Source organism: Acinetobacter sp. GW821-FHT01E09, assembly GCF_059422385.1.
The window spans coordinates 346,029-403,699 of record NZ_JBWKWU010000001.1; the positions used below are offsets into that span (position 1 = coordinate 346,029).

A 57,671-nucleotide genomic window follows, 5' to 3' on the forward strand; every position below is an offset into this window, starting at 1 on the left:
ATGTAACCACGAGCTCCAGCTTTCAATAATAGCGATGGATAGGGTTCTTCAGCCAAACCACTCACAGCGAGTACTTTGGTATCAGGTGCGGTTTGTAACAAACGACGGGTAGTTTCTACACCACCAATTCCAGGCATGTTGACGTCCAATAAAACCACATTGGGATGTTGTTGCCTTACTATCGTAATTGCTTCTTCACCAGATTCTGCTTGTCCAATGACTTGAATATCGGTCTGATCTTCTAACATTCTGCAGATGCCGGTTCTTACTAATTCATGGTCATCTACCACTAAAACAGTAATCACTTACACCTCCTTAAATTTCTCAATATCGACATTTTTGTTACATAAAGCAAAAAAGACTTGCAAAGACATAACAAAATTGGCAATCCTATTCCTAATATCCATTCAATATTTACGCATAATACGGCGTGATTGAAATATTTGTTTTAATATAGTCACGTTTGAGTGTAAATGTAAGTCATATTTGAGGTAATTAGCAAGTTTGTGAATACCTCCTTGAGGTGAGTAAGTTATCGTGAAAAAACCAAAAAAAACGTTAATGCATGTGCTGAGTTTGTCAGTACTACTCAGTTTGAGTTCTACCGGTTTTGCTGAAATCATTATGAACTCATCGGGGGGGAGCGGACAAGCAACTGTAAATTGGTCTTCTTCAGATGCCAGCCAGTTACTCAATGGTGACTCTCTGGATGATGATGGCGAGGATATTTCTCCAAAAGGCTCAACCACCTTAACCACAACAATTCGTGCGTCAAATGCTGCACCGACAACATTGACCAATAAGTCTGTACAGATTTATGACACCAATACCTATAACAGCCAACCATCGGTAAATGCACGTGCTGCGTTGGTGATGGATGCAAAAACAGGTGAAGTCCTGTTTAGTAAAAATACCAATATGGCGTTGCCTATTGCATCAATTACCAAGTTGATGACAGCGGTGATTACCGCTGATGCCCGTCTAAATATGTCTGAAGACATCACCTTGCAACAAATCGATTTCGCGGGTGCTGGTGGTAAGAATTCAAGTTCAACTTTAAAAGTTGGCGATACCATGAATCGTGCTGAAATGTTACTTGTGGCATTGATGAAATCTGAAAATCCAGCTGCAGCGGCTTTAGCACGTACTTACCCAGGTGGTCGCCAAGCGTTTTTTGCTGCAATGAATTCAAAAGCACGTCAATTGGGCATGAACTCAACCCATTATGTTGAATCTACTGGTTTAGATCCACGTAATGTTTCTTCTGCTCGAGATTTGGGGATTTTAGTCAGTGCTGCATCGCAATATGGCTTGATCCGTCAATTTTCAACAACAGCACACTATGACTTTAATTTAGGTTATCGCGTGTTGAAATCAAACAATACCAATGCCTTAGTACGTAATGGTGGCTGGAATATTAATATTTCTAAAACGGGTTATATCAATGAAGCAGGGCGTTGCGTGGTTATGCATACCACTGTAAATAGTCGTCCAGCTGTGGTGGTGTTATTAGGTGCAAGTTCTTCTCAGGCACGTACCAATGATGCAACCAATTTATTAAATTGGGTGAGTAATTTACCGAAACGTATCTAATCGGTTTTTCACGGTACTTAACCAGCCAAATGACAAAAAGCTCTTCAATATGAAGGGCTTTTTTTATGCTTAAATTAAGTAGATCAATAAACCATGATCAATAAATTGTATTCGCTTGTTTTTTAAAATGGGTTACTGTTGAACAACAACAAGAAATGATGACCTTAGATAATGAATGCAATGCAACATGCACGGATTTCTGCCAAACGTTGGGGCGGCGAAGCAGAAGACTATTATCAAATACATGGATTTATTGATAGTACCAAAAGTTTATGCAGTGATGCCCGTCATCGAATTTTACATACATTATGGGGCGTAAATTCGGTGGTGATTCCTGTGTTTGGGCATAGCCTTCAAAATAGTGCAGGCAAGTCAATTGATATTAAAGACTTGTGTGAGCGTGATCATCTCTTGGTGGACTACCAACAGCGTTTTATTCCAACCTTAAATGATTTTGTTAATGCGATAGATGTTAAACATTTGCCTAAAAACTTTGAACAGCAACTTGAGCAGTTACATCAATATTATTTACAGGATAAAGCGCTTTCACAGCTGATGTTGTCACCTCTGGCTTTAACAGGCAAATTGCATTCTTTGTTAATCACCCACAACAGTTGGTTTATTTACGATATTTTGCCGCGTATTGGGGAATTACCTCCATTGGAAAATATTGTGTATAGCCCAGCAGATTTTTTTAATGCCATGCATTTTGAATTGTGGATGGATAATGGAATGGCAATACCTTTAAGTGCTCAAGGTCTATATCAACGAAAACAGACATTGCAATCAACAAAAAATTAGGGGATTCGTATGGCGACTTATGTGATACGTGCAAAATACTTTGGCTATAACGATGAGGTTTTTTACATCGCGGGAAATCGTATTGCCAATATTTTTGACAATAAACAACAGGCAGAAGCAACCTATAAGCAACTTGAAATTGAGAGTGCGCGTGATTTTGCTTTATATGAAGTTGAATCGCTTTTTGAAGCGGATGAGGCGCAATTAAAACAACTGGATGATTTTGTCTTTGCGCATTGTGGTGAACATATTCTGGATGATGATGAATTATCTATGGATGTATTACCTGCAAGCTTAAATGATGAGGATACATTTGAATTTGTTCAGCTTGCCGAGATGCAAAAATTTCAGTTGATACAGTTTGATCAAGAAGTGAAATTTTATGGTTTATGGTCGATGAAAAAGCAACAATGGTTTGAAGAGCATGATGAGGGGTTTGCTGGTTTGGTTTATTCAGAAAACTCAGAAGTGCTTAGAAATAGTGTGGGGAAAATTTTTGCTGAATATGACTATTGTTCTATTCATCTCAATGGAACCTTATCAGAACTTTCAGAGCAACCAGGATTGTTGGAAGCATTGATTGCAACTGAATCAGGTCTAAGTTATGACGAGGCTGAGCAAAATTTAAGCATAGCTTATTCGAAACATGAGGCTTTATATGCAGTAAATTCTTTACTCAAGCAGCCTTTATTTGAAATCAAGGAAATTAGTCTTGAAGATATTCAACGTATAGAAAAAGACTTGGCAAGACAGTATAGCTATGACCAATATGAAGAAGAATAATGTTGAGCTTGAGCTTATAAAAAAACCAGTTGCGCACAACTGGTTTTTTTATAAATGAATGCGTTATTACATATTTGAAAGAATAGAGTCTTTCACTTGATTCATTGTTGCATCAATAGACAGCATCACTGCATCTTCACATTGTTTAATTGCAGTATCAGGATCTTTTAGACCATTACCTGTCACAGTACATACAATCACAGAACCTTCAGCAATTTTACCTGCTTTGATATCACGAATTGCACCACCGATAGATGCCGCAGAAGCAGGTTCAACAAATACACCTTCATACATAGAAAGCAGACGTTGCGCTTCTAAAATTTCAGCATCAGTCAATTCATCAAACCAGCCATTTGAGTCACGAACGACCGCTTTGGCATGATTAAAGCTTTGAGGATTACCGATACGAATTGCTGTTGCAACTGTTTCTGGGTTTTCAACAGGACCACCACGTAAGAACGGTGCAGCACCAGAAGCTTGATAACCGACCATGATTGGGCGACCTTCAGGGTTTGGACCTGTAAACTTATCTGTTGCAGGGTCATAAACCACTTGTTCAAATGCTTCAACAGGTTGATTCGCAACTGCTTCGGTATAACCCATCCAATGCGCAGTGATATTACCCGCATTACCGACAGGTAAGCAGTGGTAGTCAGGCGCACGACCTAACGCTTCTACGATTTCATAAGCAATGGTCTTTTGACCTTGTAAGCGGTATGGGTTGATTGAGTTAACAATCGTTACCGGTGCTTGGTCTGCAACTTCTTTAACCAAACGCATGCCGTCATCGAAGTTGCCGCGAATTTGCATAGTGATTGCACCATACATCATCGCTTGTGCCATTTTACCCATTGCAATTTTGCCTTCTGGGATTAACACAAATGCTTTGATACCCGCACGAGCAGCATATGCAGCAGCAGCAGCAGAGGTATTGCCTGTAGATGCACAGATAATCGCCTTAGAGCCTTCTTCTACCGCTTTGGTCACTGCCATGGTCATGCCACGGTCTTTAAACGAACCTGTCGGGTTTAAACCTTCATACTTCACATAAATTTCAACATTCTTACCAATAATACCGGGAATATTGTCTAATTTAATGAGAGGCGTATTACCTTCATTTAAAGAAATAGCACGTGTAGTTTTCGATACTGGTAAGCGGTCACGATAGCGATCAACAAGTCCTGTATAGCGATTGGCATTAGACATGATGGTGTTCCAATTGTGTGTAGAGCAAATAGATATTCTTTTAACCTCTAAGCCTCTACTCGGAGAGGCTGCGCCATTCATTGAATGGCGCTTTGCAGGGTATTGCTGCAAATTTAGAGAAGTTTAAAACCCGATTAGTTATCGAGCAATTCTAAACGAATTCGTACGATTTCGCCATGGATAGCAGGTAAGGCTTGAATTTGTGCAATCGCTTCATTCATTTTCGATTCGACGATCGGATCAGTCAAAATCACGATAGGAATCAGATCTTTTAAGCGAGGTTGCTGCATGATGGCATCAATACTGATCCCCGTGCGACTTAAAATTGTTGTTACATCTGCGAGTACGCCAGTTTGGTCTTCAGCATTTAAACGCAAATAATAACCTGTGGTCATCTCATCACTCGACAAGATATGCAAGTCGGAAAGAGCTTCAAAGGCAAGCTGAGGAATAGTACCTGAACCATCTTCTGTGTAAATGATATCACGGACAATATCAACCACATCTGCCACAACCGCAGAAGCAGTAGGGCCTGCGCCTGCACCTGCGCCATAATACAATGTCGGACCAACTGCATTGGCTTGAACCAGAACAGCATTCTTCACGCCATTTACATTGGCAAGAAGCTCTTCTTCAGGAATCAGGGTTGGGTGTACGCGAAGTTCGATGCCTTTGCTAGAACGACGTGCAATACCCAAGTGTTTGATCTTATAGCCAAGCTCTTCAGCGTATTTCACATCTTGTGCGGTAATCTTGGTAATACCTTCGGTATAAACCTTATCGAACTGTAAAGGAATACCAAAGGCACATGATGCAAGAATAGTCAGCTTATGTGCAGCATCAATGCCTTCAACATCAAACGTTGGATCTGCTTCGGCATAACCAAGTTCTTGAGCTTCTTTGAGTACGTCCGCAAAGGCACGACCTTTTTCACTCATTTCAGTCAGAATGAAATTACCTGTACCATTGATGATACCGGCCAGCCATTCAATTTTATTGGCTGCTAAGCCTTCACGAATGACCTTGATAATTGGAATACCACCGGCAACCGCTGCTTCAAAGGCAACTTGTACGTGGTGATCATCAGCCGCTTTAAACAGCTCATTTCCATGTTCTGCCAGTAAGGCTTTGTTTGCCGTTACCACTTGCTTGCCATGTTTAATCGCTTCCATCATGACTTCATAAGCAGGGTGAATACCGCCCATGACTTCAACGACAACATCAACATCAGGCTGGCGGACGATATCTAACAGGTCGGCGCTCTGTTTAATGCTTGCTGGTAAATTTAGATCTGGACGTGGACGACGCGTACCTACGTGGGTAATTTCAATTTCTCGGCCGGTGCGACGTCTAATTTCAGCAGCGTTTTCTTGTAGTAGTTTAAGGGCACCACCGCCTACGGTTCCAAGACCGAGTATTGCCAGACGAACTGGTTTCACGTCACACTCCAATTATGTATATAAATTATATTAAGCTTAGATCATAGCTAAAAAATGCGCCAGACTCTAGAGTCTGACGCATCTTTATATTGAGCTATAAATAATAGTAAATTTACTGATAAAAATTATTTATTTAAACGGCTTTCAATTTCGTCAGCAGTCATATAACCGCCCAGATATTCACCCTCTGCATTGTAGATCGCAGGGGTACCATTTACACCCATTTTTAGACCTAAAGCATATAGGTCACGAACTGGATTTTTACAGCTTGCTGGTGGAAGCGCAGTACCGGCAATGGCTTGATTAAATGCAGCACTACGGTCTGCACTACACCAGATACTTTCCATCGTCGGTATAAATTGTTCGCCACGTGGCCATGCGATATAACGTATTTCAATACCTTTAGCCGTGATTTCACTGATATGTTCATGAAGTTTATGGCAATAAGGACAGCTTGCATCAGTAAATACATAGATGACATGTTTAACCTTACCTTGCGCAGGGTAAACCAAGAGGTCCTTAATATTTAACTCAGCAAGATATTTCTTGTTTTCTGCAGCTTGTATTTTGTCACCAATGCTACTGAGTTTATCACCACCTAAACGGATCACATCGCCTTGGATCAGGAATTTACCATCAGATGTTGCATAAACTGAGCTCATGCCTTCCATACTGATCCAATAAAGATTGGGCATTTCAGTCGGTTTAGCATCTAAAATTTTGGCTTTAACACCAGCCTTTTTGAAATTGGCTTGTAATGTTTGGATTAGACGTTGTTTTGCATCACGCTCAGTTAAATTCGATGCCTCACCTGTTGCAGGTGCTGTCGCAGTTAAAGTGTCATCTTTTTTTGAGTCTGGATTCTTTGAACAAGCACTCACTGCCATCGTGCTTGCAATAAGACAAGCCAACATCAATTTTGAACGATTCAATTGCATAAATAACTCTTTATGTTTCTTCAGCATGATTTGAGGGAATTAGCATAACAAAATTTTTAATAGTGTACTTTAAAACTTGATTAAGGGATGTAAATTGCCGATATACACGCCATGCTCAGTGATTAAGCGCGTGGATGATATTTTTCATGCAGCTGTTGCATACGGATTTGTGCGACATGGGTATAAATTTGTGTGGTCGATAAATCACTATGCCCCAAAAGCATTTGCACCACCCGTAAGTCAGCGCCATGATTTAAAAGATGCGTTGCAAAAGCATGGCGTAAGGTATGTGGTGATAGCTCAGCTTGAATTCCAGCTTGTAAGGCATAACGCTTGATGGCATACCAAAAGTTTTGACGACTCATGATGCCGCCATGTTGGGTTAGAAATAGATAATCGGTAGCAGATTTATACAGTTGCGGGCGAGATTCAGTTAAATATTTTTCCACCCATTCACACGCCATCCCGCCTAAAGGTACAAGACGTTCTTTATTGCCTTTACCTGTGATTCTTAAATAGCCTTGTTTTAAATTGATCAAATCTAACCTTAAATTTAACAGCTCTGAAACACGTAAACCACAAGCATACAGCACTTCAAACATGGCGCGATCACGCAAACCCAACGCTGTTGTGACGTCTGGTGCCTGAATCAGTGCTTCAACGTCCTGCTCCGATAAATCTTTAGGCAATGCTCGTCCGAGTTTTGGGGTTTTATGGGTCGCGACAGGATTATCTAAACGAATCTTTTGTTCACGTAAAAACTTAAAAAACGAACGTAAAGCAGAAAGTGAACGGGCAATTGACCGAGGGCTTTTGCCTTGTTTGGTGAGTTGAATAAGCACATCGGAGATGTCTTCATGTGTCCAATTCGGAAGGTAAGAATTTACACATTCACTACATTGAATTAAGTCCGATAAATAGGCGTTTCTTGTATGCGGACTGACCGTTTGCGCAATTAAATAGTCACGGAATCCCTGTAAAAAGCCTAGATTTTCAGGAATGGCAACAGCAGCAGGAATACGTGGTTTCTTATTTAGCATGGGCTTCGGTGGTGTTTAAAACTTATTTGTTGATGGAATGTAGACTAAAAGAAAACATAAGTCGAATATCGTATTTGAATGAGAATTGTAATCAAACCTTACTTGGTAATTATTCTCATTTGTATGTATAATAGTCTGTCTATCGTGTAAATTTTAGGGTTAATTGCTGTGCGTTTGTCAGACTTGAAAGTAAAGCAAACTGCCATTATCGCAAAGGTCAATCGCACCTCGCAAGATAATGTCAATCAGCCAGATTTAGTGGCGAGTCGTTTAGAAACTCTAGGTTTTGTGCCTGGCACACGTGTACAAGTGATCACAAAAGGTGTTTTTGGTGGTGATCCTATTCTCATTCAAATTGGTTTTACTCGATTTGCGTTACGTAAGATCGAAGCCGAAAAAATTGAAATACATCAGGCATTAGAAGGAGCTTCCGCATGAGCGAAACTTTACGTATTGCTTTAGTGGGAAATCCTAACTGCGGTAAAACTTCACTTTTCAACCATTTAACCGGTACGCGTCAAAAAGTTGCCAACTATGCTGGGGTGACTGTTGAACGTAAAGTGGGTACATTTAATTTACCTTCTGGTCGTGCGGTGCGTGTTCTGGATTTGCCTGGAACGTATAGCCTCGATGCAGCCAGTCCTGATGAAGCCATTACCCGTGATGTGGTTTTGGGGAAAATTGCCGGTGAACAAGATCAACAGGCATTTTTATGTGTGGTGGATGCAACCAACTTAAAATTACATTTGGGACTTGTGCTTGAAGTCATTGAACAAGGCAAACCGATTCTGCTTGTATTAAACATGATGGATGAAGCACGTCGTCGTGGGATGCAGATCAATACCCAAAAATTATCACAGCGTTTAGGTATTCCCGTGGTGGAAACGGTTGCTGTGCGTAATGCAGGGATTGAAAACTTGATGGGTGCTTTGGAAAATGAAAAATTCCACACACCAAGTGCAGAACTGAGTGATGTTAAGCTTTCAGGTTCCAATCATGAAAAAATTGACCAAATCTTAAAAGATGTGGTGATTTTTTTAGATCATGAAGACAAACGTACTGATTTTCTCGATAAGATTTTTTTACACCCCGTTTTAGGACTTCTTAGCCTTGCGCTGATGATGTTTATTGTTTTCCAAGCAGTATTCGCTTGGGCAGCGCCATTTATGGATGGTATTGAAGAATTTTTTGGCTGGTTTGGTGGCTGGATTGGGCAGTTTATTACCCAACCACTACTTCACAGCTTAGTGGTCGATGGGATCATTGCAGGTGCAGGTAGTGTAGTGGTGTTCTTGCCACAGATTCTGATTCTGTTCTTCTTTATTTTGGTTTTAGAAGAGTCAGGCTATCTACCGCGTGCGGCGTTTCTACTCGATAAATTGATGTTTAAAGCAGGCTTAAGTGGTCGGGCATTTATCCCACTGTTATCCAGTTTTGCCTGTGCGGTACCTGGGATCATGGCGACTCGAAGTATTAGTGATCCACGAGATCGTTTGGTGACGATACTGGTTGCACCGTTGATGACATGTTCAGCGCGTTTGCCAGTGTATGCCTTGCTGATTGCTGCATTTATTCCAGCGAAAATGGTTTGGGGTTTCCTTAATCTACAAGGTTTAGTGCTCTTCGGTTTATACATGGCGGGAATTGTGAGTGCGCTCATTGTTGCGACCGTGCTGAAGTTTTTCCAGAAAGATAAATCACAACATGCTTTATTGATGGAATTACCAAGCTACCGTATCCCAGATATAAAAAGTGTATGGATTGGTTTGTTGGATCGTGCCAAGATCTTCTTAAAGCGTGTCGGTGGCATTATCTTCGCTTTATCGATTTTGTTATGGTTCCTATGTACATTCCCTCAACCGCCAGAGGGTGCAACTTTACCAGATATTGACTACTCTTTTGCCGGGATGCTGGGGCATGTGATGCACCCAATCTTTGAACCGCTTGGATTTAATTGGCAAATCTGTATTGCTTTAATTCCAGCGATGGCAGCACGTGAAGTTGTGGTTGCAGCATTGGGTACGGTTTATGCTTTATCTGCAGCGGATGATGATGCAGTCGCTCAAGGTTTATCACATCTGATCAGTCAGGGTGATTTAAGCTGGTCAGTTGCAACAGGTTTATCGTTGTTGGTGTGGTTTATCTATGCACCGCATTGTTTAGCGACATTGGCTACGGTAAAACGTGAAACAGGTTCTTGGAAAACTGTTGCAGGTATGACGGTCTATTTATTTGGTTTGGCTTATTTAATGGCTTTCCTCACTTATCAAATTGCGTCAGGTTATTTTGGTCTATAAGCCAGAATCTTGAAGCAAAGGAGCTAGAGATGATTGAATTATTGATTATTGCGGTATTGGTGATTTGGAGTGCAATTTTTGTATTTAAGAAAGTCTTCCCAAAGTCAGCGTATTCGGTGTTTTCTAAACTGGCTCAATTTTGTCAGTCGCAAGGTTGGAATCGTTTAGCCAAATGGATTCAGCCTGCGATGGTGAGTGGATGCGGTGGCGGTTGTGGTTGCAGTAGTGCTGAAACGGACAATCCTAAAAAAGTTGAAGTCCAAGCAGTAAAATGGAAATGATTGGCCTCTAAATTCATTACCCTAAAAAGAAAAAAGCCATTCTAGAACATAGAGTGGCTTTTTATTTGTATGTGGGAATAGTCCATAAAAGATAATTTATCTCGTTAGCAGATAGGCATATCTTGAATGATCCAATGGTGCAGAAGTCAATTTAATCAGTATGAGCTTCTGTAGGTTGATACAAAGCACCAACTAGACTTTAGCTATGGGTTTCTTCCTCGCCATCATCTTCAAAAGTTCGTGCAATTTTTTCGATATTTAAGCTTTTAGCCATCGCATCAAAAATTTCCTTATAAGCACCATCTTGATGATAAAGATCATGATGTTCACCATGCTCAACGATTTGTCCTTCTTTCATCACATAGGTGTAATCGGCATCAATAATTTGCGAAAGGCTGTGCGAGATCATAATTACAGTTCGGCCTTGTTTAATCTCATCTAAACTTTGTTTGATTTGCTCTGAAGCGATGGCATCTAAACTCGCTGTGGGCTCATCTAAAAAGATAATCGGCGGGTTTTTAAGGAACATTCGAGCAAGTGCGATTCGCTGTTGTTGTCCGCCAGACAATAGCAAGGCATCTGCTTCATAGGCATGCGGTAATTTTACAATCTGCTCATGAATCGAGGCTTTTTTGGCAGCTGCGATGACTTCTTCATTGCTTGCATGGGGCTTACCATAACGAATATTTTCTAAAATTGAGCCTTGGAAAATATGATTCTTTTGCAATACTAAGCCAATATGTTCTCTTAAATAGTGTGTATCCAGTTGCTCTAAATCAATCCCATCGAGTTTGATACAGCCTGAGTTCGGGGCATAAAATTTATCCAGTAGGCTGATTAAGGTTGATTTCCCCGCACCTGATAAGCCGACTAAGGCTGTGATTTTATTGGGTTGAATGGTCATGTTAATTCGATGTAAGGCTTGATGACCATTCGGATAGATAAAATCAACATTTTCCAATTCAAATTTGCCATGAATTTGAGGTTTCATTAAACCACTGGCTTCGATTTCATGATCTGCTTCTAAGATACTAAAGAAGCTTTCTGAATAGATCATTGCCGAGTTAATTTCATCATAAATACGGTGCAAAGAGCGGATCGGTGCAGACACGTTATTGAACAACAATACATGGTACATGATCATCCCTATACTCATTTGTCCATCTAAAACAAAATAAGCAGTTAAAATAATGATCAGCACTACACCGACTTGTTCAATAAAGGTTTTTAGACCATCAAAAATATAGCTGGTTTGTCGAGTTTGCATCTGATTTTCAGTCAGTGACTTTTGTAAGTTCAGTTGCTTGGTGGATTCAACAGCCTCTTTATTAAAAGATTTAATCACTGTAATTGAGTTAATAATACTCAAAATACCTTGATTCTTCTTTTCCATGTTATCGCGCAAGGCCCGGCGTTTGCCGGAAAGCTTTTGTGATTGTTTAAAGGTCAGCCAAAAGTAAATTGGCACAATGATTGTTGCGACCACACCCACCCAAAAATTGGCATAATACATTAGGGCTAAAGCGATAATTGCACTGGTAAATAACGGTAAAATATCAATAAAAAAGATTTGTACCAGTCGAGTGAGCGAGCTAACTCCACGGTCGATACGGGTTTGTAATTTTCCTGCTTGGTTATTTTTCTGATCGAAAAAGGCCAATCGATAGGTAATAAACTTTTCGATAATGCCCTGAGATAGGTCCTGTGAAATTAAAATTCTGAGTTTTTCACCAAATGATTTTTGCCCAAATTGAACAATTGCATTGATGACTTCTTTGGCCAATAAAACTACAGTAATGGTAATGATAATGTGCCATCCATCCGCTAGGCCTTGTCCTGCTTGGATTAGTTGGTTAATGCTGTCTACAGCATATTTAAGTGTGAGGGCATTGACCTGAGCGGTGAGTGAGCCAATCAACGTTAACACTAAGGTAACGATGACAAGCCAGCGGTAGGGACGTACAAAGGGGCGTAATTTTTGAAATAATTGCCATAAATTCATAGGTTTTTGCTTTTTATAAGCTTGGTTTTAGTCTAAAGCTGAATAAACTTTGCTACAAGTGATTGCTATGTTTTGAATTGTGAAAGATTTTAATAATTCCTTACACTAGTCCAAATCTTCACGATCAAAATCCTATTTAAATTCTTCAACTTGCTGAATTAATTTGTATATTTATCCATGATATGACCTGTTATTCTTCATATTAAAGTTGTTCAATTTTGATCAAAAATGACTTGTTTCATGTTAAATATTGATTCATTGTTGGATGAACCCGTAGCTCATTTTAGACCATGAATTTAGATTTATTTGAACCTGAAGCACAAGATAATTTACTGCCTTATGATGGGGTAGTAAAAGACTTTGGCTTAATTTTGGATCATGAACAAAGTCAAAAATATTTAAACTATTTTCTACAGCATTTGGCTTGGCAACATGATGAAGTCTATTTGCATGGTCAATATTATAAAACTGAGCGCAAAGTGGTGTGGTATGGCGATGATGATTACCAATATCGTTATTCAGGTATGGCAAAACAAGCCCATATCTGGAATCCTGCTTTATATCGACTCAAACAGCATATCGAGCAACTCACAGGGCAAACTTATAATTCATGTCTAGCAAATTTATATGAAAATGGCTCACAAGGCGTGGGTTGGCATAGCGATGATGAGCCATCATTGGAAGCGCCCAATCACAATGTGGTGATTGCTTCATTGAGTCTAGGCGCTACTCGAAAATTCAGTTTTAAGCACAAGTGGAAAGCTAAAAAAGTAGATTTACTTTTACACAGTGGTCAGTTGATTGTAATGCAAGGGCAGACCCAACGTTATTGGAAACATACCCTCGCCAAATCTACACGAATTTTAGCGCCTCGTGTAAATTTGACCTTTCGTTACTTTTATCCAAGTGGATAAAGCTTGTCATCAAATTGTTCAAGTTTAGGAAAGTCTAATGCAGGTAAATTTTCTAAGTTATGTAAATATTGCTGATAATCAAGCAGGATTTGTTGGCGTGCTTCATTAGAAATATAAGGGACATGGTAAGCGGTAAATGGTGGCAGCACGTCAAAGCCTGCATAAGCTAAAGTTCCACGTTGAATCGGCAGTAACAAGTCTTCAATTGAACCATGAATCGCATGATCACCAAACATATGTTCACGGCCACCCAAGGTAAAGCTTAACAAGGCTTTTTTCCCCACCATGCCGCCGTGGTTATAAAAACGTTTACCACCATAGAAAATACCCGAAACGAATACGCGATCAATCCAGCCTTTTAAGATGGCAGGTACAGATGTCCAATACATGGGAAAACTTAAAATCACTAAATCTGCTTTTTGTACTTTTTCAATTTCAATCTGAATGTCTGCGGCAATCTGCTTATTTTTATAAGCATGGCGTTGCTCCAAAGCATAATTCATATATTCAGGATGGCTCAGTTCTGAGAAATCCTCTCGTGATGCGATTGGATTAAAACTCATGGCATACAAGTCTGAAACTTCAACTTGATGTCCTAATTTTTCCAAGACCTCAACAGCATGATCTTTCATCGCGGTTGTAAATGAAAGGGGTTCGGGGTGTGCATGGACGATGAGGATATTCATAACATTCCTTAATTAAAATTATGCATCATTGTTATTGGCTGCTTTAGATTATTCCTCAATGAAAATGATTCGCCAATTACTCTAATTATTTTTTTAATGGCTTAAAAGTGAACTCAATGGATAAAAAAATTGCACATAAAAAAGCCTATGTTTAAACACATAGGCTTCCTTACTCTGAGGAGGAATTGTCTTCGCAAAAACAATGTCCAAAAAATCATGGATTACTGAAGAACATAATCATATTATGAGAATATAAAAACATTATCAAGAGATAAAAACATTACAAAATGTTAAATTATCAAGATGATTGCGCTTATGGGTGAAATTCAGATAATTGGTCATTGGCAGAGAGTGCTTGATAGCGTTTTTCAATCTGTGCAGCAGACTCTTGCAAGGTTTCAATTAGTTTTGGGGTGTTGACATATTCAAAACGATTTTTTGAAGCAAGTACGGTCAATGCTAAAGGCGCTTCTTTACTTGAAAACTTCACTGGGATAGATAAGCCAGAAACATTTGGATCAAGTTCACCTTGTGAAAAATAATAACCTTGTTTTTTAATTTTTTTCATTTTATTGACAAAGGTTTCTTCATTTTCAGCAAAACCAACTTCAGTTAATTGTGTTGCAAAGCGAAGGTAATACTCATGAATTTTCTGTTTAGATAAATGCGCCATGATCACTTTAGGTGACGAGCCCATAAATACGGGACGAGGGCAACCACGACCATAAGAAAGTAAAGTTTCATCACGATACACTTCATGATGAACATCAATACAATAGTCATCATTTAAATGTGTCAGTAAACAGCAAAGTTCTGTACGTTCGGAAATTTCTTGCATAAATGGTTTGCTGATTTGAACCAATGGATCGGTGGTTCTGGAAATATAGTCCATCACAGCAATTTTAGGACCAAGGGTGTAATCGCCTGAAGTTCCATTTAAGCGTTGCAAAATATCAGCCGAAACTAATTCTTTTAAATAGCGATAGCTGGTCGGTTTAGATAAACCAAGCTCTTCACAAATCACATCGACATTAATTACTGGGCGAGACACCGAAAATAAATCCAATACGGTGAGAATTTTGCCAAAACTGGAAAGTGCCATTGATGACCTACTCAATTAGTGAGAATCAAAAAAAAATAATAATGAATGTTACTTTATAACAAATTGTTCAAGAAAAAACAGTGGAATTTGCATTGTAAATGCAAATGATTCTACATTTTTAACTTTAGTGGTTATTTTGAGAAAAAGCACTACATTTGAATATTAAAGTAAATTATATGTGTGTGAATTATCAAAATGAGATATTTTTATTGATTATTTTTGTTTTTTTTGAGATTATTGCTGATATGAATATCCAATGGTGAATTTATACTTTTTAAAAAGTATAAATTTTTATCATAAATTGAGTCCTTCTCTACTCAATCGTTGTATTTGAGCAAATGTCTAAATTTGTTCTTCTATTCACATCTTTTTAATCAACCACACTGTTTATTTGACTAAGCGGTGCGATTTTTTGGTCGCTAAAAAAGAAAATGTGATGTGTACAACAAAGCCTTATAAAAGTGGTGAATATCAGCTTCCTAGATCTTACAGAGCTAGAGATGACAGAGAAAATCAATGAAATTGAATTTATAGTGAGTTGCTTGCATGTTACTGATCAAACCCTTATTGGCTTTTAGACCCAATAAACTCGATTGGATTTTTGCGAGCAAAACTTTCATTGCAGGAATGTTGGCTCTCTATATCGCATTTGAACTCAACCTGAGCTACCCGATTTGGGCGATTGGTACAGTCTTTGTGATTGCCAATCCTTATTCGGGCATGATGGCATCAAAAAGTATCTATCGAATTTTAGGAACCTTGATCGGAGCAATTTTTGCTATCGCAGTGATGCCTCATTTGGTTAATACCCCTTGGTTATTTACCTTTGTATTGGCAACTTGGGTGGGGATCTGTCTATATCTGTCTTTAATCGACCGATCACCACGCAGTTATGTGGTGATGTTAGCGGGTTATACCGCAGTGATTATTTGTTTTAACTCGATTTACTATATCGAGACGGTGTCCATTTTCGACATGGCTGTGGGGCGTTTCTTAGAAATCTCGTTGGGTGTGGTGTGTAGTGCTGTGGTCTCTGCCACTATATTTCCTATGCATATTGGGCCTGTGGTCGAACTCCGTGTCACGAAAACCATGCAAGACACCAAACAGGCTTTTGACTCAATTTTGTCTGATCCGGCACATACAGACAATTATACTCAGCTCTTGACCAATATCACGCGTGATACAACAGATATTCATAGTATGGCTGTGCATTTAAGTTATGAAACTTCAAAATTTAAAGGCATGACCAAACCACTCCAAGAGTTGCTACATCAAGTGACGATGTTAGTGGCTAACTTGGTCGCAATGTCAGAACGGATCAAGCAACTGGATCAAATTGATTTAACTTATCGTCCGTATCTGCTTGAGTTTCACCAAAAGATTGATGATTTTTTAGAAGGTGAGAATGACATTCTTGAAGATGAGCTTAAGCACTTACCTGAACATTTTGACCAAGAATTTCAAACCATCACTGAACATGCAACTGCTAAACAACAGGTGATTTTGGGCAGTCTAAAAATGGATATTCGCCATTTTATTCAAAATGTTCGTGCAGTGAAGTTTATTTGGCAATGCATGCAGCAAGGTAATCATAGCTTACCTGAATCCATTGTACCTTTAACTACAACCTATCCCAGTTTACATCGTGATTATGGCGTTGCGGTACGTGGCGGGATATCGGCATTTTTAACCACCAACATTGCCTGTGCATTTTGGATTTTAAGTGGCTGGAAAATGGGCTTTATGGTGGCAGAAATGGCCGCAATTACAGCATGTATTTTGACCTTTTTAGATGACCCTGTACCTGCGCTAAAAATATTTATCCGCTCCAGTATTTATGCCGCTATTTTGGTTTTTATTTATGCATATGGGATTTTTCCGCATATCACCGCATTTTGGGAGTTAGCCGTTGTATTAGCCCCCTTTATTATGTTCTGTGTGATGTTGTATTTACATCCTCCTTTGCATGCACTGGGTTTACCGCTGATTATGAGTACGATTATGGGGTTAAATCTGCAAAACCGTTATTTGATGGATCAGATCACCTTTTTTGATGCTTCGATTGCAACCGTGATTGGGCCGATTATCACGGTTTGTATCATGCAAATGGTACGTTCAATGTCCCCTGAGATGACGGTAAAACGGATGTTGGCGTTACACTATAAAGCCATGCGGGAAAGTATTGCGATGTCTTATGGAACGGGCTTTAGAATTCATTTACGTAGTATGCTTGATCGTATTGGCGTGTTAAATACCAAATTGATTCAGTCAGAACAGCTCAAAATCGAAATTAACAATGCTTTGATTGAGTCGAGTGCCGCAATTGATTTAACCCGTTTGCAGGAGCTGGTCCAAAAATTGTCGCCTGAATCTACGACGACCACTGCAATTGTTAAATTACAAGGCCTACTTAACCAGTGGTTAAGCGAAAAAGCAGTAACTCAGCCTGATGATAACTTACGACAAGCATTGATTCAGCAATTTGATCAAATCTTGCAAGATGCGCAAGCGGTAGGTGATCAAGATATCCGACAGCGTATAGAAATTTCTGTGAATAATATTCGCAATAGTATTTGTCATATTCATCTGGTTGATGCGCAACCTTCAACTGTTCTAGTGGGAGCATAAATATGGGTGAGCTCAACATTTATGGTGTTTATGTCCCAATATTTTTAATTCAAGCAATTCTGGCATTCATCATCTGGAAAGTGGTGTGTATTGGTACAGATCGCTTGGTTGAAAAAGAATGGATTGCATTACCTGGAATTTTTAATATCTGTATCTATTTGATTTTATTATGGTCGATTCATTGGGTGTTTATTCAGATGACGACTTAGCCGCTGCAATAGAGCTGATTTATTTTTAAGTTTAATGATTGGAAAATTGAAATGAATACGTTTGACATACGTAAGGCAATCCGGCCGATATCATTGGGTATCGTGGTGATTATTGCGATATTTTGTGCGCTGCATATCTGGAATTACTACAATGCAGAACCTTGGACACGTGATGGGCGTGTCCGTGGCGATGTTATTCAAGTGTCTTCTGATATTGCTGGTTTAGTCACAGAGGTGATGGTTCAAGATAACCAAACCGTGAAAAAAGGGCAGGTGCTTTTTAAAATTGATTTAGCACGCCAAACTTTAGACGTGGAACAAGCAAAATCAGATCTTGCAAAAGCCCAGTCAGGACTGGCTGAAGCAGAAGCGGGGCTTGCTGAGGCAAAAGCCAATATTGTGAAATCAAAAGCCAATATCAATCTTGCAGATAAAAATGCACGTCGATATGCAGACCTGATGAATGGTGCGATCTCTAAACAAGAACAAGATCAAATGTTTGCTACACGAGATCAGTCCCATGCAGAGCATCAGCAATTGCAAGCTGCGGTACAACAAGCAGAAGCCAATATCAAACAACAAAAAGCTTTGATTGAAGCAGCAACCAGTAGTGTGCATTTGGCGCAATTGAATATGCAACGTTCAGAAGTGATTGCACCTGCAGATGGAACATTATCAAATTTTGATTTGCGCGCAGGGAATTATGTCAAAGTTGGGCAAGCTGTTGCCGCTTTACTTGATCGTAAACAGCTCTATGTTGTGGGATATTTTGAAGAAACCAAACTCAATAAAATACATCTAGGTGATTCTGCAACAGTACAACTCATGGGCGATTCTTTGAAATATAAAGGCCATGTTCAAGGGATTGCTTCAGGGATTGAGGATCGTGAACGGACCACTTCATCAGGCTTATTGGCCAATGTAAATCCAACATTCAGCTGGGTACGTTTGGCTCAACGGGTACCTGTGAAAATTATTTTAGATGAAGTGCCCCATGATTCATTGGCCTTTGTCGCAGGACGTACCGTGACAGTACATATTTTAGAACAAGCAAAAAAATAACCAGCATCCATCATTAAACTTTGATCTTGAAGCCCATTGAAAAATGGGTTTTTTTATAGATTTAGGTCTGCCATAGCGGGCATATTAATTTCCTTAACACAGCTGGCTTGACTGGTGGATAAGATAAATTTGATGGCAAGAATAACATCCTGTAAGGGAATTAACTCATGACCACTCTGTTGTAAAACCTCATCCACAGATGTATTCAGATCAAACTCAGTGGCCAAGTAGCCTAAATTTAATATACTCACCCCAATCTGGTCTTTGCGTAAACTTTCTCGGAGCGAATGGACAATGCCTCTGAGGGCAAATTTGCTGGCTGAAAAGACCACTTCTTTGCCCTTATGATTATCTAGTCCCCAGGTTGAACCAATCAAGATAATTTTTGCATTTGGAGACAATCTAAGATTCTCAATCAAGGACTGAATTGCCAAAATACAGGATTGAATATTGGTATAAATTAAATTTGATATTTCAATGTCAGTACATTGTTCAAAGTCATAATCTGCTTGAAAGGCTTTTGTCTCCCAGATTCCGACATTGTAAATCAGATAATCTATAGGCTGATTTTGAATTTGATTTTTAACTACATCCCGAGCATGTTCAGGTTTTGATAAATCAGCAGAGATCCATTTGAAATGAGCAAGGTCGCACTGTGGTTGAGAACGTGAAATACCAAAAACCAAATCTTGTGTTTGAGGTACTGCGTGTAAAATGGCTTGTCCCAAGCCTTTGCTTACACCATAGATGACATAAGTTTTTGACATTTTTAATGCTCAGTTTAAGGGGTAATTCCTTCTGGGTTTCGATACCAACTTTCAATAAATAAAGCCGCTGCAATACTATCCGCTGCTAATTTCTTTGCTCGCCCTTGCGCGTGGTAATGATCGAGTTCATCTCGTGCTTCACGTGTGGTTAAGCGCTCATCGACCATTAGAGTTTCAATATTGGTTTGATGACGTAAACGTCGTGCAAATTTGCGTGCGCGTGTGGATAATTCTGACTCGGAATCATCCATATTTAATGGTAAACCGACCAGAAATAAATTCGGTTGATGCTGTTTGATGATCTTAAGCAATTCATCCCAATTGGGGATGCCATCTTTCATTGGGAAAAGTGCAAGCGGTGTTGCACTTTCAATGATGGAGGAGCCTACAGCCATTCCCGTTTTTTGTGTACCAAAATCAAATGCAATAATCAGTTGTGGGGAATTTAAATCAGGCATGTCCAATCTCAGAAGATAACCAAGTACGATCAATCCCTATTTTACGATAAGCAGCATCCCAACGGTCGGTATAAGGCAAATTAAACACCAAATCCATATCTGAATCACAAATCAACCAATCGCCACGGGTAATTTCATCTTCAAGTTGATTTTTGCTCCAGCTGGCGTAGCCCAATGCAATTTGATAACGACCAACACCTTCATTGTGTGCAATCGCATCTAAAATATCTTTGCTGGTGGTAATACACAGATTTTCACCCACGGCAATCGAAGAGTGCCAGGTCGGTTGTCCTGTATGAATAACAAAACCCGCTTCTGGGCGTAATGGACCACCTTGTAAGACTTCATGCGGATGCACATTATCAGCTTCAATTTCTAAGTCATTCAAAAGTTCTTTGACTTGAATACCTGAAGGTCGATTGATAATAATACCTTGCGCACCATCTTCATCATGACGGGCAAGATAGATTACCGTATTGGCAAAGAAATCATCAGCAAGATCAGGTGGTGCAATCAAGCAGCGATGAGAAAGATATTGTTTTGGCACCGATATGCAACTCCTTTTCAATCCGCTTAAATAATTTTAATTGTTCAAATAAAATCTATACCTATATAAATAGCACAATTAATATCAATAGGTTGTGAATATTTTAAAAGCCTGCAAAAACAGCCTAAGTTTTTCATCAATATGTTTAAAATATAAACAAAATGGTGTCCAAATAAAAATGTACATCCCTATAAAAGCGATGCAATAGGACAAGTGAATAGATAAAAACGCTTATATTCCAAAATAGGAATAAAAAACCAGTAGCGTGCTGACTGGTTTTTTATAGGAGTATTCTTTTTTATACACTAGATTGAGGCATTAAGACGGCTGAAATTTCAATTGTCTTAATTGTTTTGCATGTTGCAAGGTGGTTTCACCAATTTCAATACCGCCTGTCATACGAGCCAATTCTAAAATAAGTTGCTCTTCTTCTAGTGCAATGATGGTACTACTTGCAGGATCTGTTTGTAGTTTTTTCACCAATAGGTGTTGATCGGACTGGGCCGCAACCTGAGCTTGGTGAGTAATACATAAAATTTGAACGTGTTGACCTAAGCCTGCCAATAAGCGCCCGACAATTTCAGCGGTACCACCACTGATTCCGACATCAATCTCATCAAACACTAAAACTTCTGCTTCAGTTTTTTCGGCATTCATCACTTGCATGACCAATGCAATACGTGACAGCTCACCACCAGAAGCAACACGTGCCAGCGGTTGAGGTGGAATCCCTTTATTGGCAGTAAAGAGCAATTGAATAAAGCTTACACCTTCCGCAGAAACTTGTTCCAGCGGTTCAAATCTAAATTCAAAATGTGCTTCTGGTAGCGCCAGTTGTTTGACTTGCTCAGTCAGTTGCTTGGCTAAAGGTTCAGCAGCATCACGACGAATCTGATCTAAATGTTGTGCTTTCTCTACAAACACTTGATGAGATTGTTCAACTTGCTCAGCAAGGGTTTCAGGATCTTCAAGTTGATGTAGTTGCTCTAATTCATTTTGCCATATTTCATATTGCTGTTTGAGTTCATCGGGCTGAATACGGTACTTACGTGCCAAGCGATGAAAGACTTCGAGTTGTGTATTTAACTCATCCATACGTTCAGGATCAAAACTTTGACGGTCTATAAACTGACGTAAATTTGCCGTTGCGTCATCAATTTCACTTTGTGCGTTGATCAATGAATTGTAAATTTCAGACAGCAGTTCACTACGCCCAGCATGGGATTCTAAACGTCGAATAATTGAAGAAATTTCTTGGGTAATATTTTGTTCAGATTCATCAAGAACATTTAAGCTATAGCCACAGTCCTGCATGATGTGTTCATGGTGACTTAAACGATCAAATTCTTGTTCGATTTCTTTATAATCAATACGAATGACATCTTCGAGTTCTTCAAGTTGTAATTTTAAAGTGTCAATACGTTGCAGGCGATTGGCTTGTGCATCAATCGCTGCTTGATGTGTACGAATATTTTTTTGCCAAGTACTATACGCATCACGCACGTCTTGAGCAGGCTGATAAAAATTACTATAACGATCTAACCAGTGCTTAGGGTAGGGCGGCTCAAGCAGTTGTTGTTGGCTATGTTGACTGTATAGCTGTACCAAGAGGCGTCCAAGTTCTTTCAATTCAGCGAGGCTACTAGGACGGCCATTGATCCATGCTTTGCTGCGACCTGTTGCAAAGATCACCCGTCTTAAATGGATTTCACCAGATTCATCATCTAATTCATGGGTGTTGAGCCAATTTGCTTCAGGACTCTGTGCTTGATAGCTAAAAACGGCGGTAATATCGGCTTTTTCAGCACCATAACGCACATAATTGGTATCGGTACGTTCACCTAAACAGGCTGACAATGCATCTAATAATAATGATTTACCCGCACCTGTTTCACCTGTAAGCACGTTGAACCCTTGCTCGATATCAATAGCAAGGTTATCAGCTAAAGCAAAATTGATCAGATTTAAGTGTGTCAGCATAAACGCATCCAAGCTGCGAACGGTGAAGTTCTAAGATAGTGAAGTTTTGGTGTGGTCACAAGTCAGAACGTATTCTAATACGAAGTAATTTTAAGCATTCTAAATAATTTTAATATGAAAATGTAATTTCCTTTGCTTAAGTTGCCAGTAAAAACATCAAAATAGATAAATCTTATTGAATTAAATAAAAAATGAAGCAGTTATCTAGATTTTTTATGACTGATTTTATGCAATAGACATTTGAATCTATTGATCCGCATCTTTTATCAGCCAATATTGAAACAAGACATTTCTTCAGTCTAAGTAGGGAATAAATTGATCATCCACAGGGTTGGTATTTTTGGTGACATGTATTGTGGTTTTGGGTCTTTATTGTTAGAGAAGCTTAAGCTTTGATCTAAGCGGATTGATAAAGCAGAGCAAAAATAGAAATAGCTTAAGCTTAAAAACATAGATTGATTAGTTTGCGGAGCAACATTAAACTACATCGAACATAATTTTTATAAATGCGCATTATCTGGAGAATACGCATGTCAGCTCAGTATGATCATGTATCAGTAGTTAAAAAATCTAATGTATATTTTGGCGGTTTATGTATTAGCCACACTGTGCAGTTTGAAGACGGAACCAAAAAGACTTTAGGGGTCATTCTTCCAACAGAAGAAGCTTTAACATTTGAAACACATGTGCCTGAACGTATGGAAATTATTTCTGGTGAATGTCGCGTTAAAATCGCAGACAGTGAAGAAAGTGAGTTGTTCCGCGCAGGTCAGTCATTCTATGTGCCTGGCAATAGTCGTTTTAAAATTGAAACGGATGACGTTTTAGACTACGTTTGCCATTTAGAAGGCTAATTAAAAAAGCTTTGCTTAAAGTAGACCTATGCTGTTGTTTTTAAATTAGGCAAAGAATTTTTAAGCGAAATCGGTTAGACTAAAGCATCAAATAGAATCCTGTAAAGTTGGCTTTGCAGGATTTTTCATTCCTATCATCATGTTGTTAATGAGGTTGTTCATGGCGAAGTCCGAATATTATTATGGCGTTCATTCAGTGGAGTCATTATTGGAGTTAGAACCTGAACGTGTTTTAACCTTATTTACCTTAAAAGGTCGTGATGATCAGCGTTTACAGCGCATTCTCCAGCTTGCAGAGCCTTTTGGAATCAGTGTCCAAAAAGCAAGTCGTGATAGCTTGGAAAAGTTGGCAGGTCAACCTTTTCACCAAGGCGTGGTCGCAGCTGTTCGCCCACATCCTGTATTAAATGAAAAAGATTTAGATCAGCTTCTAGAGTCAACCCAACAACCTTTATTGTTGGCTTTAGACCATATCACGGATCCGCATAATCTGGGCGCATGTATCCGTACAGCGGCAGCTATGGGTGTAGAGGCTGTGATTGTCCCGCGTGACCGTGCGGCAACATTGACCCCGACTGCACGTAAAGTTGCAGCAGGCGGTGCTGAAAAGGTGAAGTTTATTCAAGTCACCAATTTGGCGCGTACGCTTGGGCAAATCAAAGAAAATTATAATGTTCGTGTGGTCGGCACTATGCTCGATGAAAAGGCGTTGCCTATTCAGAACTTTGATTTTACAGGAACACCGGTATGTGTGGTGATGGGTGCGGAGGATACGGGATTGCGTCCAATCACCCAATCGCAATGTGATCAAACCGTATTTATCCCAATGGCTGGAAACTTACAAAGTTTAAATGTAAGTGTGGCTACTGGTATGGCGTTATATGAAGCATGCCGTCAACGCCAACAAAGTGAATGATTTAGTTTAAATTGTATCGGTAAGATTAGAGAAGCAACATGATGACCTCCCGTACTCAAGGCTACATGTATGTCGCCATTACAATGTGTATTTGGGGAGGTTTTACGATTACCTCAAGACTGAATGCAATTTGGCATATCAGTCCATGGGATATCACCGCATTACGCTTTTCTTTGGCATTTTGTATTCTGATGCCGATTTTAATCTATAAAAAAGACACGGCTTTTCTATTTAACAAACAACCTTTTATTTTAGCGATGATTGGCGGTGTTGCCTATTGTTTGACGTCATATACTGCATTTCACTTTGTCCCTGCGGCACATGCTGCCATTTTTTTAAATGGTTGTATTCCATTGTGTACAGCTTTGGCTGGTTTCTTACTTTATCGCCAACCATTTGATAAACATATATGGATCAGTTTAATCATCATGCTCTCTGCGATTTCTGTGATGAGTTTTTTGATGTATAGCGAAACAGGCGTTGCTTTTGGTATTGGTGATTTACTCTTTTTTATCAGTGCAATTTGGTGGGGGACTTTTACCGTATTACTGCGTCAATGGCAACTTTCCGCATGGCACGCCATGGCAGGTGTTGCGATTTGGTCGGCGATCGTTTATGTCCCAATTTATTTGTTGTTTTTACCTAAACATTTAGATCAAGTGTCCACACCACATTTGGTCATGCAAACGTTGTTTCACGGTATTTTTGTGGTGATCATTGCGACTTTGGCTTATGTCGAAGCAATTAAACGATTAGGTGCTTTTAAAACAGGCAGTATCGTCACACTTGCGCCTTTTATTGCCGCAATTATCGCCGTACCCTTGTTAAATGAACCGATAAGCCTTGCAATGCTGTGTGGTTTGATTGGTATGGGCATTGGTGCTTTACAGCCTTGGCGTTGGTTTACACATAAAGACAGTTTGCAGCAGCAGTTAGATAAGAATAAATAGATCAAACAGGTTAAATTGATACAAAACTGATTGATAGAAACCTATTTGAAAGTGATGAGGCACACAATTTACTGCTGTGCCTGTTTTAGATACTGTTGATGTAAAGACTCTAATCTCGCATATAGATGATCTATATGTCCATCATTGAGCACAATATCATCTGCTAATTTTTGTTTTTCATGGCGTGGCATTTGGGCTGCAATAATTTTCTGAATTTGTTCGATGGATTGGCCATCTCGTTGTGAAGCACGTAAGATTTGCATGTCTTCACTGGCATCAATCAGTAGAGAGCGCTGGGTGAGTTCATGTTGATTGGTTTCAAACAGTAGCGGTGAAACCAAAATTACATAAGGACTGGTTGCTGCTTGTAATTGTTGAATAATCTCAGCGCGAATCGCAGGATGGGTAATTGATTCAAGTTGTTGTCGTGCTAATGGGTCTTTAAAAATATGTTCTCTCAATGCACGACGATCAAGTTTACCATTGCTGAATAGTACCCAATCCCCAAAAACCTCTTTAATTTGTTGAAGCGCGGGTTGTCCTTTTTCAACAATTTCTCTTGCAACAATATCTGCATCAACAACTGTAATCCCTTGGGTTTCAAACCATTGACTTGCTGCGGATTTACCGCTACCAATTCCACCTGTTAAACCCAAGATAAACGTCATTGCGCATTCCTAATACTGTGTTGAAATTATTGACCCAAATATACTTTCATAATTTGCTCACCCCATAAAAACGCAATCCATCCTGCAATTGCAATATAAGGACCAAAGGCAAAAGGCACATTTTCTTTACGAATCTTAAGTAAAATAATACCAATGATCGCACCCACTACAGAAGACAGTAGGATAATTAACGGTAACATCAATGGTCCCATCCAAGCGCCAAGTGCAGCAAGTAGCTTAAAGTCACCATAGCCCATGCCTTCTTTGCCTGTCACTATTTTAAATAGATAGTAGACAATCCAAAGACACAGGAAGCCAATAATATAACCCCAAATTGCAGCACTTGCTGTTGTATAGAGATGATATGAGTTAATGCCTAAACCCATTGCCGCCAAGGTTAAGGTAAAGCGATCTGGAAGTAACTGAGTGTCAAAATCAATAAAAGTAAGCGTGATCAGCACCCATGTCAGTAGTACACCAAAAACCATTTGTAGCGTTGGACCATAAACAGCAACGACTGTCAATGAACACACCGCAGTTAAAAGCTCAACCAATGGATAGCGAATATTAATCGGGTTTTGACACGAAGCGCATTTGCCTCTTAAAACCAACCAACTGATGATGGGGATATTTTGATACCAGCGAATTGGGGTTTTACATTTGGGACAGGTAGAGGCTGGTTGACTGAGACTGAGCTTTTCTTCATCAATCACAATCTGTTGTGAACCTGCCAGTAATTGGCATTCTGCATGCCATTCCTGTCGCCATTCTTTTTCCATCATCTTGGGGGTACGGTAAATGACTACATTTAAAAAGCTACCGACACATAACCCTAAAATACCAACAGTAAAATAGAGTACTGTTGGTGATTGAATAAGAAAATTTAATAAATCATAGAGCATATTCATCATTATCAACTAACCACAGAGCCCATTTGGAAAATTGGCAGATACATTGCAATCACTAAACCACCCACAAGTACACCTAAAATAGCCATAATTAAGGGTTCCATCATTGAGGTTAAGCCATCCACAGCATTGTCGACCTCATTTTCAAAGTGTGTTGCAACTTTATCCAACATCGCATCAAGCGCACCCGATTCTTCTCCAATCGCCACCATTTGAACAGCCATAGAGGGGAACTTATTGGTTGCACGCATGGCAAAGTTAAGCTGTTGCCCAGTAGCAACATCCTCACGAATTTTCATTACTGCTTGTTCATAAACCACATTGTTGGTGGCGCCTGCTGTGGATTCTAAAGCTTCAATGAGCGGTACCCCTGCGGCAAAAGTTGTGGCAAGTGTACGGCTATAACGAGCAATAATGGCCTTATAAACCAGATCACCAAAAATAGGCAGTTTCAGTACTGTCCGATCTAAAAAATTTTGAAATTTTTTACTGCGTTTTTTTGCTTCTAAAAAAGCAGTAATCATAGCAGCGATAAAGATAATCAAAATAAACCAATAGCTTTGCATCCAGTTGGACATGTTGACCACCATCTGAGTAAATGCGGGTAGGTCTGCGCCAAAAGAGCTAAATAAGTCCTGAAAGACAGGGACAACTTTAACCATTAAAATAATGGTAACAATGATCGCAACAACGATGACCGAGATTGGATATTTCATGGCTTTTTTAATTTTTTGTTTAAGAAGTTCACTCTTTTCCTTATAAATTGCCACCCTATCGAGCATGGTTTCTAAGGCGCCCGATTGTTCGCCAGATTCGACTAGTGAGCAAAACAAGCTATCAAAATAGCGAGGGTATTTTTTTAATGCACCAGCAAAGGTATTCCCCCCTTCAACTTCACTTTTAATCCCCAATACGATTTCACGCATTGAGGGGTTTTCTAGTCCTTCTGCAACGATTTCAAAGCTTTGCACTAAAGGCACACCCGCTTTCATCATTGTGGCGAGTTGACGAGTAAAAATGGTAATATCTAAAGTGGAAATGCCTTTTTTCATTAAACCTTCAAGAATATTTTTCCTTTTTTCTCGAATGGTTTTTATGGTGATGCCTTGTTTACGTAGTGTGACTTTGGCAAGCGCCATATTGCGAGCAGGTAACTCACCTTTGATTTGGATCCCTTTACGATCAACCCCGTCATAAGCAAATGTCGGCATCATTTGAGCTTTTTTAGCTGCCATCATAATTTCCTTGAATATTGATTATATTTATTCGCTAGTCACACGGTTAATTTCTTGTAAAGAGGTTAACCCATTGATGACCTTAATTAAACCTGAACGTCTTAGATTATCAAACCCCAATTTTTCAGATGCCGCTGCAATTTGAAGTGCATTGCCATCTTCCATGATAATTTTTGAAATTTCAGGTGTTACTTTCATCACTTCGTAGATCCCGACACGACCTTTATAGCCTTCACGGCATTCACTACAACCCACAGGTTGAAAAATTTGTAAGTCAGGATTGCTTAAGTCTTGTTCGGTAAAGCCCATTTCTAACAGACTCTGTCTAGGGATTTCAACGGGTGCTTTACAATGATTACATAAACGTCTTGCCAATCGTTGTGCAATCACAAGATTGACTGAGGTGGCAATATTAAATGAAGGTACACCCATATTACGTAAACGGGTTAATGTTTCAGGTGCGCTGTTGGTATGTAGGGTAGACATCACCATATGCCCCGTTTGAGCCGCCTTGATCGCAATTTCAGCAGTTTCGAGGTCACGGATCTCACCGACCATGATAATGTCTGGATCTTGACGCAGGAATGATTTTAGTGCCACAGAAAATGTGAGGCCTGCTTTAAGATTGACATTGACTTGATTGATCCCTTCCAAGTTAATTTCAACTGGATCTTCGGCTGTGGAAATATTTGAACTTTCTGTATTGAGGATATTTAAGCCCGTATAGAGAGAAACAGTTTTACCTGAACCTGTTGGCCCTGTAATCAGTAACATGCCTTGAGGTTTTTCTAAGGCCTCCATAAATAGTGCTTTTTGCTTTTCTTCATAACCCAATGCATCAATACCCAACATGGCACTGGAAGGATCAAGAATACGCAGTACCAATTTTTCGCCAAATAATGTCGGTAGTGAGTTCACACGAAAATCAATGGCTTTGGTTTTTGAGAGTTTTAACTTAATACGACCATCTTGTGGAACACGCTTTTCAGAAATATCCATTCTAGACATAACTTTTAAGCGGGATGCCAAACGACTTGCCAATTGTAAGGGGGGATTGGTAATGGTTCTTAGTACACCATCTACACGATAACGCACCCGATAACTTTTTTCATAAGGTTCAAAGTGTAAATCTGATGCACCCATACGAATTGCATCAACCAAGAGTTTATTAATATATTTAACAATAGGTGCTTCTTCTTCAGATGCTTCGTCATCATCTTCTGATGGCGGTGTGTCATCAGTGGCAATAATATCAACATCAAAATCTTCATCACCAAAATTAAAGCTTTCTTCTACTGTAAAGTGCTTTTCTAAATATTTTTCTAATTTATGATGTTCAACAATAATTGGTTCAATATTTAAACCGCAGTTAAAACGAATAGCATCTAGCGCCTCTATATTGGTTGGATCACTGGTGGCAACGTATAAAATATTGCCGCGTTGAACCAAAGGAATTACTTTATGTTTGCTAACTAAATTTGGGTCAATAAGCTCCTTGGGCAGCATTTCAGAATTAAAGCTGTCCAAATCAAAAATGGGCTCTCCAAATTCTTCGGAGATCATTTCAGCAATGATCAATGGTGGTATATTTAATTTTTCACTGAGATAGGCAACGATACTCACTTTATTTTTTTGAGCGTTACTCAGCGCATCTTTCATTTGCTGGGCAGATAAAAAACCTTCGTCGACTAAGCGACGGATATACCCCGAAAACTTAGGTGAACCATTTTGCATAGACATCCCCAAAACACATTAAATTTCATTTTATAATTGGAATACGAAAATTATACGATGATCCTTAGAAATATCTAGAATTAAACGTATTTTTTATAGAAACATATTTGAAAATAACTTGAGCCAATCAGGCTTTTTACCGTTATCTTTGAAATGATTTATGTTTCTTTGCTTTATATTAAAGCATGACTTTAAATGAGATGACTGAATTGATAAAGAAAAAATACTTTAAAAATATAAATTCCGTGTAGAATGTGCACATTTTCGATAAAAGGTTAGATGTATGTCGGGTTCGACTATTACTCCTTGGGTTGTCGGCAATTGGAAAATGAACCCAATGCAAGCGAATTCGCAACAGCTCATTCAAGATTTAAATCAGTATTTACAACAATCACCGATTACAGAACAACAATGTTATATTGGTGTTGCGCCTATTTCTATTGCATTACTGTCTGTGCAAAAATTACTTAAAGATGCGCATTCACCAGTCAAAGTTGTCGCACAAGATCTTTCTCAAATGGCAGGCACAGGCGCTTATACCGGCGAAGTGAGTGCTGAACTACTCAAAGACAGCCAGATTGATTATGTGTTGATTGGGCACTCAGAACGTCGAGAAATTTTTGGCGATGATGTTGCAAAAATTAAAGCGAAATTATCAAATGCTTTAAATGCTGGGCTTCAAGTGATTTATTGTGTAGGTGAAAGCTTAGAACAACGTGAAGCAGGGCAGGCAGAGCAAGTGGTTTTACAACAAATTTGTGATCTCGCAGCGGTTTTAAAAGCAGAGCAATGGCACAATATTGTGATTGCCTATGAACCGATTTGGGCGATTGGAACAGGTAAAACAGCCTCTCCACAAGATGCTCAGGCAATGCATGCAAAAATTCGCGAAGGTTTAACTCAAATTACGGCCCAAGCTCAACATACAGCGATTTTGTATGGCGGTAGTGTCAAACCTGAAAATGCAGTAGAGTTAGCTGCTTGTCCAGATATCAACGGTGCGCTGGTTGGTGGTGCATCACTTAATGCTGAGTCATTTTATAAAATTGCTCAAGCATTTGCTAAAACAGAAGAATAGGAGTTCAGCATGCATACATTTGTGCTGGTTGTACATATCATCTTGGCCGTTTTGATGATCGGGCTTATCCTCGTTCAGCATGGTAAAGGTGCAGATGCAGGTGCATCATTTGGTGGCGGTGGTGCTGCAACAGTATTTGGTGCTTCAGGTTCTGCAAGCTTTTTAACTCGTTTAACTGCGATTCTCACGGCTTTGTTTTTTATCACCAGTTTAAGTTTGGCGGTGTTTGCTAAAAAGCAAACTTCGGATGCGTATGGTTTAAAATCTGTACAGACCAGCTCTCAAACAACACCAGCTGCACCAGCCAATACGGGTGAAACTTCACCAACTGCACCAAAAACTGGCGAATAATGCCATTTAGTTCTTTCTTTTTCTGAATGATGCGACTAGAATGCGTCACAGCTGCGGTGGTGGTGGAATTGGTAGACACGCTACCTTGAGGTGGTAGTGCTTTCGGGCGTGGGGGTTCAAGTCCCCCCTTCCGCACCAACAATGAACCAGATTGTTGGTGTTAGCAGCTGAAAAAACATTGATGCGGGATGGAGCAGTCTGGTAGCTCGTCGGGCTCATAACCCGAAGGTCGTTGGTTCAAATCCAGCTCCCGCTACCAATTTAATTAAGATGCAACTTAATTAAAGATCATCTAAGTTGAAAAATTGAGATGATATGTGAATTTGCAGTATTGTTGCGGGATGGAGCAGTCTGGTAGCTCGTCGGGCTCATAACCCGAAGGTCGTTGGTTCAAATCCAGCTCCCGCTACCATTTGATTAAGGTGCAACTTAATCAAGCAAGAAATTCAATGTATTGGTTAATGATAGATTGAAAAAAATAAATTTCTTGTGTATAATTTTGCAACGCTGATGCGGGATGGAGCAGTCTGGTAGCTCGTCGGGCTCATAACCCGAAGGTCGTTGGTTCAAATCCAGCTCCCGCTACCAAGTTTCTAAAAGGGCTCACAGATAGGTGGGTCTTTTTTGCATAGTGAACTTCGGTTTACTGTGCGATAATAGGGGCGATTACGCCCTTTTTTATTGGCTATCGTGTAGTGTGGACATCAATTGGTCAAAAAGACATGCTTCACTATAGTAAGTTTGAATTAGTCCGATGAGCGATTGAATCGCACAAATATGACGAGAGTAAATGAAGCTATCAAATAAAACTCAAGCACTTCAAGATCTAATCACTCCTGCAGTGCAAGCTTGTGATGTAGAACTTTGGGGAATCGAATTTATTCCTCAAGGTAAGCGTTCTTTATTGCGTATTTATATCGACAAAGACGTTGTGGAAAATGCTGAACCAACAATCAATGAAGATGGTGAAGCAGAATTGGGTCGTGGTATTGGCGTACAAGATTGTGTACGTGTGACTCAGCAAGTTGGTGCAATATTAGATGTACATGATCCAATTTCAGGTGAATATGCTTTAGAGGTATCATCACCAGGTTGGGATCGACCATTCTTCCAGTTGGCGCAGTTAGAAAAATACATCGGACAACAAGTTGCATTGCGTTTGATTGCTGCAGTTGAAAATCGCCGTAAATTCCAAGCAAAATTAATTGCTGTAGATTTAGAAAATGAATTCATTCAAGTCGAAGTTGAAAAACAGCAAGTACTTGAGATCGATAGCAACAATATAGACAAAGCGAATTTGATCTTTCAGGATTAATCCAGAAATAGAAATCTGAATAAATAGGTGACTTATGGCTCGTGAAATTCTCACCGTCGTTGAAACGGTTAGTAATGAGAAAGGTGTAAGTCGTGAAGCAATTTTTGAAGCGCTTGAACAGGCTTTAGTTGCAGCGACGAAAAAGAAATTCTACGAAGGAACGAATTCGGAAGAAGCTCAGTTACGTGTAGAAATTGACCGTAAAACAGGTGATTACAGCACTTTCCGTCAATGGGAAGTTGTTGCTGATGAAGATCATGAAATGCCAGCATGTCAAGATGCGATTTCTGATGTTGATCCTGCTCAATGGTCAATTGGTGATATCCGTGAGTTAGAAGTACCATCAATTGATTTTGGTCGTATTGCAGCGCAGATTGCCAAACAAGTCATTGTGCAAAAAATTCGCGAAGCTGAACGTGCTTTAGTGGCGGATGCTTATGAAGCTAAAGTCGGTGAATTGATCTATGGTGAAGTGAAAAAACAAACCAAAGATGGCTTCATCATTGACTTGGGTGATAATGCAGAAGCGTATCTAGCGCGTGAAGAAATGATTCCTAAAGAAATTCTGCGCCCTAAACAGCGTATGAATGCAATTCTTTACAATGTGAACCGTGAAGGTCGTGGTGCACAACTCTTGTTGTCACGTGCTAAACCTGAAATGCTGATTGCATTAATGAAAAAAGAAATTCCTGAAATTTCTGAAGAAATCATTGAAATTAAAGCAGCAGCGCGTCAACCAGGTGTACGTGCAAAAATTGCGGTTAAAACCAACGATCATCGTATTGATCCAGTCGGTGCATGTATTGGTATGCGTGGTACACGTATCCAAGCGGTACAATCTGAGTTAAATGGTGAACGTATTGATGTTGTGGTGTGGTCTGATGATCCTGCTCAATATATCGCCAGCGCTTTAGAGCCTGCGGATGTATCTGGGATTGTGATTGATGAAGATGCGCGTACAGCAGACATTATTTTTGCAACCAGCGATCAACTTGCGCGAGCAATTGGTTCACAAGGTCAAAACGTCCGTTTAGCATCAGAGCTTACGGGCTATAAATTAGATATGATGCTTGAAGATGAGTACCGTGCTCGTCAACAAAATGAAGCTCAACAGTATTTAGACATGTTTGTAACACGTTTGGATATTGAAGAAGATCTTGCAATGGCTTTAGTAGAGATGGGCTTTACCTCACTTGAGGAAATCGCTTATGTACCTGCGGAAACTTTCGATGAAATCGAATTGGATGCAGATACAGTTGAATTGCTACAAAGTCGTGCAAAAGAAGCAGCTTTAGCTGATGCGTTAAAGCAACAAGAAGATATTCAGGACCCAAGTCCAGAACTTGTTGCGATGGAAGGAATGACTTCTGAAATTGCGCATGCTTTAGCAGCACGTGGTGTGGTAACAATCGATGACTTAGCTGACCAAGCAACGGATGATATCTCTGATATCGATGGTTTAGGCGCTGAGAAAGCAGGTCAATTGATTATGAAAGCACGTGAATCATGGTTTAACTAGGAGGTAATACATGACGGATAAGTCAATTCAAGAGTTAGCGGTCAGCGTAGGACTTCCTGTTGCAAAGCTCCTTGATCAGGTGCGTGAAGCTGGATTGCCACAAAAACAGGCTGAAGATAAAATTTCTACTGAACAGCAAGATGTTCTCGTGAACCATTTGAAAAAAGCGCATGGTCAAGATACGGGACAAGCAGGACAAATCACGTTGAAACGTAAAACGACAAGTACAGCTAAAGTTGCGAGTACTTCAGGCAAAGCGAAGACAATTAACGTAGAAGTTCGTAAGAAACATACGTTTACTAAGCCAGACCCTGAACAAATCAAAGCGGAAGCTTTGGCGAAAGCTCAAGCAAATGCTCAAGTGACGTCAACTCAAAAAGTACAGCAAAATACTGTAGTGAGTGGCGTTGAAAAAACTGAAAGTTCAGCGAAAGCGAATTTAGAAAAAATGCGTGCTGCTGCAAAACAGCAAACTGCTGCGAAAGAAACACCAAAAGCAGCTGTTGTTGTAAAGCGTAAATCGACCAATAAGCCGATTACCAAAGCAACCGTAAAAACCATTGAAACTCCTGAGCAGAAACGTGCTCGTGAAGCTCAAGCAGCTCAACTGAAAGCGACTGAAGAAGCAGCTCGTCGTAAGTCAGCAGAAGAAGCTCAACAACGTACCCTTGAGCAAATGCGTCAAATGGCGTCTAAGTATTCTTCTGATGAAACAACGACAACGATTCGTGTTGTTGATGATTCACCGTTGGCTGCTGGTTTGGTTGGTCAAGCATATGAAGATTCATTTGCAAAAGAAGACCGTGAAATCAAACGTGGTACCAATACTGCAAATACACGTTCTCCTAAAAAAGGCGGTCGTCGTGGTCAGGAAGAGCAATCTTTCAGCCATAATCCGCATAAACGTGGTTTAAAAACTAGCCAAGCCAATAAACATGGTTTTGAAAAACCAGTTAAAAAGCAAGTTTATGACGTTGAAATTGGTGAGACTATTGTTGTTGCAGATCTTGCAGCAAAAATGGCAGTTAAAGTTCGTGAAGTGATTAAATCACTCATGAAAATGGGTGAGCTTGTTACTCAGAACCAAGCCATTGAGCAAGAAATTGCAGCGTTGATTGTTGAAGAAATGGGTCACAACCCAGTACGTGTATCTGATACACAAGCTGAAGATAACCTACTTGAAGCAGCAGAAGAAGCGCGTGGTGCACAAACAACACGTGCGCCAGTTGTAACGATCATGGGTCACGTTGACCATGGTAAGACTTCGTTACTTGATCGTATTCGTCGTGCCAAAGTTGCGCAAGGCGAAGCGGGCGGAATTACACAGCATATTGGTGCTTATCACGTTAAAACGGATAAAGGAATTATTACTTTCCTTGATACGCCTGGACATGCTGCATTTACTGCAATGCGTTCACGTGGTGCTAAAGCGACTGATATCGTGGTACTTGTTGTTGCAGCGGATGATGGTGTAATGCCACAAACTGCGGAAGCAATTGACCATGCGCGTGCTGCAGGTACTCCAATTATTGTTGCAATCAATAAAATGGATAAAGAATCAGCTGATCCAGATCGCGTGTTGAATGAATTGACAACCAAAGAAATCGTGCCTGAACAATGGGGTGGTGATGTACCAGTTGCAATGGTTTCAGCACACTCAGGTCAAGGTATCGACGAACTTCTAGATTTGATTTCAATTCAAGCTGAAATGTTAGAGTTGAAAGCGTCTGAAGAAGGTGCTGCTCAAGGTGTTGTAATTGAAGCACGTGTAGACAATAGCCGTGGTGCGGTAACGTCTATCCTTGTTCAAAACGGTACACTGAAAGTAGGTGACTTGGTTCTTGCAGGTGCATCTTACGGCCGTGTTCGTGCGATGACCGATGAGAATGGTCAACGTATTCAATCTGCAGGTCCTTCAATTCCAGTTGAAATTTTAGGTCTTCCAGAAGCGCCAATGGCAGGTGATGAAGTTCTTGTTGTTAATGACGAGAAAAAAGCACGTGAAGTTGCCGATGCGCGTATGGATCGTGAGCGTCAAAAACGTCTTGAACGTCAAAGTGCAATGCGTCTTGAGAACATCATGGCATCAATGGGCAAGAAAGATGTGCCGATTGTAAATGTTGTTCTTAAAACCGATGTACGTGGTACCTTGGAAGCATTACATGTTGCACTTGCTGATCTTGCAACTGATGAAGTTAAAGTACGTGTAATTGGTTCAGGCGTTGGTGCAATCACTGAGTCTGATGTAACACTTGCTGAATCTTCAGAAGCGGTACTTCTTGGCTTTAACGTACGTGCAGACAATACCGCACGTCAAAAAGCAGATGCAGATGGTATCGACATTCGTTACTACTCGATCATCTATCAACTTATTGATGATGTGAAAGCAGCAATGAGCGGCAAACTTGCTCCTGAACACCGTGAAACAATTCTGGGTGTTGCAGAAGTTCGTGAAGTATTCCATTCAAGTAAGTTTGGTGCTGCTGCGGGTTGTATGGTACTCGAAGGTGTATTACATCGTAATAAACCAATCCGTGTATTACGTGATGATGTTGTGGTATTCCAAGGTGAGCTTGAATCTCTTCGTCGCTATAAAGAAGTGGTTGAAGAAGTTCGTGCCGGTATGGAATGCGGTCTTGCAGTGAAAGGTTATAAAGACATCAAAGCACTTGATAAAATCGAAGTGTATGATGTTCAGTTGATTAAACGGAGTCTTTAATGGCGGGTAGTCAACGTCTTAAGCGTATGGCAGATACAGTACAACGTGAGTTGTCAGAACTGATTCGCCAAGAGCTGAAAGATCCACGCTTAGGTGGTCTGGTGACCATCTCTGCAGTGAAAGTCAGTCCAGATCTAGGTTATGCGGAAGTTTACGTTACCGTGATGGGGCGTGAACTGGGCGATGAGCAAAGTGAAGCGGCAAATAAAGAAACTTTAGATGTTTTAAATAAAGCATCTGGTTTTTTACGCCACGAATTAGGTCGTCGTATTAAAACTCGTGTAACTCCGCGTTTGCGCTTTCATTATGATAAAACCAATGCCTATGGTAACTATATGTTTGGTCTAATCGCAGAAGCAGTGAAAGATTTACCTGAGCAAAAAGACGAAGAATAAAAGTAATTAAATTGAGAAGCCACCTGAGGGTGGCTTTTTTATGTCTTTTTTATATTTTTAAAGTATGTTTAAATTCTAAGTTAAATTTTTTTAAACAATTAAGATGAGAATAATAAGATGGAGCTAAAATTTTATATCCCTGTGATTGGACTGTCCGTGCTGTCTGTTGCAAGCCATGCCTGTATCAATAACTATGTACTTGAGTTAGGTCATAACGGGTTAGATCAGCAAACGGCTCAAAATCAGCTGGCGCAAGGTGATTTTCCTAAGAGCAAATCTGTTGAGGATTTAAATGATTATGGTGTCTTGCTGATTTATGCACATCAATTTGATCAAGCGATAAAAATTTTTCAACACATTGAAAAATCACACCCAAATCTAGCAAAAACTGCTGCGAATCTAGGGACAGCATATGAACTGGCTGGGCAGTCTGAAAAAGCCAAGTACTGGATTGAGCAAGGCATGCAACGTGATCCAAATATTCATCATGGCAGTGAATGGATTCATGTCAAAATTTTAGATGCGAAAATCCAACAACAAAAAGATTCTACATGGATTCAACATCACGATGTTTTAGGGTTGGATTTTGGTCAAGCAGCCGAACCAAAGGCAAAGGTTAAAACTGTGCAATTTCAAAAACAACATTATGATTTAAATAGAATCTTATTTGATAGCCAAATTCAAATGGATCAACGTCTAAGGTTTACAAAGCGTGATCCAATCAGTGCGCAAATTATATTTAATATGGCCAATATTGAAATGCTGAATTATAACTTGGTGGATGATACGGTAGATCTACTGTATCGGCGCGCTCAAGATATCGGCTATCACAATCCGAAATTAATTGAGGCACGTTTAGATTATTTTCAACATTCAAAATGGTTTCGCTTGAAGGCATTTTTTGTCAATATCTATCAAACATTCAAAAATTTAATTGTCTTGTCTTTGGCTGGGTAGCAGAAATTAAACAAAACTTTGCCTTAAACTGTATAGAATGCAGAGATATCAACAAATACAAATAAATATCTCTGAGGAATTGGCAATGAATTCAATGAAAAAAGGTTTAGTTGCACTTACATTGGCAAGTACTTTGGCTTTTTCAGGTTGTGGCTATAACACTTTGCAAGCCAAAGATGAGTCGGTAAATGCGGCATGGTCAGAAGTTGAAAACCAATATCAACGTCGTGCAGATTTAGTGCCTAACCTGGTCAATGTGGTCAAAGGTTATGCAACGCATGAAGAAAAAGTTTTAACTGAAGTGACTGAGGCACGTGCCAATGTTGCAGGTTTAAAAGTAGACAAAGAAGTATTGAACGATCCTGAATTGTTTAAAAAATACCAAGAAGCACAATCACAAATGACAGGTGCATTATCGCGACTTTTAGCGGTGACGGAAAATTATCCAGATTTAAAAGCCAATGAACAATTCCGTGATTTACAGGTTCAATTGGAAGGTACGGAAAACCGTATCAGTACTGCGCGTACACGTTATGTAGAATCTGTCCAAGATTACAATACTTATGTACGTCAATTCCCTCAAGCAATGACCGCTAAAGTGATTGGTATGAAAGCCAAGCCAAACTTTAGTGCAGAAGCGGGTGCATCTAAAGCGCCAACAGTTAATTTTAATTAATGATGTGATTTCATTTCACTGTCTTTAAAGCATGCTGAAAAGATAGGCTAAGAATATTCATTGTTAAATAAAAGGTGACCTATGATTGAATGGCGAGAAAAATCAGTAATGAAAAACATGAGTACAATATTATTTGTATTTTTGGGACTGATGCTTTCTGTTCAATCGAGTGTCTGGGCTGAAACTGCGACAGCCACAGATGAGCAAGAGGCACAAGATGCGATTGTTTTGGGCAAAGTGGTACCCAATGCCAATTTACCCAATGTGATTGGTTCAAAACCACCAGATACTCAAAATCAAGTAAATCAAACGCCAACTACACAACAAGTCCCTCAAAGTTCCTCACAAAACGTGCCTCAAGTTGCAAATGATATGGCAGAGGGTGAAACTACTCGAAATATTCCCACACTGAATCAGCCTGTCGTTGATCAAGCTAAAGTTTTATCTGCAGCTGAAAAGCAAAATTTAGAACAACAAATTCGTGATATATATCGCCAAGGCAAAGCGCAAATCGGCATTATTATTGTCCCAACCACGGGGCAAGAAGGTATTTTTGATTTCGCAATGCGTGTTGCTGAGCAATGGAAGTTAGGTTCAGCAAAACAAGACAATGGTTTATTGATTGCAGTCGCAGTTAATGATCAAAAAATCCATATTGCAACAGGCTATGGTTTAGAAGGTGTACTTCCTGACATTATTGTCAGTCGAATTATACGCAATCAAATTACACCCGATTTTAAACAAGGGCAATATGCTCAGGGCTTACAGGCAGGTGTCAATGAGATTGAGCGTATTTTAAATCTTGACCCTGAAATTGCCAAACAAGCCGCAGACGAGTTAAAACAACGTCAAACCGAAGCACTGCAAGAACAAGAAGCTAAGGACCGAACATTAACCACTGCTATGGTGATTTTGGTGATTGGTATCTTTGCATCATTTATTGTGGGTAATCGTTTAAGTGCAGCCGTTGCGGGTGTGACAGCAACCGCTGCAGGGCTGATCTATGGCTCAGGGATTGTGATGAGTCTGGTTTTGGGTATTGGTATATTCTTCTTGTTGATTACCTCACTGGCACAACTCATTTTCCAAATGTTTCTATCAGGCGGTGGGCGCGGTGGAAGTGGTGGAGGGGGCGGTTTCGGCGGTGGTGGGGGCTATAGTGGCGGCGGTGGCGGTTTTGGCGGTGGAGGAGCATCAGGCTCATGGTAACAAAAACAGATACAACAGCAATTGTGACTGAACCGAAGTTACAGGAGCAGGTACAACCCAGCTTAAAACGTTGGTTAAAACACGTTTTATATATGCCTGCGTCGAAACGCTATTTTTCAAAGCAAGATCAACACGCCATTGCACAAACTGTAAAGCAAGCAGAAGAAGGCCATGTCGGTGAAATACAAGTGGTGATCGAGGGGCATATTCCAAGCCATCAGGCATATCATCAAAATACACGTTTAAGAGCGCAGCAATTGTTTGCTGAATTGGGCGTTTGGGATACTGAGTATAATAGTGGTGTGTTACTGTATTTAAACTTGTGTGAAAAGACAGTCGAAATTGTGATAGATCGTGGTATTTATCAAGCAACATCAGAACAAATATGGCAACAGATTTGCGATGTGATGATTTCAGAGTTAAAAAATAAAAATTATCGAACTGCAGTTACCAGTGGTGTCTTAGAAATTGGTCAAATTTTAAATTTATTTTATGGTAACCAATATGGTCAGGTTGCCAATGTTAATGAGTTAACAAATAATCCAATCATTGTGAATTAATCTAGTTTTTGGTGACAATAAATGTCACTTTTTTACGTATAATTACGTCAAAATATAAGCGGCAAAAAAAAACTTGTAAAGCGTTACATTCTCTCTAAAATCAAAGAGTCTCGATTGGTTGCTGATTTTTTCCACAAAAAAGAACAGCCATATAAATTGCTCTAAAAGCTATAAAAATTTTTAAAACATTGGAGAAATGTTATGAATGCTCAAAAAGGTTTTACCCTGATTGAATTAATGATCGTTGTTGCAATTATTGGTATTCTTGCAGCGATTGCAATTCCTGCGTATCAAAACTATACGAAACGTTCTGTTACAGCACAATGTATTGCTTCTGGTAAAAACTATGCTGGTATGTGGAATCTTTATGTATCAGATCCTGAAGGAAAAACTTCTAAACCAGATACAGCAACATTTGCAACAAATAATTGCTCTATTGCTGAACCAGCAGTAAATGCTACGTCTTTCGATGTGACAGTGACCAATGGTAGTCAACCTAAGGTTAGTTGTGATTTAACTAGAACAGTTTGCTCTTAATTTAAGAAAAAGTAAAAAGCTCATTCAAATTGAGCTTTTTACTTTTTAAAATATGTAATTATGAGTACATTTAAATCACTTTTTTTGTATAATTGTTTAAAGAGAGGTTTTGTTTTACTTTCTTGTCTTTTTTTTGTTTTTTCAATATTAAACCCATATCACACTCTACCATGGGTAAGTTTTTACTCAGAAAAGTATAGTTTTATATCATTTATTTTTATAGCTTTTTTTTTAGTTAATGAAAGATTAAAAATACCTTACATAATTATTCCTGTTTTTTTTATTTCATTTATTCCTCTTATTCAATACAGTATTGGATTGATCATTTTTTTTGAAACTGCTTTTTTGGGGATGGTTTATTTATTTTGTTTTTTTATTTCAATAATATTTGGCTATAATTTATCAAAAGAATTTAATAATAGGAATAGATTTGTTGCAGTCGATGTGTTTAGTTATACTTTAATCTTTATTTCATTAATTTCATCTTTAATTATTATTTTTCAATGGTTGAATTTTTATAATTTACAACCATATGTTTTAAAGATAATGTCCACTAGACCTTATGGAAATTTAGCACAACCAAACCAAATGGCAACAATTCTTTTAATGGGATTAGCTTCAGTATGGTATGTGTACGAGAAAAAAAATGAAAATTCAATTACTTTACTTTTTATAACATTAATTATCTTATTTTCAGTGGTTTTAACACAGTCAAGAACATCTTGGCTTATAATTTTTTTATTGTTTTTTTATTATTTATGTAAAAAGAGAAGATGTTATTTAAAGTTAAGGGTGAGAGAAATAATATTTTTAGTTATATTTTTTATCTCGAATCTTATTTTATTACCTGTTTATAATTTTTTATTTAAATTCATTAATTTTGGTGTTGTACAGACAGCAGATGTATTAACTAGAAGTACAACAGGTTATTTAAGGATAGGTGTTTGGAAGCATTTTTTTAAAATTTTAATGGAAAAACCATTGGAAGGATATGGGTGGTATCAGACACAATTAGCAAATATTTCATTAATTGAAAAAAGTGTAGAGCCACAAGTTATAGATAGCTCACATAACATTATTTTAGACTTATTAATTTGGTGTGGGATTCCACTAGGAATGATGATAGTTTTTTTACTTCTGTTCTTATTGATTAGGATTTTAATTAGATCATTAACATTAGAAAATCTATTTTTTTCAATAATAATTATAATAATTGGTACCCATGCTTTTTTAGAGTATCCTTTGTTTTACTCTTATTTTTTATTTCCTTTAGGTTTTGTTATTGGTGGCGCGCTTATACAATTTGACCTGGATTATATTAGATCAACAAAAAAAATAAATACTTCCTCTCTATTTTTATTGATTATATTGTTCTTGATTATAAATGTTGGCTATGAATATATGTACGAAAAAAGGTTAAATATTACTTTGAAAGAAGGATATAAGAATGAAATTCTGTCAAGTTATTTACCGCATGAATCAAATTTTCTTATTGAGAGTTTTATTTATGATAGAAGTGATTTTATTATTTTTTGGATTCAATTTAATCCTTACCAATTATTGAGTGATAGAGAAATAGAAGGACTAAAAACAAAAGTTCTGGCTACTGCTACACAACAAGGGTTAATTAAATTGGCTGTACTTTTAACTTATAATAATAAAAAAGAAGAAGCTGCCGACGTTCTTAATATTATTAATAACTTTTATCATGTTGAAATTAAATTTGATCAACTTCTCAAAACATCAATTTTTGACAAGATTTGTCGTTTTTGTACATAAAAATTCAAAAATTATAAAAAAATAGTTAAAAAAATTTTTTTATAATAAAGTAAAAAATAATTGGTGGGGAAATCATTATGAAATTTAATAAAGGCTTTACTCTTGTCGAAATTATGCTAGTTATAGCTGTGATTGGTGTTCTTATGGCAATTGCTATACCTAGCTATCTTTTATATCAAAAGAAAACACAAGTTGCTGCTTGTTTACATGAAACAAAGAGCTATAGCAATAATGTTTTTGTAGATATATTTGACCAAAATAACAATACACATCCTAGTCAGCCTTCAATTTCATCCTGCAGTTTTATCACAGACGCTTCTTCATGGGATGAATCAACAATAAATTTGATTATTGAAGCAAAAAGTAAAAATTCGACAGCAGTTGATATTCGTTGCGACTTAAGCAAAGGCGCAAACTGTACAATCATTCCTTAAACAAAAAATGTTAGAAACGCTATAATAGGCTCAGTTTTTCTTTTCACTTTTCCTATGAAAGTCATTCCTTATCTTCTTTCAGCCGTATTGCTTTTACTTGCTTGGCTTTTACCTATTCATAAAATGCCTTGGACAACCTTTGGTAGTGAAGCACTTACTTTTCTATCGGCTTTGGTGCTACTCAGTGCTTTTCTAAATAAAGATTTAAAAATTCCAAAACCGCAAGTGCTTATATTGCCTGTATTGGCAATTCCATTGATACAATGGGGCTTTGGCGAGATTTTGTATTTAAGCAATGCATTGCTTTGTACCGCCTATATTGCGATGTTTTGGTTGATGCTGGTTGTTGGTTATAACTTGGCAGTAGGTGAAAAGGGTCAAAGAGAACAAGTCTTTAAAGTATTTAGCCTTGTGGTTTTTACGGGTGCGATGCTTTCAAGTTTTATTGCAATGACCCAGTGGTTAGGCGTAAACGAATATTTTAGACCATTGGTTAATTTGCTAAACGGTAATCGTCCCTATGCAAACTTTGCCCAGCCGAATAATCTGGCGACATTTATGTGTATGGGGGTATTTGCATGTTTATACTTTTATGAAAAGAAGATACTGCCAAATTACATACTCGGACCATCAACTTTTACTTTTCTATTGACCATTGCGTTGACACAATCTCGTACGGCTTGGGTGGTGTGTTTGTTCACACTGATTTATTTAACAATCAAGCAATTTGGTCAAACTAAACGCTTTGGGTTTGTAAAATTACTCGCATGGTCTGGTGTGTTTATTACGTTGATTACATGCTTGCCGATGCTGAATCAGTGGATTACATCTGTATCAACCCAAGACGTAGCACAAGCAAATTCAGTGGTCGAGAGAGCAACATCAGGTTATCTCCGTTTAGATATGTGGAATCAAGCCCTAGTCGCGATTTCAGAAAAACCGTGGTTTGGGTACGGTTGGAATCAAACAGGGATGGCGCAAATCGCTGCTTTTGATTTATACCCATCACATGAATGGTATAAAACGGCACATAACGTGATTTTGGATTTACTGATTTGGAATGGTATCCCCGTTGGTGGATTGATTATTGTTTATGTCGCATGTTGGTTGTATTGGCTAAATAAAAGCATCAAAGATGCAGTTTCAATTGCAGCAGGATTAATGGTCTGTGCCATTTTGATTCATGCTTTATTGGAATACCCAATTCACTATGCATATTTCTTACTCCCTTTAGGTTTTTTATTGGGAATCATCCAAGCTCAGTATCCTCGTTTGCCTACAGTGAACTTAAAGTCTTCGGTTACGGTCAGTATTATTGTGATTGGTTTGGTCTTGGTAGGGGTGATTTATCGAGACTATATTTTATATCGCCAACAAAGCGTATTCGTAAATAAGAAAACAGCATTAAGTGCTTCACAGCAAGCAGTGATGAATCAAGATATTTTGTTGCTGACGCAATTTAAAGAACGTGTCTGGTGGATTGGCTTAAATCCATATAGCAAGATGTCGGATCAGCAGTTGCAAGATATGGGACGTATGGTGGCGAACTTAGCGTCAGCATATGATATTCAGAAATATGCACAGGTTTTGGCTTTTAATGGTAAAAAAGTTGAAGCTGAACATCAGTTATGGATTCTGAAGACACTGCATGGGCAAGAGAAATCATATCAGGATCTATTACCTGTATCTGTTGTAGGAAAATAATACCATTTCATAAAAGTGAATTTTGATGATTGTAAATTTTGCATCACCACATTTCGAAATAAAATAAAAAATCCCCCAATCAATTGGGGGATTTTTTTAATGATATTTAAAAATTATAGTTGGCTTTGAATATAATTTTCGATACCAACACTTTCACTTAGATCCAATTGGGTGGTTGTCCAATCCCAAAACTCTTCTTCTTTCTCAAGAATTTCTTGAACAAGATCACGAGTCACATAATCTAAGTTGCTTTCAGCGAGTGCAACTGCTGTTTTTAATGCATCAATGTTTTCTTTTACTTTACGTACATCACAGTTTAAAACTTCAACTGTATGTTGACCAATGTATAGCTTGCCTAAATGTTGAAGGTTCGGTAAACCTTCCAAGAAAAGAATACGTTCAATGATCTTATCCGCGTGCTTCATTTGGCGAATAGATTCTTTGTATTCAGCCGAACCAAGTTTCTCGATTCCCCAATCATTAAACATACGCGAGTGTAAAAAGTATTGGTTAATCGCAGTCAAATGATGATAAAGCACTTGATTGAGCTGATTAATTACGTCTCGATTGCCTTGCATATGGTTAAAACTCCATTCTAATTTTTTACCTTAACGTGAATTTAAACTGAGTCATTGAAATTTAATGATTAAGGTAATTTGATATGGCTCTATATTAATCAACTTTTTGCAGGGTTACGAGTAGTTTATGGAACGGCAAATGAAAATCGCAATCAAAAACAATAGGGATGTCGTTTTGGCTAAAAGAGATTGATTGAAAAAACGAACCCGCTTTGAGTCGAAGCGGGGGAGGAGAATGATCTGGGGATCATTAAAAAACTTATTTATTGTCGTTATAAATCTGAACTTATTTTTATGTTTGAATTTTTGGATCAAAAGCTACGCGGCAACAGAAATACGTGCTGCAATCAGGGATAGCTCTTCATTGATAATGCTTTTTGCTTCAGGGGCACAGCGACCACAGCACGTGCCTAAGTCTAATAATTCACGTACTTCACGGTAACTCTCTGCACCATTTGCCATTGCATCTTTGATATCTTGATCTGTAATACCACGACATAAACAAACGTACATGAAACTCAACCCTAAGGTTAAATGCGATATCTAATATTATTGATAATTGTTATCATTTGTCAATGAAATTCATTTGAAATCTCATTAATCTTTATTGGCTTTTTGAATAAAAAAATACCACCTGATCGGTAGTATTTTATTTTATTTTTTAAATTATTTAAAATCAAACAATTAGTTTCGGCTGCTATTATTGAGGAATAATCACAATACTATCCATTTCAACCAATGCATTTTTAGGTAAAGAGGCAACACCTAATGCTGCACGTGCAGGATAAGGTTGAGCAAAGTATTCGCCCATGATCTGGTTGACCAATTGAAAATTAGATAAATCGGTAAGAAAAATATTGAGCTTTGCAATATCTGCTAAAGAACCGCCTGCAGCTTCACAGACTGCTTTTAAATTATCAAAAACACGTCGAATTTGTGCTTCAATGCCTTCAACCAATTCCATGCTATATGGATCTAAGCCAATTTGCCCTGAAAGATATAATGTGTTGTCTACTAAAATGGCTTGTGAATAAGTACCAATTGCAGCAGGGGCATTTTCAGTATGGATCACTTGGCGGGACATTGATTTCTCCTTGATTTCAAATCATTTCATCATAAAGCATGAATGGCATGCAAAGTGCATCGAAGATTATCGATAAACATTACAGGTCTTAATTTAGCACGCTTTTGCTTTTAGCGTCTCATTAATTGAAACTGGCATAGACATTCGACTAATACGAGGAAAACCAAATTGCATACGTAATTCACGAATGATTTGCGCAATTTGTTTACGATTATTCACCACGATATTCACATAGGTTTTATCTTCATGAGAGCGTACTGATTCAACCCCAGTTTTTGCTTTACGACATAAGTAAATCAATTCTGAAATTTGCTCATCGGTTAAAATAAGATCAATACTCAAATAAGCATTAAAGTTCACATCGTCTTCTTCTTCCGATGTCCATTGTAAGGACATGATATTTTCAGGATGTAAATGTTGTTCATGCAATAAGTTATGACAGCGTGCACGATGCACAATTAAGCCACGACGGGATAAATGTCCTTGAATCGGATCCCCCAAGACTGGGTTACAACAGTGTGCATATTTCACATCGACACCATCTGTACCTTGGATGAGACGATTTGAAGCATGTTCTTCAGTGGCTTTAGATTGGGCAAATAAATGGTTAGCGACCAGTTGTGGTAGTAGGTCTCCCACTGCAATTTGCTCAAATAAAGTGTCTTTATCGGGCACATGACGCCACTCTAATAGATCTTTCCAATCCGCTTCGGATAAGTCTTTGGTCGAGCGATTAAACAGTTTTAAAGCACGATTGAGCGCTTGTTGCCCCACTAGGCGTTGTTCATCTGGATCTTGATCTCGCAAGATATTTTGAATCGCACGGCGCGCTTTTTGGGTATTAATAAAACTTAACCAGTCTGGGTTTGGTGTTGCCAATACATCGGTAATGACTTCAACCACCTGACCACTGACTAAAGGTGTTGAAAGTGGTTTAATTTCACCATTAATTTTAGCACCCACCGCATGGTTGCCTAAAAATAAGCTCGCTGAATACGCAAAATCTACTGCTGTGGCACCTTGTGGTAATTCATGTAGCTGTCCATGTGGGGTGTAGACCCAGATCTTTTCTTGATGTAAATAATCAAGTAGATCGCTAAATGTGGTTTTTGCGCACTCACCACCAACAAGAAGATCTAAATTCTTCATCGATGCTTGGATCGCAGAACGGCAAGCTTGTGGCGCATTTTCACCAAGAACCACACCAAAGCGTGCAGCTTTACGCATCAGCTCGGTTTGAATGGTTAAGGACAACGTGGTACGTTCACCTTTGAGTTTGATCATTAAAGACTGATTTCCGCCTGGTAATGGGCGACGGATATGATCTTCATAGTCGATGACTTGGAAATTTTCACGTAAGGCATCGACCAAGCGGTCACAATCCGCGATGCTTTGTAAAACAATTTCAAAAGCATGGCTATGGGTGAGTTCTTGTAAGTCGATTTCATTTTTTACAAAGTGGCGTAAGAGTTCAATATTGTTGTTTTTCTTTTTAATGCGCCCTTGAATATTATAATTATTGAGCAACTCAGCTAAGTTTTGTTCCCAAACCGATTGATATTTACAGCGTTCTGGTTTGGTTTTGAGTAAATTTTCTTGTACATCATTATACATATCGAGATCTAGGTTTTGATAGCACAGATGCTCTAAGTTATCTGCCATCTCATTCATTCCTACAAGTCGTGCCATAGGAACAAAGATATCAAAAGTTTCTTGTGCAATGCGCGCACGTTTATCTGGCCGTAAAGCGCCTAGAGTCGTCATATTATGATAACGATCGGCGAGTTTGATAATAATGACACGCGGGTCTTGTAAGGTAGCTTGAAGAATTTTACGGAAAGACGCAGCTTTATTATATTCTTTATCGCTGGAATGACTCAGTTTGGTGACCCCATCGACCAATTCAGCCACGGTTTTACCAAATTTTTCAGTGATATCTTCTTTGGTGAAATCTGTATCTTCAATCACATCGTGCAATAAGGCTGCCATGAGTGTTTCGGCATCCATACGCATATGTGCCAAGATACAACTCACCGCAATCGGGTGTAAAATATAGGGTTCACCACTTTTACGTGTAATACCATCATGCGCAATATCAGCATAATCACAAGCCACAAGTACTCGCTCGACATCACTTGGTTTTAAGTACGCGTCGATAATTACATTCAACTGTTGCTTGGATTGGCTGACCTGTTGGCCTGGCATAGAACACCTATCTTAAATTACAAATTTGAAATATTTTTCCTAATGCTTTAATGAAAAGCATATTGAGCCGCTTGTCAATTTCTAGACATCAAATATATCTATTTTTTTTAACAAATATTTTGAATTTTGTCGATTGATTGGCAAAACTTTTTGCAAAATAATTGAAATAAAAAAGCCTAGTTGAAAAACTAGGCTTTTTTCAAAGGCTTAGCTTATTGAAAAGAAAAACCTTCAAGATTAAGATTGTTTGCTGATAAAGCAAGGTCAAGACTAGACGTTTGGTAATCTTGATCACGTTGCTTCAAGATATCTTTAGTCACATGACCAATCGCAATTTCACGTAATGCAACAACAGTCGGCTTGTCATTGTCCCACTCAACAGTTGGTTCAATGCCTTGACGTGCCAATTGACGCGCGCGTTTGCTTGCCACTAGTACAAGCTCAAAGCGGTTGTCTACATGGTCTAAACAATCTTCAACGGTTACGCGTGCCATAAGAATTCTCGTTTGAATACAAATTTTTTAAATAGACTGTGCAGTATAAAATGCTTTCATCATAGACTCAAGTTTTAATCGAAGCTTATTTAGAAAGCATTTAGATCATAAGTACTTAGATCTAAGATTGTGGTGTAATCAGTTTGGTAATTAAAGCCTGATGACGATTTGCCTGTTGATCTATTTTTAAGCGATTGGCATTAATAACAGATTCCAAATCATGTAAAGCTTTATTGAAATCATCATTGATGATGATGTATTCAAAGTTGACATATTGTTGCATGTCTTCTACAGCACAACTTAAACGATGTTCAATAACTTCAACAGAGTCCGTGCCTCGATTTGAAAGACGTTGACGTAAATCAAACTGCGTTGGAGGAAGAATGAAAATTTGTTTAGATTCAGGAAAAAGTTTACGAACTTGCTCAGCACCTTGCCAATCGATCTCAAGTAGCACATCATGGCCTTTCGCCAATTGGTCTTTTACAGTTGCTTGCGCAGTACCATAATAATTACCAAAAACTTCTGCATACTCAATAAAACCACCTTGATTGACTTGATCGAGAAAGTTTTCTTTAGAGGTAAAGTGATAATGAACACCGTCGAGTTCGCCAGGTCGCTGACCACGAGTCGTATGTGAAACTGAAACGTGTAAATTGCTCACACGCTCAAGTAGCGCTTTAACGAGAGATGTTTTGCCTGTTCCTGATGCCGCAGAAACGACAAACAATAGACCCGACATGATATTTTTCCTGATATGATAAAATATCTTCTCTATTTTAGAGTAGAGCGAAGACAAACAAAACTGTTTTTACACATTGTTTGTGTTTAATCGATAAAATATATCCAACCATTGAAGTGAGCATTGAGGGTTTTATGGAAATTGTATTGGCTAATCCGCGTGGATTTTGTGCAGGTGTAGATCGTGCAATTGCCATCGTCAATCGTGCGCTTGAATGTTTTAATCCACCTATTTATGTCCGTCATGAAGTGGTTCATAACAAATTTGTGGTTGACGATTTACGTCAGCGCGGCGCAATTTTTGTGGATGAGTTAGATGAAGTGCCTGACGATAATATTGTTATTTTTAGTGCACATGGCGTATCAAAGGCGGTTCAACAAGAAGCTGAACGTCGTGGTTTAAAAGTATTTGATGCAACTTGCCCATTGGTTACCAAAGTACATATTGAGGTCACGAAATATGCACGTGAAGGAACCGAAGCAATTTTGATTGGCCATGAAGGGCACCCAGAAGTTGAAGGGACTATGGGGCAATATGATAAAAAGAATGGTGGTGAAATTTATCTGGTTGAAGATGAAGAAGATGTCGCTTCCTTAACAGTACATCATCCTGAAAAAATAGCATTTGTGACCCAAACCACCTTATCTATAGATGATACGGCCAAAGTGATTGATGCTCTGCGAAATAAATTCCCTCAAATTCAAGGGCCTCGTAAAGATGATATTTGCTATGCTACGCAAAACCGTCAAGATGCTGTGCGAGATTTAGCAACACAATGTGATGTGGTGTTGGTGGTTGGCTCTCCAAATTCGTCGAATTCAAATCGTTTACGTGAGTTGGCTGAACGGATGGGGAAACATGCGTATCTGATCGATAACGCAGATGAGTTAAAACAAGAATGGTTTAACTCGAACCATAAGATCGGTGTTACAGCTGGGGCATCTGCACCTGAGATTTTAATTAAGCAAGTGATTCAACGGTTACAGGACTGGGGTGCAACAGCACCGCAAGAATTAAATGGCCGTGAGGAAAACATCACATTTAGTTTACCAAAAGAGCTACGGATTCATGTAACGCAAGCTTAAATTTAAACTTTATTTTTTAAGCAGATAGCTGAGATTTCAGTTATCTGCTTTTTTATGCCTTTTATCCAACTTGTATTGGTTTTGTAAGTATTTAAGTTATGATTTTTAATAGGGTAGCGTTTTGTTGCAATGGGGGGGAGCAATGCAAAAAAATCGAGGATTCACCTTAATTGAGTTGATGGTGACGATTGCTGTTTTGGCGATTGTTGCGTCGATTGCAGCGCCTTCATTTTCAGAGAATATTACCAGACAAAATTTAGATAATAGTGCTAGAGAAATACTCTTTGCACTAAATGAGGGGAGAAGTAGGGCTATTGCGTTGCGTTCAACTGTTGTGGTCTGCCCAAATAAAGACAATGCGGGTACGCAAATTACGGCAAAACAATGTGTAACAAAAACTATTGCTAATGCGGATAGTGATAAATTTATTGCTCAAAATAGAGTAATTCTTGCAAATATAGCAGACAGTACAAATGTAACATCAACAGTATCAGGAGTAGTTTTTTTACCCATGGGTAATGTTGAAAGTGTAAAAACATTTACTTTGTGTGCAAAAAGTAAGTCTAAAAGTATTACTGTCGCTTCTACTGGTGCATCTGATATTTCATTAGGAACTTGTTCATGAAAATTATAAATAAGCAAGCAGGTGTTGGAATGGTTGAGGTGTTGGTGGCTTTAGTGTTACTTGCTATAGGTGTTTTGGGTTTTGCTGCTTTACAACTCAAAGCGGTAGAGGCGGGTGAAGAAGCGCTGCTTAGATCTCAAGCGACATTATTATTGAGAGGTTTAACTGAAAGCATTCGCGCTAATCCAAATGGACAATCTTTTTACCCTGCAAAAGTACGAAGTTATGCAGGGATTACGAGTAGTCCAAGTGAGCCAAAATCATGTATTGATACAACATGCACCGCTGAACAAATGGCTACTTATGATGCATTTTTAGTTGCAAGATCTGCTTCTAATGTTGGAATAAATATAACGATGGAGACTTGCCCTGGTATTCAATCTACAAACCGGCAGTGTCTATTCGCGGGTTGGAATGGAACAAAATTCTCTGCCGGGAATTATACAGCCTGTATGAATTCTTCTGGAATATATGTAAATAATGCCAAATGCCTCATGATGGAGGCTTATTAGTATGAAAAATCAATTACAAAAAGGTTTTACTTTAGTTGAACTTATCGTTGCCCTAGCTTTAGGATTAATCATTAGTGCTGCTGCTCTACAACTATTTACAGGTGGCCTGATCACGACTCGCTTACAACAAGCAGGTGCTGAGTTGCAAGATAGTGGTGTTTTTGGGTTGGAATATATGGCGCATGATATAAGACTTGCGAATTATGGGAACACAAATAATCCAGAGTTAAATGATAAAACCAATCAAGGTGGTGTTGTTTTAACCAGTGGAGCAACTGGAAACGTTAATTTACCTATTGCTTTGGATACAAAGTTTTTAACGACTGCAGGTGGGGTGTCAAATGTAAATGCGGCAAGTGATCAATTAACAATTTTATTCATAGCGCCAAATAAAATGTTTAATTGTGAAGGGGCTGAAGTTGCAGCAGGGGAATATATTCTTCAACGTTATTTTTTACGTAAGGATGATAATGGTCAGAATGATACAGACTATGCACTGGCTTGTGATGCAAATACACCACCAGCGACATCTATTGCTCAAATTAAGGGGATGGGTGAACGTAGTCAAATCATCATGCCCCGTGTAGATCATTTAAGATTTTATTTAGGTACACAAAATAATAATAAAACAAATCTAAGCTATTACTCGATTGATAAATATATGAGTGAGGCCAAAACTGCAGCAGCTGCAAATAAAAAACCACCAAGAGTTGTCTCAATTAAAGTTGGAGTACTAGTCCGTTCAAAAGATGATACGAAAAGTACGTTAATTGATCCTACAGCAAGTATAAATTTTTTAAATGAAGCGGTTAAGTTAAAAAATACAAGCAGCAAGTATTTAAGACGTGAATACACAACAACAATAGCATTAAGAAATGCGATGGGAGAGCCACTATGAGTAAAATGTTATTGGCTTCGTCCCAAAGAGGGGCAACCTTGATTGTTGTTTTATTCATGCTGATACTTATTACTTTGATTGGTGTTTTTGCTATTCGTACTGCAATGACATCATTGAACATTGCAACAAATACACAGGTGGGGCAGTTCTTAAGTCAAACTGCAGATACTCCTTTAAATCAATTTTATACATCAGATTTATCCAAAATGGTGGACTTAAGCGGGGTCGTGGGCTTTGCCTTGCAAGATAGTAAATTAGAGCCAGGCAATGAGTATATTTTTTGTTATAGACCTACCTCAAAAGTAAAGTTTGGTGCATCACAAAGTGTCGCAACACTTCGCCCACCAGCAAATAAAACTGCAAAACCAACAGTTGCCTCAGGTGGTTCAGCTGCATTTTGTGATTTAACAAAAGATTTTGGGAGTAATAGGGAGGCTGTGGTCACTCAAGTTGCAATAAAAATTCCAAATGACGCAGTCACCGATTTACCACCAGGTGCTTTATTGGGTGAAGGAACAAACGTAAGTGCGGGAACGATTCTACCCAAAAATGTAGTCGAGCAACAAAGAGTAAGAGTAACGACAACTTCTATTTTTCCAGCATTCGCTAAAGACATTAAAGCTGCCCAAGCTTGTGTAGGCATTGATAGCGCTAATCCTGGTTATATTAGTGATAATACTGATGTGGAAACGAAAGATTTTAAAACTATTGCAAATTGTTTAGTTGATTTAGGTGTTCCTGTAAATAGCCAAACACAAGAATTCAATTTGCAAACTTTATTTACACAAACGGAAAAACCATAATTCTTGGGGGAATTAACATGAGAAACTCAATTAAAAGTACCTCATTGATAAGAAAAGTGTGGTATTTAAAAAAACAAAACTTTACAGCTTTTAGTTTGGCTTTCAGTTGTACCTTCCTGTTTTCATCTAGTGTTGTTCAAGCGACTGACTTGCAGATTTATGCTGCACCTTCAGCTGGGCAAAAAACAATTATCATGATGCTAGATACATCTGGAAGTATGGGGTATGGGGATGGATATGCTTCAAGTCAAATCAAAGATATGAGTTTGGCTCAGGATTATGGTGTTTGTAGTAATACAAATACCATGAATAGCGGTAGTAATTACACCAATGGTAAAATTTATTCAGTATTATCAAATACAACGCCTCAATATGCTCGTAATTTTTGTTATATAACTAAAAACAGTGCCGCAACGAATCCAAAAGTCACAAATACAGTAACTGGGTGTGAATTACAATCCAATGGTGCATACCGTTGTTATGATCGAATAACTCGATTAAAAGATGGAATGTTTCAGTTCTTAGATAGTACTGATTCAGCTGCACAAAGTTTGTTAAAGGGCAGTAGTGCAAAAATTTCAACAGCTTATGTTGGTGTTGGCAACTTTTCAGCTGGAGGAGATGGTAGAACTGCACAAATTTTAGTCCCTGCTAAAAAACTAGGAGAGAATGAAAGCGATCAACGTAAAGCTCTTAAAACAGCAATTGCTGGATTGACTGCATGGAGTGGTACACCTTCTGCACCCGCTTATGCTGAAGCAGCTTCATATTTAATGGGTACAACGACATATTCAGAAAAAAAATATAGAATAAAAAGAGATATGCAATATATGACTAGGAGTTATACAGTTTTATCAACAGGCTCCAGTTCTTCCAGACGATATAATTATACATATACTTATAAAACGTACTATTGTCAGTCTCTAAATGCTCTAAACCTTAATACGTTAGCGCAAACATGTAAGTATTGGAGTGGCGCTACGACGACTTATGGGGGGACCAATGGAGCAATAACTAATAATTCACCCGTTTGGGAAAATCAACCTAATATTCAACCAAATGGTGGTTGGCTCGATACCTATACAGATACTTTTTATTCTGGGGATTATTACGACTATATAATACCAAATGCTGATAGTGGTATACCAAACTCAATTATAAAAGATGCTACATACCCTGATATCGTAATTGATAGAGCAGCAGAAAATGTTAATGCATCATATAAGTCGCCATTACCAGATGCAAATAAGAGTGCATCATGTGATGGTCAGGGGGTTTATTTTTTATCAGATGGACAGCCAAATAGTTCCAGCGATGAACGTGCTGCAGCCTTAATGCAGCAAGCTTTAAATGATAAAGGAAGTTTATTTTCTTGTTCTAATGACTTATCAAACACTGCAGATGGCAGTGCTTGGCGTTGTATGGGAGCATTTGCGAAGTCATTGTTTAATCCTGTAACGAATCCTAAAGGGGTATCTATTCAAACAGCTTTTGTTGGGTTCGGTACAGAGTTTGCTGGTGATCCTTTGAATGCATCTACAGATATTCAAAATGCTTGTCGAATAAGTTCTCGTGCATATAAAGATGCAGCAACAGGTGCAGAACCTAACGATAAGTGTTCACCTGGATATGCTGGGAGTTTATCAGTTGCAAAACCGACTGAAAATAACTCAGGAACAGGAAGAAGTGATGGCTATAACTATGATGGTGGTTTCGGCAATGGCGGATTTTTCCAAGCCTCAAAAGCAACAGATATTACATTAAGTGTTATTCAGTTTATCAACTCTTTAGGAGATACTCCACCAGATCCTTTATCTACAGGTGCTATCTCTGTGCCAGTCGACGCATTAAATCCAAATGGTTTTCAACCATATGGATATTTACGTGCTTTAAAACCTGATCCTGGAAAAAATTATTTAATCTGGCAAGGTAATTTAAAGAAGTATGGAATTAATGGCGGAGCCTTAAAAGATGGACCAACAACAATTTTTAATGACCTAGGTGCATTAAATAAAAATACTAAAGACCTTTTTAATGCTTCAAATTCATTTGATTTAGGTCTTGTTGAAAAAGGCGGAGTTTATTCAAAATTAGCTTTGCCAACAACAGATAATCCTAATTTATTTAGACCATTATTTACAGACGTATCTAGTGTAAATAATGGGAAGCTTGTAAAAATCTCTGCAAAAGATAGCAATTTATTGGCTGTTACAAATAAACCAATTACAAATAATGCAGCATTATTGACAGGGTTTAAGACACAAGCTGTTGTAAAAGATTTTTCAACTCCACTTAAGATTAAAATATTAAATTATCTTGGCTATGACTTAGATTTGGCAACAACGACAACCTTACCTGATACATTAACACCACCAAGTTCCCCATTCACTGCTATGGGGGCAAGTATTCACTCATTCCCTGTTCAACTGACTTATTCTGGTGATTTAGATGCAGATGGTGATTTAACAGCAGTACGCTCACAATCTGTACTCTATTCAAGTATGGAAGGGGGCTTACGTGTTGTTGATGGATCAACAGGTGCTGAACAAATGGTTTTTATTCCATCAGATATCTTAGAAAAAGATGATGCTTCAAGAGCCTTACGCAGAAGTGAAGCAGGTGATGCCACTTATGGAATAGATGGTGCATGGGTTGCCGATCCAGCATATGAATTTGGCACAAGCTCAAACACAACATCTGTAAGAGCGAAGCAAATGAATGTGTATGGTGGTATGCGGATGGGGGGGACAAGTTATTACGGATTAAATGTACTGAATCCTAATTCACCAAAATTTTTATTTAGAATTGGACCTGATTTAGGTGGAAAATATGTACGCATAGGGCAAACCTGGTCTAAACCTGTACTTGCAAATGTACGTTATGGCGATAAATTCAAACGTGTGATGATCATCGGCGGTGGTTATGATATATGCTATGAAAATCCAAGATTTAAATTAAATACTGCAAATCCAGCGGAGTATGGTGGCGCTGCCTGTAAGAAAGCACAAGCAGATGGTAATGCTGTCTATATGATAGATGCGAATGATGGCTCTGTTCTGTGGTATGCAAGTAATGCAGGTGCAGATTCTAATAATGCAGCTATGACGCATAGTATTGTGAGTCGTATAAGTACTGTTGATCGTGATGGTGATGGTCTGGTTGATCATCTTTATTTTGGTGATTTAGGTGGGCAAGTATTTAGAGCCGATTTAAATAATGCAAAAGGGACACCTGTTTCTGGATTTGGTAAACGAGTTGTAAGACTGGCAAATCTAGGCAGTACAACAGTAACCGATGGAGACCAACCACGCTTCTATCAACCGCCAACCTTAACAAAGCATACCCAAGGTTCAGACACTTTTATTCTAGTTGGGATTGCTTCAGGTGATCGTAGTACACCTTTAGATGTAA

Annotated in this window: 55 protein-coding genes and 4 tRNA genes (2 of these 59 cut by a window edge); 37 read left to right on the forward strand and 22 right to left on the reverse strand. The window is 38.7% G+C overall.

Features of this window, described 5'->3' with window-relative positions:
- Positions 1 to 305, reverse strand: the 5' end (the start) of a protein-coding gene (gacA, locus tag AC07U8_RS01595; RefSeq protein WP_004718392.1) for a response regulator transcription factor GacA. 331 nt of this gene lie to the left of the window's left edge; the window shows 305 of its 636 coding nt (coding positions 1-305); it begins with the start codon at positions 303 to 305; its stop codon lies beyond the left edge, outside the window.
- A gap of 232 nt (positions 306 to 537) precedes the next feature.
- On the opposite strand from gacA, the gene pbpG reads away from it, so the two are divergent.
- From pbpG to AC07U8_RS01610, 3 genes are all read left to right on the forward strand, one after another.
- Positions 538 to 1,593, forward strand: coding sequence for a D-alanyl-D-alanine endopeptidase PBP7/8 (gene pbpG, locus AC07U8_RS01600; protein ID WP_004718389.1), 1,056 nt, complete (start codon positions 538 to 540; stop codon positions 1,591 to 1,593).
- 171 nt (positions 1,594 to 1,764) lie between these two features.
- Positions 1,765 to 2,394: a DUF6915 family protein gene (locus AC07U8_RS01605; protein WP_151802258.1), complete on the forward strand. Its 630-nt coding sequence runs from the start codon at positions 1,765 to 1,767 to the stop codon at positions 2,392 to 2,394.
- A 9-nt stretch (positions 2,395 to 2,403) separates the two neighbouring features.
- On the forward strand, positions 2,404 to 3,177 hold the full coding sequence (locus AC07U8_RS01610) for a hypothetical protein (RefSeq protein ID WP_151802259.1): 774 nt from the start codon (positions 2,404 to 2,406) through the stop codon (positions 3,175 to 3,177).
- A gap of 66 nt (positions 3,178 to 3,243) precedes the next feature.
- Here AC07U8_RS01610 and thrC read toward each other — a convergent pair whose 3' ends face one another.
- The 4 genes from thrC to xerD all read right to left on the reverse strand — a co-directional run bounded on the left by thrC (position 3,244) and on the right by xerD (position 7,800).
- Positions 3,244 to 4,383 (reverse strand): threonine synthase, encoded by a 1,140-nt coding sequence (thrC, locus tag AC07U8_RS01615; protein ID WP_004818568.1) that lies wholly within the window; start codon positions 4,381 to 4,383, stop codon positions 3,244 to 3,246.
- Between the two features lie 134 nt (positions 4,384 to 4,517).
- Positions 4,518 to 5,822 carry a homoserine dehydrogenase gene (locus AC07U8_RS01620; RefSeq protein WP_004718385.1) on the reverse strand — a complete coding sequence of 435 codons (1,305 nt, stop codon included), beginning with the start codon at positions 5,820 to 5,822 and terminating at the stop codon, positions 4,518 to 4,520.
- A 125-nt stretch (positions 5,823 to 5,947) separates the two neighbouring features.
- Entirely contained in the window at positions 5,948 to 6,760 is an 813-nt protein-coding gene (locus AC07U8_RS01625; RefSeq protein WP_004818569.1) for a thioredoxin fold domain-containing protein, read from the reverse strand.
- Positions 6,761 to 6,882: 122 nt separating this feature from the next.
- Positions 6,883 to 7,800 (reverse strand): site-specific tyrosine recombinase XerD, encoded by a 918-nt coding sequence (xerD, locus tag AC07U8_RS01630; protein WP_004718381.1) that lies wholly within the window; start codon positions 7,798 to 7,800, stop codon positions 6,883 to 6,885.
- A 168-nt stretch (positions 7,801 to 7,968) separates the two neighbouring features.
- Between xerD and AC07U8_RS01635 the strand changes: the two genes are divergently transcribed.
- From AC07U8_RS01635 to AC07U8_RS01645, 3 genes are read left to right on the forward strand one after another with little or no spacing between them, the layout of a single operon-like run.
- Complete coding sequence (locus tag AC07U8_RS01635; RefSeq protein ID WP_004718380.1) at positions 7,969 to 8,238, forward strand: FeoA family protein; 270 nt, start codon at positions 7,969 to 7,971, stop codon at positions 8,236 to 8,238.
- A complete protein-coding gene (feoB, locus tag AC07U8_RS01640) occupies positions 8,235 to 10,097 on the forward strand; it encodes a ferrous iron transport protein B (RefSeq protein WP_096732732.1) in 1,863 nt (620 codons plus the stop codon). The genes AC07U8_RS01635 and feoB overlap by 4 nt, the downstream gene beginning before the upstream one ends.
- Positions 10,098 to 10,126: 29 nt before the next feature.
- Positions 10,127 to 10,378, forward strand: a complete 252-nt coding sequence (locus AC07U8_RS01645; RefSeq protein ID WP_004718378.1) for a DUF6587 family protein — start codon at positions 10,127 to 10,129, stop codon at positions 10,376 to 10,378.
- 199 nt (positions 10,379 to 10,577) lie between these two features.
- On the opposite strand, the gene AC07U8_RS01650 is transcribed toward AC07U8_RS01645, so the two are convergent.
- Positions 10,578 to 12,380, reverse strand: a complete 1,803-nt coding sequence (locus AC07U8_RS01650; protein ID WP_494737195.1) for an ABC transporter ATP-binding protein — start codon at positions 12,378 to 12,380, stop codon at positions 10,578 to 10,580.
- 290 nt (positions 12,381 to 12,670) lie between these two features.
- Between AC07U8_RS01650 and AC07U8_RS01655 the strand changes: the two genes are divergently transcribed.
- Positions 12,671 to 13,294: an alpha-ketoglutarate-dependent dioxygenase AlkB family protein gene (locus AC07U8_RS01655; protein ID WP_494737196.1), complete on the forward strand. Its 624-nt coding sequence runs from the start codon at positions 12,671 to 12,673 to the stop codon at positions 13,292 to 13,294.
- Here AC07U8_RS01655 and AC07U8_RS01660 read toward each other — a convergent pair.
- Together AC07U8_RS01660 and AC07U8_RS01665 are read right to left on the reverse strand one after the other, a co-directional pair.
- Positions 13,279 to 13,980 carry an NAD(P)H-dependent oxidoreductase gene (locus AC07U8_RS01660; RefSeq protein WP_494737197.1) on the reverse strand — a complete coding sequence of 234 codons (702 nt, stop codon included), beginning with the start codon at positions 13,978 to 13,980 and terminating at the stop codon, positions 13,279 to 13,281. The two genes, AC07U8_RS01655 and AC07U8_RS01660, sit on opposite strands and share 16 nt — an antisense overlap.
- A 313-nt stretch (positions 13,981 to 14,293) precedes the next feature.
- Positions 14,294 to 15,082, reverse strand: a complete 789-nt coding sequence (locus AC07U8_RS01665; RefSeq protein WP_004818582.1) for an IclR family transcriptional regulator — start codon at positions 15,080 to 15,082, stop codon at positions 14,294 to 14,296.
- 546 nt (positions 15,083 to 15,628) lie between these two features.
- Here AC07U8_RS01665 and AC07U8_RS01670 point away from each other — a divergent pair.
- From AC07U8_RS01670 to AC07U8_RS01680, 3 genes are read left to right on the forward strand one after another with little or no spacing between them, the layout of a single operon-like run.
- Positions 15,629 to 17,713 carry an FUSC family protein gene (locus tag AC07U8_RS01670; protein ID WP_494737198.1) on the forward strand — a complete coding sequence of 695 codons (2,085 nt, stop codon included), beginning with the start codon at positions 15,629 to 15,631 and terminating at the stop codon, positions 17,711 to 17,713.
- A gap of 2 nt (positions 17,714 to 17,715) precedes the next feature.
- Positions 17,716 to 17,922 (forward strand): DUF1656 domain-containing protein, encoded by a 207-nt coding sequence (locus AC07U8_RS01675; protein WP_004818586.1) that lies wholly within the window; start codon positions 17,716 to 17,718, stop codon positions 17,920 to 17,922.
- 51 nt (positions 17,923 to 17,973) lie between these two features.
- Entirely contained in the window at positions 17,974 to 18,984 is a 1,011-nt protein-coding gene (locus AC07U8_RS01680; RefSeq protein ID WP_494737199.1) for an HlyD family secretion protein, read from the forward strand.
- A 53-nt stretch (positions 18,985 to 19,037) separates the two neighbouring features.
- Here AC07U8_RS01680 and AC07U8_RS01685 read toward each other — a convergent pair whose 3' ends face one another.
- The 4 genes from AC07U8_RS01685 to recN all read right to left on the reverse strand — a co-directional run bounded on the left by AC07U8_RS01685 (position 19,038) and on the right by recN (position 22,736).
- Positions 19,038 to 19,751, reverse strand: coding sequence for an SDR family NAD(P)-dependent oxidoreductase (locus tag AC07U8_RS01685; RefSeq protein WP_056516600.1), 714 nt, complete (start codon positions 19,749 to 19,751; stop codon positions 19,038 to 19,040).
- A 14-nt stretch (positions 19,752 to 19,765) separates the two neighbouring features.
- The gene (gene ruvX / locus AC07U8_RS01690) at positions 19,766 to 20,209 is read right to left on the reverse strand and encodes a Holliday junction resolvase RuvX (RefSeq protein WP_004818593.1); all 444 of its coding nucleotides are present in this window, start codon (positions 20,207 to 20,209) and stop codon (positions 19,766 to 19,768) included.
- Entirely contained in the window at positions 20,202 to 20,756 is a 555-nt protein-coding gene (locus tag AC07U8_RS01695; RefSeq protein WP_105714632.1) for a YqgE/AlgH family protein, read from the reverse strand. The genes ruvX and AC07U8_RS01695 overlap by 8 nt, the downstream gene beginning before the upstream one ends.
- A 318-nt stretch (positions 20,757 to 21,074) precedes the next feature.
- Positions 21,075 to 22,736 (reverse strand): DNA repair protein RecN, encoded by a 1,662-nt coding sequence (gene recN, locus AC07U8_RS01700; protein ID WP_494737200.1) that lies wholly within the window; start codon positions 22,734 to 22,736, stop codon positions 21,075 to 21,077.
- Between the two features lie 530 nt (positions 22,737 to 23,266).
- Between recN and ppnP the strand changes: the two genes are divergently transcribed.
- From ppnP to AC07U8_RS01715, 3 genes are all read left to right on the forward strand, one after another.
- Complete coding sequence (gene ppnP, locus AC07U8_RS01705) at positions 23,267 to 23,590, forward strand: pyrimidine/purine nucleoside phosphorylase (protein ID WP_004718357.1); 324 nt, start codon at positions 23,267 to 23,269, stop codon at positions 23,588 to 23,590.
- Positions 23,591 to 23,750: 160 nt separating this feature from the next.
- On the forward strand, positions 23,751 to 24,506 hold the full coding sequence (gene rlmB, locus AC07U8_RS01710) for a 23S rRNA (guanosine(2251)-2'-O)-methyltransferase RlmB (protein WP_105714634.1): 756 nt from the start codon (positions 23,751 to 23,753) through the stop codon (positions 24,504 to 24,506).
- 38 nt (positions 24,507 to 24,544) lie between these two features.
- Positions 24,545 to 25,456: a DMT family transporter gene (locus AC07U8_RS01715; RefSeq protein ID WP_494737201.1), complete on the forward strand. Its 912-nt coding sequence runs from the start codon at positions 24,545 to 24,547 to the stop codon at positions 25,454 to 25,456.
- A 68-nt stretch (positions 25,457 to 25,524) separates the two neighbouring features.
- On the opposite strand, the gene coaE is transcribed toward AC07U8_RS01715, so the two are convergent.
- The 4 genes from coaE to pilB are packed head-to-tail and all read right to left on the reverse strand — an operon-like array spanning position 25,525 to position 30,007.
- Entirely contained in the window at positions 25,525 to 26,124 is a 600-nt protein-coding gene (gene coaE / locus AC07U8_RS01720; RefSeq protein ID WP_494737202.1) for a dephospho-CoA kinase, read from the reverse strand.
- Positions 26,125 to 26,150: 26 nt separating this feature from the next.
- Entirely contained in the window at positions 26,151 to 27,032 is an 882-nt protein-coding gene (locus tag AC07U8_RS01725; RefSeq protein WP_494738571.1) for a prepilin peptidase, read from the reverse strand.
- 5 nt (positions 27,033 to 27,037) lie between these two features.
- Positions 27,038 to 28,267, reverse strand: a complete 1,230-nt coding sequence (locus tag AC07U8_RS01730) for a type II secretion system F family protein (protein ID WP_494737203.1) — start codon at positions 28,265 to 28,267, stop codon at positions 27,038 to 27,040.
- Between the two features lie 27 nt (positions 28,268 to 28,294).
- Entirely contained in the window at positions 28,295 to 30,007 is a 1,713-nt protein-coding gene (gene pilB, locus AC07U8_RS01735) for a type IV-A pilus assembly ATPase PilB (protein WP_494737204.1), read from the reverse strand.
- 277 nt (positions 30,008 to 30,284) lie between these two features.
- On the opposite strand from pilB, the gene tpiA reads away from it, so the two are divergent.
- The 18 genes from tpiA (at position 30,285) to AC07U8_RS01825 (ending at position 45,234) form a co-directional block, all read left to right on the forward strand.
- Positions 30,285 to 31,079: a triose-phosphate isomerase gene (gene tpiA / locus AC07U8_RS01740; RefSeq protein ID WP_494737205.1), complete on the forward strand. Its 795-nt coding sequence runs from the start codon at positions 30,285 to 30,287 to the stop codon at positions 31,077 to 31,079.
- Positions 31,080 to 31,088: 9 nt separating this feature from the next.
- Positions 31,089 to 31,430, forward strand: a complete 342-nt coding sequence (secG, locus tag AC07U8_RS01745; protein WP_004718341.1) for a preprotein translocase subunit SecG — start codon at positions 31,089 to 31,091, stop codon at positions 31,428 to 31,430.
- Between the two features lie 53 nt (positions 31,431 to 31,483).
- Positions 31,484 to 31,568, forward strand: a tRNA-Leu gene (locus AC07U8_RS01750).
- Positions 31,569 to 31,612: 44 nt separating this feature from the next.
- Positions 31,613 to 31,689, forward strand: a tRNA-Met gene (locus AC07U8_RS01755).
- Positions 31,690 to 31,765: 76 nt separating this feature from the next.
- Positions 31,766 to 31,842: transfer RNA gene (locus tag AC07U8_RS01760), tRNA-Met, on the forward strand.
- A 99-nt stretch (positions 31,843 to 31,941) separates the two neighbouring features.
- A tRNA-Met gene (locus AC07U8_RS01765) sits at positions 31,942 to 32,018 on the forward strand.
- Positions 32,019 to 32,220: 202 nt separating this feature from the next.
- On the forward strand, positions 32,221 to 32,745 hold the full coding sequence (gene rimP, locus AC07U8_RS01770; protein WP_004718339.1) for a ribosome maturation factor RimP: 525 nt from the start codon (positions 32,221 to 32,223) through the stop codon (positions 32,743 to 32,745).
- A 34-nt stretch (positions 32,746 to 32,779) separates the two neighbouring features.
- On the forward strand, positions 32,780 to 34,264 hold the full coding sequence (gene nusA / locus AC07U8_RS01775) for a transcription termination factor NusA (protein WP_004718337.1): 1,485 nt from the start codon (positions 32,780 to 32,782) through the stop codon (positions 34,262 to 34,264).
- A gap of 10 nt (positions 34,265 to 34,274) precedes the next feature.
- Entirely contained in the window at positions 34,275 to 36,983 is a 2,709-nt protein-coding gene (infB, locus tag AC07U8_RS01780; RefSeq protein WP_004718332.1) for a translation initiation factor IF-2, read from the forward strand.
- Positions 36,983 to 37,378 carry a ribosome-binding factor A gene (locus AC07U8_RS01785; protein WP_004718330.1) on the forward strand — a complete coding sequence of 132 codons (396 nt, stop codon included), beginning with the start codon at positions 36,983 to 36,985 and terminating at the stop codon, positions 37,376 to 37,378. The genes infB and AC07U8_RS01785 overlap by 1 nt, the downstream gene beginning before the upstream one ends.
- 117 nt (positions 37,379 to 37,495) lie before the next feature.
- Positions 37,496 to 38,335 (forward strand): tetratricopeptide repeat protein, encoded by an 840-nt coding sequence (locus AC07U8_RS01790; protein ID WP_494737206.1) that lies wholly within the window; start codon positions 37,496 to 37,498, stop codon positions 38,333 to 38,335.
- Positions 38,336 to 38,420: 85 nt separating this feature from the next.
- On the forward strand, positions 38,421 to 39,011 hold the full coding sequence (locus AC07U8_RS01795) for a LemA family protein (protein ID WP_004718326.1): 591 nt from the start codon (positions 38,421 to 38,423) through the stop codon (positions 39,009 to 39,011).
- Between the two features lie 81 nt (positions 39,012 to 39,092).
- Positions 39,093 to 40,220: a TPM domain-containing protein gene (locus AC07U8_RS01800; RefSeq protein ID WP_494737207.1), complete on the forward strand. Its 1,128-nt coding sequence runs from the start codon at positions 39,093 to 39,095 to the stop codon at positions 40,218 to 40,220.
- Positions 40,214 to 40,780: a TPM domain-containing protein gene (locus AC07U8_RS01805; RefSeq protein WP_494737208.1), complete on the forward strand. Its 567-nt coding sequence runs from the start codon at positions 40,214 to 40,216 to the stop codon at positions 40,778 to 40,780. Before AC07U8_RS01800 ends, AC07U8_RS01805 begins: the two co-directional genes overlap by 7 nt.
- A 201-nt stretch (positions 40,781 to 40,981) precedes the next feature.
- A complete protein-coding gene (locus AC07U8_RS01810; RefSeq protein ID WP_494737209.1) occupies positions 40,982 to 41,317 on the forward strand; it encodes a prepilin-type N-terminal cleavage/methylation domain-containing protein in 336 nt (111 codons plus the stop codon).
- Between the two features lie 60 nt (positions 41,318 to 41,377).
- Positions 41,378 to 43,096, forward strand: a complete 1,719-nt coding sequence (locus AC07U8_RS01815) for an O-antigen ligase family protein (protein WP_494737210.1) — start codon at positions 41,378 to 41,380, stop codon at positions 43,094 to 43,096.
- Between the two features lie 77 nt (positions 43,097 to 43,173).
- Entirely contained in the window at positions 43,174 to 43,530 is a 357-nt protein-coding gene (locus AC07U8_RS01820) for a pilin (protein ID WP_494737211.1), read from the forward strand.
- Positions 43,531 to 43,584: 54 nt separating this feature from the next.
- On the forward strand, positions 43,585 to 45,234 hold the full coding sequence (locus AC07U8_RS01825; protein WP_494737212.1) for an O-antigen ligase family protein: 1,650 nt from the start codon (positions 43,585 to 43,587) through the stop codon (positions 45,232 to 45,234).
- Positions 45,235 to 45,347: 113 nt separating this feature from the next.
- Here the strand turns inward: AC07U8_RS01825 and bfr are convergent, their stop codons facing one another.
- The 6 genes from bfr to gmk form a co-directional block, all read right to left on the reverse strand.
- Entirely contained in the window at positions 45,348 to 45,812 is a 465-nt protein-coding gene (bfr, locus tag AC07U8_RS01830) for a heteropolymeric bacterioferritin subunit Bfr (protein WP_004818630.1), read from the reverse strand.
- A 318-nt stretch (positions 45,813 to 46,130) separates the two neighbouring features.
- Positions 46,131 to 46,325 (reverse strand): bacterioferritin-associated ferredoxin, encoded by a 195-nt coding sequence (locus AC07U8_RS01835; RefSeq protein WP_004718308.1) that lies wholly within the window; start codon positions 46,323 to 46,325, stop codon positions 46,131 to 46,133.
- Between the two features lie 187 nt (positions 46,326 to 46,512).
- Positions 46,513 to 46,896 (reverse strand): RidA family protein, encoded by a 384-nt coding sequence (locus tag AC07U8_RS01840; RefSeq protein ID WP_494737213.1) that lies wholly within the window; start codon positions 46,894 to 46,896, stop codon positions 46,513 to 46,515.
- Positions 46,897 to 46,989: 93 nt separating this feature from the next.
- The gene (locus AC07U8_RS01845; protein ID WP_004718304.1) at positions 46,990 to 49,101 is read right to left on the reverse strand and encodes a RelA/SpoT family protein; all 2,112 of its coding nucleotides are present in this window, start codon (positions 49,099 to 49,101) and stop codon (positions 46,990 to 46,992) included.
- A 212-nt stretch (positions 49,102 to 49,313) separates the two neighbouring features.
- On the reverse strand, positions 49,314 to 49,595 hold the full coding sequence (rpoZ, locus tag AC07U8_RS01850; protein ID WP_004718302.1) for a DNA-directed RNA polymerase subunit omega: 282 nt from the start codon (positions 49,593 to 49,595) through the stop codon (positions 49,314 to 49,316).
- 121 nt (positions 49,596 to 49,716) lie between these two features.
- Entirely contained in the window at positions 49,717 to 50,337 is a 621-nt protein-coding gene (gene gmk / locus AC07U8_RS01855; protein ID WP_034617459.1) for a guanylate kinase, read from the reverse strand.
- A gap of 134 nt (positions 50,338 to 50,471) precedes the next feature.
- Between gmk and ispH the strand changes: the two genes are divergently transcribed.
- The 6 genes from ispH to AC07U8_RS01885 all read left to right on the forward strand — a co-directional run.
- Positions 50,472 to 51,422 carry a 4-hydroxy-3-methylbut-2-enyl diphosphate reductase gene (gene ispH / locus AC07U8_RS01860; RefSeq protein WP_056516662.1) on the forward strand — a complete coding sequence of 317 codons (951 nt, stop codon included), beginning with the start codon at positions 50,472 to 50,474 and terminating at the stop codon, positions 51,420 to 51,422.
- A gap of 142 nt (positions 51,423 to 51,564) precedes the next feature.
- The gene (locus AC07U8_RS01865) at positions 51,565 to 52,047 is read left to right on the forward strand and encodes a GspH/FimT family pseudopilin (RefSeq protein ID WP_314339479.1); all 483 of its coding nucleotides are present in this window, start codon (positions 51,565 to 51,567) and stop codon (positions 52,045 to 52,047) included.
- Complete coding sequence (gene pilV, locus AC07U8_RS01870) at positions 52,044 to 52,559, forward strand: type IV pilus modification protein PilV (RefSeq protein WP_494737214.1); 516 nt, start codon at positions 52,044 to 52,046, stop codon at positions 52,557 to 52,559. The genes AC07U8_RS01865 and pilV overlap by 4 nt, the downstream gene beginning before the upstream one ends.
- A gap of 1 nt (position 52,560) precedes the next feature.
- A complete protein-coding gene (locus tag AC07U8_RS01875; RefSeq protein ID WP_494737215.1) occupies positions 52,561 to 53,457 on the forward strand; it encodes a PilW family protein in 897 nt (298 codons plus the stop codon).
- Positions 53,454 to 54,260 carry a pilus assembly PilX family protein gene (locus tag AC07U8_RS01880; RefSeq protein ID WP_166783032.1) on the forward strand — a complete coding sequence of 269 codons (807 nt, stop codon included), beginning with the start codon at positions 53,454 to 53,456 and terminating at the stop codon, positions 54,258 to 54,260. Before AC07U8_RS01875 ends, AC07U8_RS01880 begins: the two co-directional genes overlap by 4 nt.
- Positions 54,261 to 54,277: 17 nt before the next feature.
- Positions 54,278 to 57,671, forward strand: the 5' portion of a protein-coding gene (locus AC07U8_RS01885) for a pilus assembly protein (RefSeq protein ID WP_494737216.1). It continues 710 nt past the right edge of the window; 3,394 of the gene's 4,104 nt are visible here — the first part of the coding sequence; the start codon lies at positions 54,278 to 54,280; the stop codon falls past the right edge of the window.

Coding starts and splice junctions, on each gene's coding strand:
- AC07U8_RS01605 (WP_151802258.1), top strand. CDS start 1,765: ATGAATGCAATGCAACATGCACGGATTTCTGCCAAACGTTGGGGCGGC.
- AC07U8_RS01610 (WP_151802259.1), top strand. CDS start 2,404: ATGGCGACTTATGTGATACGTGCAAAATACTTTGGCTATAACGATGAG.
- thrC (WP_004818568.1), bottom strand. CDS start 4,383: ATGTCTAATGCCAATCGCTATACAGGACTTGTTGATCGCTATCGTGAC.
- AC07U8_RS01625 (WP_004818569.1), bottom strand. CDS start 6,760: ATGCAATTGAATCGTTCAAAATTGATGTTGGCTTGTCTTATTGCAAGC.
- xerD (WP_004718381.1), bottom strand. CDS start 7,800: ATGCTAAATAAGAAACCACGTATTCCTGCTGCTGTTGCCATTCCTGAA.
- feoB (WP_096732732.1), top strand. CDS start 8,235: ATGAGCGAAACTTTACGTATTGCTTTAGTGGGAAATCCTAACTGCGGT.
- AC07U8_RS01645 (WP_004718378.1), top strand. CDS start 10,127: ATGATTGAATTATTGATTATTGCGGTATTGGTGATTTGGAGTGCAATT.
- AC07U8_RS01650 (WP_494737195.1), bottom strand. CDS start 12,380: ATGAATTTATGGCAATTATTTCAAAAATTACGCCCCTTTGTACGTCCC.
- AC07U8_RS01655 (WP_494737196.1), top strand. CDS start 12,671: ATGAATTTAGATTTATTTGAACCTGAAGCACAAGATAATTTACTGCCT.
- AC07U8_RS01660 (WP_494737197.1), bottom strand. CDS start 13,980: ATGAATATCCTCATCGTCCATGCACACCCCGAACCCCTTTCATTTACA.
- AC07U8_RS01665 (WP_004818582.1), bottom strand. CDS start 15,082: ATGGCACTTTCCAGTTTTGGCAAAATTCTCACCGTATTGGATTTATTT.
- AC07U8_RS01670 (WP_494737198.1), top strand. CDS start 15,629: ATGTTACTGATCAAACCCTTATTGGCTTTTAGACCCAATAAACTCGAT.
- AC07U8_RS01675 (WP_004818586.1), top strand. CDS start 17,716: ATGGGTGAGCTCAACATTTATGGTGTTTATGTCCCAATATTTTTAATT.
- AC07U8_RS01680 (WP_494737199.1), top strand. CDS start 17,974: ATGAATACGTTTGACATACGTAAGGCAATCCGGCCGATATCATTGGGT.
- AC07U8_RS01685 (WP_056516600.1), bottom strand. CDS start 19,751: ATGTCAAAAACTTATGTCATCTATGGTGTAAGCAAAGGCTTGGGACAA.
- ruvX (WP_004818593.1), bottom strand. CDS start 20,209: ATGCCTGATTTAAATTCCCCACAACTGATTATTGCATTTGATTTTGGT.
- recN (WP_494737200.1), bottom strand. CDS start 22,736: ATGCTGACACACTTAAATCTGATCAATTTTGCTTTAGCTGATAACCTT.
- ppnP (WP_004718357.1), top strand. CDS start 23,267: ATGTCAGCTCAGTATGATCATGTATCAGTAGTTAAAAAATCTAATGTA.
- rlmB (WP_105714634.1), top strand. CDS start 23,751: ATGGCGAAGTCCGAATATTATTATGGCGTTCATTCAGTGGAGTCATTA.
- AC07U8_RS01715 (WP_494737201.1), top strand. CDS start 24,545: ATGATGACCTCCCGTACTCAAGGCTACATGTATGTCGCCATTACAATG.
- coaE (WP_494737202.1), bottom strand. CDS start 26,124: ATGACGTTTATCTTGGGTTTAACAGGTGGAATTGGTAGCGGTAAATCC.
- AC07U8_RS01725 (WP_494738571.1), bottom strand. CDS start 27,032: ATGAATATGCTCTATGATTTATTAAATTTTCTTATTCAATCACCAACA.
- AC07U8_RS01730 (WP_494737203.1), bottom strand. CDS start 28,267: ATGGCAGCTAAAAAAGCTCAAATGATGCCGACATTTGCTTATGACGGG.
- pilB (WP_494737204.1), bottom strand. CDS start 30,007: ATGTCTATGCAAAATGGTTCACCTAAGTTTTCGGGGTATATCCGTCGC.
- tpiA (WP_494737205.1), top strand. CDS start 30,285: ATGTCGGGTTCGACTATTACTCCTTGGGTTGTCGGCAATTGGAAAATG.
- secG (WP_004718341.1), top strand. CDS start 31,089: ATGCATACATTTGTGCTGGTTGTACATATCATCTTGGCCGTTTTGATG.
- rimP (WP_004718339.1), top strand. CDS start 32,221: ATGAAGCTATCAAATAAAACTCAAGCACTTCAAGATCTAATCACTCCT.
- nusA (WP_004718337.1), top strand. CDS start 32,780: ATGGCTCGTGAAATTCTCACCGTCGTTGAAACGGTTAGTAATGAGAAA.
- infB (WP_004718332.1), top strand. CDS start 34,275: ATGACGGATAAGTCAATTCAAGAGTTAGCGGTCAGCGTAGGACTTCCT.
- AC07U8_RS01785 (WP_004718330.1), top strand. CDS start 36,983: ATGGCGGGTAGTCAACGTCTTAAGCGTATGGCAGATACAGTACAACGT.
- AC07U8_RS01790 (WP_494737206.1), top strand. CDS start 37,496: ATGGAGCTAAAATTTTATATCCCTGTGATTGGACTGTCCGTGCTGTCT.
- AC07U8_RS01795 (WP_004718326.1), top strand. CDS start 38,421: ATGAATTCAATGAAAAAAGGTTTAGTTGCACTTACATTGGCAAGTACT.
- AC07U8_RS01800 (WP_494737207.1), top strand. CDS start 39,093: ATGATTGAATGGCGAGAAAAATCAGTAATGAAAAACATGAGTACAATA.
- AC07U8_RS01805 (WP_494737208.1), top strand. CDS start 40,214: ATGGTAACAAAAACAGATACAACAGCAATTGTGACTGAACCGAAGTTA.
- AC07U8_RS01810 (WP_494737209.1), top strand. CDS start 40,982: ATGAATGCTCAAAAAGGTTTTACCCTGATTGAATTAATGATCGTTGTT.
- AC07U8_RS01815 (WP_494737210.1), top strand. CDS start 41,378: ATGAGTACATTTAAATCACTTTTTTTGTATAATTGTTTAAAGAGAGGT.
- AC07U8_RS01820 (WP_494737211.1), top strand. CDS start 43,174: ATGAAATTTAATAAAGGCTTTACTCTTGTCGAAATTATGCTAGTTATA.
- AC07U8_RS01825 (WP_494737212.1), top strand. CDS start 43,585: ATGAAAGTCATTCCTTATCTTCTTTCAGCCGTATTGCTTTTACTTGCT.
- bfr (WP_004818630.1), bottom strand. CDS start 45,812: ATGCAAGGCAATCGAGACGTAATTAATCAGCTCAATCAAGTGCTTTAT.
- AC07U8_RS01835 (WP_004718308.1), bottom strand. CDS start 46,325: ATGTACGTTTGTTTATGTCGTGGTATTACAGATCAAGATATCAAAGAT.
- AC07U8_RS01840 (WP_494737213.1), bottom strand. CDS start 46,896: ATGTCCCGCCAAGTGATCCATACTGAAAATGCCCCTGCTGCAATTGGT.
- AC07U8_RS01845 (WP_004718304.1), bottom strand. CDS start 49,101: ATGCCAGGCCAACAGGTCAGCCAATCCAAGCAACAGTTGAATGTAATT.
- rpoZ (WP_004718302.1), bottom strand. CDS start 49,595: ATGGCACGCGTAACCGTTGAAGATTGTTTAGACCATGTAGACAACCGC.
- gmk (WP_034617459.1), bottom strand. CDS start 50,337: ATGTCGGGTCTATTGTTTGTCGTTTCTGCGGCATCAGGAACAGGCAAA.
- ispH (WP_056516662.1), top strand. CDS start 50,472: ATGGAAATTGTATTGGCTAATCCGCGTGGATTTTGTGCAGGTGTAGAT.
- AC07U8_RS01865 (WP_314339479.1), top strand. CDS start 51,565: ATGCAAAAAAATCGAGGATTCACCTTAATTGAGTTGATGGTGACGATT.
- pilV (WP_494737214.1), top strand. CDS start 52,044: ATGAAAATTATAAATAAGCAAGCAGGTGTTGGAATGGTTGAGGTGTTG.
- AC07U8_RS01875 (WP_494737215.1), top strand. CDS start 52,561: ATGAAAAATCAATTACAAAAAGGTTTTACTTTAGTTGAACTTATCGTT.
- AC07U8_RS01880 (WP_166783032.1), top strand. CDS start 53,454: ATGAGTAAAATGTTATTGGCTTCGTCCCAAAGAGGGGCAACCTTGATT.